This window comes from Bradyrhizobium sp. CCBAU 11430 (genome assembly GCF_028128855.1).
GTDB lineage: Bacteria > Pseudomonadota > Alphaproteobacteria > Rhizobiales > Xanthobacteraceae > Bradyrhizobium > Bradyrhizobium ottawaense.
This window is the reverse complement of the sequence record NZ_LBJV01000074.1, coordinates 344070-401740: the sequence shown is the minus strand read 5'-3', so window position 1 is coordinate 401740 and position 57671 is coordinate 344070. Positions and strand designations below refer to the sequence as shown.

The 57671-nt window shown below is 65.2% G+C and carries 48 protein-coding genes and 1 pseudogene (2 of these 49 cut by a window edge); 27 read left to right on the top strand and 22 right to left on the bottom strand.

From position 1 onward, the window contains the following. From XI04_RS38565 to XI04_RS38545, 5 genes are all read right to left on the bottom strand, one after another. Nucleotides 1–1215, bottom strand: the 5' portion of a protein-coding gene (locus tag XI04_RS38565; RefSeq protein WP_152103247.1) for a tripartite tricarboxylate transporter permease. The gene continues 285 nt to the left of window position 1, outside the view; the window shows 1215 of its 1500 coding nt (coding positions 1–1215); its start codon is at nucleotides 1213–1215; the stop codon falls past the left edge of the window. Next, nucleotides 1215–1700, bottom strand: a complete 486-nt coding sequence (locus XI04_RS38560) for a tripartite tricarboxylate transporter TctB family protein (RefSeq protein ID WP_271609411.1) — start codon at nucleotides 1698–1700, stop codon at nucleotides 1215–1217. Before XI04_RS38560 ends, XI04_RS38565 begins: the two co-directional genes overlap by 1 nt. Beyond that, nucleotides 1697–2665 carry a Bug family tripartite tricarboxylate transporter substrate binding protein gene (locus tag XI04_RS38555; protein ID WP_038947124.1) on the bottom strand — a complete coding sequence of 323 codons (969 nt, stop codon included), beginning with the start codon at nucleotides 2663–2665 and terminating at the stop codon, nucleotides 1697–1699. The genes XI04_RS38560 and XI04_RS38555 overlap by 4 nt, the downstream gene beginning before the upstream one ends. Before the next feature lie 106 nt (nucleotides 2666–2771). Further along, nucleotides 2772–3611: an IclR family transcriptional regulator gene (locus XI04_RS38550; RefSeq protein WP_152103248.1), complete on the bottom strand. Its 840-nt coding sequence runs from the start codon at nucleotides 3609–3611 to the stop codon at nucleotides 2772–2774. A gap of 56 nt (nucleotides 3612–3667) precedes the next feature. Then, a complete protein-coding gene (locus tag XI04_RS38545) occupies nucleotides 3668–5797 on the bottom strand; it encodes an acetate--CoA ligase family protein (RefSeq protein WP_095426484.1) in 2130 nt (709 codons plus the stop codon). 351 nt (nucleotides 5798–6148) lie between these two features. On the opposite strand from XI04_RS38545, the gene XI04_RS38540 reads away from it, so the two are divergent. From XI04_RS38540 to XI04_RS38525, 4 genes are all read left to right on the top strand, one after another. Beyond that, nucleotides 6149–6844: a GntR family transcriptional regulator gene (locus XI04_RS38540; RefSeq protein WP_161966556.1), complete on the top strand. Its 696-nt coding sequence runs from the start codon at nucleotides 6149–6151 to the stop codon at nucleotides 6842–6844. A 66-nt stretch (nucleotides 6845–6910) separates the two neighbouring features. Next, entirely contained in the window at nucleotides 6911–8644 is a 1734-nt protein-coding gene (gene oxc, locus XI04_RS38535; RefSeq protein ID WP_095426483.1) for an oxalyl-CoA decarboxylase, read from the top strand. Nucleotides 8645–8709: 65 nt separating this feature from the next. Beyond that, entirely contained in the window at nucleotides 8710–9987 is a 1278-nt protein-coding gene (gene frc / locus XI04_RS38530) for a formyl-CoA transferase (protein WP_018315863.1), read from the top strand. Nucleotides 9988–10276: 289 nt separating this feature from the next. Beyond that, nucleotides 10277–10489, top strand: a complete 213-nt coding sequence (locus XI04_RS38525) for a hypothetical protein (protein WP_028143041.1) — start codon at nucleotides 10277–10279, stop codon at nucleotides 10487–10489. A 72-nt stretch (nucleotides 10490–10561) separates the two neighbouring features. On the opposite strand, the gene XI04_RS38520 is transcribed toward XI04_RS38525, so the two are convergent. The 3 genes from XI04_RS38520 to XI04_RS38510 all read right to left on the bottom strand — a co-directional run bounded on the left by XI04_RS38520 (nucleotide 10562) and on the right by XI04_RS38510 (nucleotide 11395). Continuing rightward, nucleotides 10562–10786: a hypothetical protein gene (locus tag XI04_RS38520; protein WP_028143040.1), complete on the bottom strand. Its 225-nt coding sequence runs from the start codon at nucleotides 10784–10786 to the stop codon at nucleotides 10562–10564. A gap of 56 nt (nucleotides 10787–10842) precedes the next feature. Continuing rightward, entirely contained in the window at nucleotides 10843–11085 is a 243-nt protein-coding gene (locus XI04_RS38515; protein ID WP_271609410.1) for a transcriptional regulator, read from the bottom strand. 100 nt (nucleotides 11086–11185) lie between these two features. Next, on the bottom strand, nucleotides 11186–11395 hold the full coding sequence (locus XI04_RS38510) for a cold-shock protein (RefSeq protein ID WP_028143038.1): 210 nt from the start codon (nucleotides 11393–11395) through the stop codon (nucleotides 11186–11188). 344 nt (nucleotides 11396–11739) lie between these two features. Here XI04_RS38510 and XI04_RS38505 point away from each other — a divergent pair, with 344 nt between their 5' ends. Next, a complete protein-coding gene (locus tag XI04_RS38505) occupies nucleotides 11740–12429 on the top strand; it encodes a hypothetical protein (protein ID WP_271609409.1) in 690 nt (229 codons plus the stop codon). A gap of 133 nt (nucleotides 12430–12562) precedes the next feature. Then, nucleotides 12563–12999 (top strand): annotated as a pseudogene (locus XI04_RS38500) (SRPBCC family protein). A gap of 193 nt (nucleotides 13000–13192) precedes the next feature. Here the strand turns inward: XI04_RS38500 and XI04_RS38495 are convergent. Continuing rightward, a complete protein-coding gene (locus tag XI04_RS38495) occupies nucleotides 13193–14524 on the bottom strand; it encodes an Hsp70 family protein (protein ID WP_271609407.1) in 1332 nt (443 codons plus the stop codon). 419 nt (nucleotides 14525–14943) lie between these two features. Between XI04_RS38495 and XI04_RS38490 the strand changes: the two genes are divergently transcribed. From XI04_RS38490 to XI04_RS38415, 16 genes are all read left to right on the top strand, one after another. Further along, nucleotides 14944–15081, top strand: a complete 138-nt coding sequence (locus XI04_RS38490) for a hypothetical protein (protein WP_162832240.1) — start codon at nucleotides 14944–14946, stop codon at nucleotides 15079–15081. A 456-nt stretch (nucleotides 15082–15537) separates the two neighbouring features. Then, on the top strand, nucleotides 15538–16545 hold the full coding sequence (locus XI04_RS38485; RefSeq protein ID WP_028143034.1) for a Bug family tripartite tricarboxylate transporter substrate binding protein: 1008 nt from the start codon (nucleotides 15538–15540) through the stop codon (nucleotides 16543–16545). Nucleotides 16546–16637: 92 nt separating this feature from the next. Next, on the top strand, nucleotides 16638–17129 hold the full coding sequence (locus XI04_RS38480) for a tripartite tricarboxylate transporter TctB family protein (RefSeq protein WP_271609406.1): 492 nt from the start codon (nucleotides 16638–16640) through the stop codon (nucleotides 17127–17129). A gap of 43 nt (nucleotides 17130–17172) precedes the next feature. Continuing rightward, nucleotides 17173–18672 carry a tripartite tricarboxylate transporter permease gene (locus XI04_RS38475; protein WP_028143032.1) on the top strand — a complete coding sequence of 500 codons (1500 nt, stop codon included), beginning with the start codon at nucleotides 17173–17175 and terminating at the stop codon, nucleotides 18670–18672. Nucleotides 18673–19069: 397 nt separating this feature from the next. After that, nucleotides 19070–20359 (top strand): oxalate/formate MFS antiporter, encoded by a 1290-nt coding sequence (gene oxlT / locus XI04_RS38470; protein ID WP_028143031.1) that lies wholly within the window; start codon nucleotides 19070–19072, stop codon nucleotides 20357–20359. Between the two features lie 258 nt (nucleotides 20360–20617). Then, complete coding sequence (gene oxlT, locus XI04_RS38465; protein ID WP_038970588.1) at nucleotides 20618–21952, top strand: oxalate/formate MFS antiporter; 1335 nt, start codon at nucleotides 20618–20620, stop codon at nucleotides 21950–21952. A gap of 175 nt (nucleotides 21953–22127) precedes the next feature. Beyond that, nucleotides 22128–22556, top strand: a complete 429-nt coding sequence (locus tag XI04_RS38460) for a CBS domain-containing protein (protein WP_028143029.1) — start codon at nucleotides 22128–22130, stop codon at nucleotides 22554–22556. 98 nt (nucleotides 22557–22654) lie between these two features. Beyond that, nucleotides 22655–23674, top strand: a complete 1020-nt coding sequence (locus tag XI04_RS38455; protein ID WP_271609405.1) for a 2-dehydropantoate 2-reductase — start codon at nucleotides 22655–22657, stop codon at nucleotides 23672–23674. Nucleotides 23675–23685: 11 nt separating this feature from the next. Continuing rightward, nucleotides 23686–24459 carry a fumarylacetoacetate hydrolase family protein gene (locus XI04_RS38450; protein ID WP_038947112.1) on the top strand — a complete coding sequence of 258 codons (774 nt, stop codon included), beginning with the start codon at nucleotides 23686–23688 and terminating at the stop codon, nucleotides 24457–24459. A 643-nt stretch (nucleotides 24460–25102) separates the two neighbouring features. Further along, nucleotides 25103–26509 (top strand): hypothetical protein, encoded by a 1407-nt coding sequence (locus XI04_RS38445; protein ID WP_271609404.1) that lies wholly within the window; start codon nucleotides 25103–25105, stop codon nucleotides 26507–26509. 179 nt (nucleotides 26510–26688) lie between these two features. Beyond that, nucleotides 26689–26886: a hypothetical protein gene (locus XI04_RS38440; RefSeq protein ID WP_018315845.1), complete on the top strand. Its 198-nt coding sequence runs from the start codon at nucleotides 26689–26691 to the stop codon at nucleotides 26884–26886. A 57-nt stretch (nucleotides 26887–26943) separates the two neighbouring features. Then, nucleotides 26944–27594, top strand: a complete 651-nt coding sequence (locus XI04_RS38435; RefSeq protein ID WP_038947110.1) for a hypothetical protein — start codon at nucleotides 26944–26946, stop codon at nucleotides 27592–27594. 1020 nt (nucleotides 27595–28614) lie between these two features. Beyond that, complete coding sequence (locus tag XI04_RS38430; protein ID WP_028143024.1) at nucleotides 28615–29610, top strand: NAD(P)H-dependent flavin oxidoreductase; 996 nt, start codon at nucleotides 28615–28617, stop codon at nucleotides 29608–29610. Nucleotides 29611–29635: 25 nt separating this feature from the next. Beyond that, complete coding sequence (locus tag XI04_RS38425) at nucleotides 29636–30604, top strand: quinone oxidoreductase family protein (RefSeq protein ID WP_028143023.1); 969 nt, start codon at nucleotides 29636–29638, stop codon at nucleotides 30602–30604. A gap of 202 nt (nucleotides 30605–30806) precedes the next feature. Then, a complete protein-coding gene (locus XI04_RS38420; protein WP_028143022.1) occupies nucleotides 30807–32180 on the top strand; it encodes a cation-efflux pump in 1374 nt (457 codons plus the stop codon). A 226-nt stretch (nucleotides 32181–32406) separates the two neighbouring features. Beyond that, complete coding sequence (locus XI04_RS38415; RefSeq protein WP_028143021.1) at nucleotides 32407–34737, top strand: PAS domain-containing sensor histidine kinase; 2331 nt, start codon at nucleotides 32407–32409, stop codon at nucleotides 34735–34737. 172 nt (nucleotides 34738–34909) lie between these two features. Here XI04_RS38415 and XI04_RS38410 read toward each other — a convergent pair whose 3' ends face one another. Next, a complete protein-coding gene (locus XI04_RS38410; protein ID WP_028143020.1) occupies nucleotides 34910–35803 on the bottom strand; it encodes a LysR family transcriptional regulator in 894 nt (297 codons plus the stop codon). A gap of 224 nt (nucleotides 35804–36027) precedes the next feature. Here XI04_RS38410 and XI04_RS38405 point away from each other — a divergent pair, with 224 nt between their 5' ends. From XI04_RS38405 to XI04_RS38385, 5 genes are read left to right on the top strand one after another with little or no spacing between them, the layout of a single operon-like run. Then, nucleotides 36028–36504 (top strand): formate dehydrogenase subunit gamma, encoded by a 477-nt coding sequence (locus XI04_RS38405; protein WP_028143019.1) that lies wholly within the window; start codon nucleotides 36028–36030, stop codon nucleotides 36502–36504. Next, nucleotides 36501–38057, top strand: coding sequence for a formate dehydrogenase beta subunit (locus XI04_RS38400; RefSeq protein ID WP_038947109.1), 1557 nt, complete (start codon nucleotides 36501–36503; stop codon nucleotides 38055–38057). The genes XI04_RS38405 and XI04_RS38400 overlap by 4 nt, the downstream gene beginning before the upstream one ends. 10 nt (nucleotides 38058–38067) lie before the next feature. Further along, nucleotides 38068–40941 carry a formate dehydrogenase subunit alpha gene (gene fdhF / locus XI04_RS38395; protein WP_271609402.1) on the top strand — a complete coding sequence of 958 codons (2874 nt, stop codon included), beginning with the start codon at nucleotides 38068–38070 and terminating at the stop codon, nucleotides 40939–40941. Between the two features lie 4 nt (nucleotides 40942–40945). Continuing rightward, nucleotides 40946–41773 carry a formate dehydrogenase accessory sulfurtransferase FdhD gene (fdhD, locus tag XI04_RS38390; protein ID WP_271609401.1) on the top strand — a complete coding sequence of 276 codons (828 nt, stop codon included), beginning with the start codon at nucleotides 40946–40948 and terminating at the stop codon, nucleotides 41771–41773. After that, on the top strand, nucleotides 41763–41993 hold the full coding sequence (locus XI04_RS38385) for a formate dehydrogenase subunit delta (protein ID WP_028143015.1): 231 nt from the start codon (nucleotides 41763–41765) through the stop codon (nucleotides 41991–41993). Before fdhD ends, XI04_RS38385 begins: the two co-directional genes overlap by 11 nt. Here XI04_RS38385 and XI04_RS38380 read toward each other — a convergent pair. The 12 genes from XI04_RS38380 to XI04_RS38325 all read right to left on the bottom strand — a co-directional run. Beyond that, a complete protein-coding gene (locus tag XI04_RS38380) occupies nucleotides 41953–44937 on the bottom strand; it encodes a bifunctional [glutamine synthetase] adenylyltransferase/[glutamine synthetase]-adenylyl-L-tyrosine phosphorylase (protein WP_271609400.1) in 2985 nt (994 codons plus the stop codon). The genes XI04_RS38385 and XI04_RS38380 overlap by 41 nt on opposite strands. After that, the gene (locus XI04_RS38375; protein ID WP_028143013.1) at nucleotides 44934–46394 is read right to left on the bottom strand and encodes a sensor histidine kinase; all 1461 of its coding nucleotides are present in this window, start codon (nucleotides 46392–46394) and stop codon (nucleotides 44934–44936) included. The genes XI04_RS38380 and XI04_RS38375 overlap by 4 nt, the downstream gene beginning before the upstream one ends. Beyond that, the gene (locus XI04_RS38370) at nucleotides 46378–47058 is read right to left on the bottom strand and encodes a response regulator transcription factor (RefSeq protein WP_038947105.1); all 681 of its coding nucleotides are present in this window, start codon (nucleotides 47056–47058) and stop codon (nucleotides 46378–46380) included. Before XI04_RS38370 ends, XI04_RS38375 begins: the two co-directional genes overlap by 17 nt. 274 nt (nucleotides 47059–47332) lie before the next feature. Beyond that, on the bottom strand, nucleotides 47333–48910 hold the full coding sequence (locus tag XI04_RS38365; protein WP_028143012.1) for a Do family serine endopeptidase: 1578 nt from the start codon (nucleotides 48908–48910) through the stop codon (nucleotides 47333–47335). 222 nt (nucleotides 48911–49132) lie between these two features. Further along, nucleotides 49133–50476: a methyl-accepting chemotaxis protein gene (locus XI04_RS38360; RefSeq protein WP_271593885.1), complete on the bottom strand. Its 1344-nt coding sequence runs from the start codon at nucleotides 50474–50476 to the stop codon at nucleotides 49133–49135. A 105-nt stretch (nucleotides 50477–50581) separates the two neighbouring features. Further along, nucleotides 50582–51064, bottom strand: coding sequence for a cytochrome c-type biogenesis protein (locus XI04_RS38355; protein WP_038970597.1), 483 nt, complete (start codon nucleotides 51062–51064; stop codon nucleotides 50582–50584). A gap of 4 nt (nucleotides 51065–51068) precedes the next feature. Further along, nucleotides 51069–53051, bottom strand: a complete 1983-nt coding sequence (locus tag XI04_RS38350; protein ID WP_152103260.1) for a heme lyase CcmF/NrfE family subunit — start codon at nucleotides 53049–53051, stop codon at nucleotides 51069–51071. Next, the gene (ccmE, locus tag XI04_RS38345; protein WP_152103261.1) at nucleotides 53048–53575 is read right to left on the bottom strand and encodes a cytochrome c maturation protein CcmE; all 528 of its coding nucleotides are present in this window, start codon (nucleotides 53573–53575) and stop codon (nucleotides 53048–53050) included. The genes XI04_RS38350 and ccmE overlap by 4 nt, the downstream gene beginning before the upstream one ends. 37 nt (nucleotides 53576–53612) lie before the next feature. Beyond that, entirely contained in the window at nucleotides 53613–54722 is a 1110-nt protein-coding gene (ccmI, locus tag XI04_RS38340) for a c-type cytochrome biogenesis protein CcmI (RefSeq protein WP_028143007.1), read from the bottom strand. A gap of 131 nt (nucleotides 54723–54853) precedes the next feature. Next, nucleotides 54854–55123, bottom strand: a complete 270-nt coding sequence (locus tag XI04_RS38335; RefSeq protein ID WP_028143006.1) for a hypothetical protein — start codon at nucleotides 55121–55123, stop codon at nucleotides 54854–54856. A 100-nt stretch (nucleotides 55124–55223) separates the two neighbouring features. Then, the gene (locus tag XI04_RS38330; RefSeq protein ID WP_028143005.1) at nucleotides 55224–56624 is read right to left on the bottom strand and encodes a hypothetical protein; all 1401 of its coding nucleotides are present in this window, start codon (nucleotides 56622–56624) and stop codon (nucleotides 55224–55226) included. A 160-nt stretch (nucleotides 56625–56784) separates the two neighbouring features. Continuing rightward, a protein-coding gene (locus tag XI04_RS38325; RefSeq protein WP_038947098.1) for a sensor histidine kinase crosses the window boundary here: on the bottom strand, nucleotides 56785–57671 show its 3' portion. 490 nt of this gene lie beyond the right edge of the window; the window shows 887 of its 1377 coding nt (coding positions 491–1377); its start codon lies off the right edge, out of view; its stop codon occupies nucleotides 56785–56787.

Here is a 57671-nt window from a genome sequence, read left to right as displayed (position 1 = left end):
GATGGTGCCCATGGTCGCGAATACGAGGATGCCGGCATAGAGCCATGGCTGCGGGATCGCAAGCAGCCGCACCCACAGGCCGACCAGCGGCAGATTGAGCACCAATAGCATCACGTTGGCGATGAACAGGCTCGCGATCAGGCCCCACACGAGATCAGGCCGCTCGGCGAACAGCAGCGGTCCCGGGTTGAGGCCGTATTGCTGGAAGCCCGCCAGCATCATCGCGGCCGTCGCCGAGGTCGGCAGTCCCAGCGTCAAGAGCGGCACCAGCGTGCCGGCGGCGGAGGCGTTGTTGGCGGCTTCCGGCCCCGCGACGCCTTCGATCGCGCCCTTGCCGAACTCTTCGGGATGCTTTGTGAGACGCTTCTCGGTCGAATAGGACAGGAAGGTCGGGATCTCAGCGCCGCCCGCCGGCAGCGCGCCGATCGGAAAGCCGAACATGGTGCCGCGCAGCCACGGCTTCCACGAACGCTTCCAATCCTCCCTGGTCATCCACAGCGAGCCGCGCACCGGCTCGAGCTTCTCCTCGCTGTGGTGGCGGCGCGAGGCGACATAGAGCGCCTCACCCACCGCGAACAGGCCGACCGCGAGCGTCGTCACCTCGACGCCGTCGAGCAGTTCAGGAACGCCGAACGCAAGCCGCGCCTGACCAGTCAACTTGTCGATGCCGACGAGGCCAAGCGTCAGGCCAATGAACAGGCTGGTCAGGCCGCGGATCGGGGAATCGCCGAAGGTCGCCGACACCGTGACGAAGGCGACGCACATCAGCGCGAAGTAATCCTCAGGACCGAAGCGCACGGCGAAATCGACCAGCCACGGCGCGAGGAAGGCCAGGCCGATGGTGGCGATGGTTCCGGCGACAAAGGAGCCGATCGCGGATGTCGCAAGCGCCGGCCCGCCGCGGCCGGCCTTGGCCATCTTGTTGCCTTCGAGCGCGGTCGCCATCGAGGCGCTCTCGCCGGGCGTGTTGATCAGGATCGCGGTGGTGGAGCCGCCATACATGCCGCCATAATAGATGCCGGCGAACATGATCAGCGAGCCGCCGGGATCTAGCTTGTAGGTGACCGGCAACAGCAGCGCGACCGTCAGCGCCGGGCCGATGCCGGGCAGCACGCCCACGGCGGTGCCGAGGAATACACCGATCAGGGCATAGAGCAGGTTCATCGGCTGAATGGCGACGGCCATGCCGTGCGCCAGCGCCGCAAAAGTGTCCATCACAGCAGTCGCTCCAGCGGGCCGGTCGGAAGGCTCAGCGTCAACAACCGGTCGAACGCGAGATAGATCAGGATCGACATCACGAGGGCGATGATGCTGTCGACGAGGATGGCACGGCGGCCGAAGGCGGCCGATGTCGTCACGAACAGCGCCGACGTCGCCAGGATGAAGCCGCCGCCAAAGCCGATGATGGCGATCAGCAGCGCAAGACCGATGAGGATCAGAACCACGGGCACGGGATCGGCGCTCTCGCGCGCCGGCAAATTGCCGCGCAGCGCGTCGATGAAATTGCCGATCGCAAGCAGCGCAAGGCCGCTGGCGATCACGACAGGCATCGCCTCCGGCCCCATGCCGTACATCGCGGTGGATGACAGGCCGCGCGCGTCGAAGACCAGCACCGCGGCGAGGCCTCCGAGCAGTGCAGCGATGACGATACCGGCGCGATCGACGCGCCGCGGCGGCTGGGCCGGATCGCCCGAGGTCATGACTTGACCAGGCCGACCGATTTCAGCACGTCGGTGACCCGCACGGTTTCCTTCTTCAGGAAGTCGGCGAAGGCGTCACCGCCGAGATAGGCGTCTTCCCAGCCCTTCTGCTTGAGGATTTCCTTCCAGGCGTCCGACTTCACCATCTTCTCGACCGCATCGCTCAGGGTTTTGCGCTGCTCCGGCGTGATGCCGGGAGGCGCCACCACCGAGCGCCAGTTGGCGATCACGAGGTCGATGCCCTGCTCCTTGAAGGTCGGGATGTCGCTGCCCTGGATGCGCTTCTCCGAGGTCACGCCGATCGCGCGCAGCTTGCCGGACTTGATCTGCCCTTCATATTCGCTGAGGCCCGAAATGCCCGCGGTGACCTTGCCGCCGAGGATCGCCGCCAGCGACTCGCCGCCGCCGGAGAACGGGATGTAGTTGATCTTCTTGGCATCGGCACCGACCGCGCCGGCGAATAACGCCGCCATCACATGGTCGACGCCGCCGGCCGAGCCGCCGGCGAAAGTCACCTTGGCGATATCGGCCTTCACCGCGGCGGCCAGATCCTGCGCAGTCTTGATCGGCGAATTCGCGGGAACCACGATCACCTGGATTTCCTCGGTGAGGCGAGCGATCGGCGTCACCTGCTCCAGCGTCACCGGCGACTTGTTCATGGCGAGCGCGCCCACCATGACGAAGCCGTTGACCATCATCTGGTTGCCGTCGCCCTTGGCGCCGTTGACGAATTGCGCGATGCCGACGCTGCCGCCGGCGCCGGGAACGTTGGTGACCTGCACGCTGCGCGCGACGCCCGCGGCCACCAGCGCCTGCTGCATGGAGCGCGCGGTCTGGTCCCAGCCGCCGCCCGGGGCCGCCGGCGCCATCAGCTTGAGCTCGAGCTGCTGGGCAAGGGACGGCGTCGCTGCCGCAAGGGTCAGCGCGACGGCTGCGCCGGCAAGGCGCGCGGAAAATTGAAACATGAGGACGCTCTCCAGGCTCATGCGGACGTTTGCCGCATTGTGTCGTTTGGTCGCATATCAGCCAAAACGGCCGATGCTGTCCAGCGACAGTGCCCGGGTTCCCCAGTTAGCGCGGCGCCGGCATCACCCCACCGAGCGCAACCGTCAGCTCGCCGGCGACCTCGCGCACGATTTGGCCGATTTCCGGCAGCCTGTCGTCGGTCAAACGGCTGGTCATGCCTGAGACGGAAATCGCCGCGAGCGGCTCGGCACAGTCGTTGTAGACCACTGCGGCAATACAGCGCAGCCCCATGCTGGCTTCTTCATCGTCGAGGGCAAAACCCTGCTTGCGGATCTTTTCGAGCTCCTTGAACAGGTCGCTCGGCCGCACGATCGACTTCTCGGTCAGCCGGGGCATGCCGTGATGGCGGATGACGGCGCCGACGTCCTCATCGGAATAGGTTGCGAGCACGGCCTTGCCGACGCCGGACGTCACCATGGGGACGCGGCCGCCGACCAGGGTCAGCGAGCGCATGATCTCGCGGCTCTCCATGCGGGTCAGCACGATGATGAACTCGTCGTCGACCACGGCGAGATTGGCGGTCTCGCGGGTGAGATCGCGCAGCTTGCGCAAGTAAGGAATCGCCTGCGCGGAGAAATTGCGCCGTCGCGCAAAGCTGGCACCCACCGTGAAGGCGCGCGAGCCGACATGCCATTTAGATTGCGTGCGGTCGAACTGCACGAAACGGCGGCTCTCCAGCGTCGCCAGCAGGCGGTGCACCGTGGAAGCCGACAGGCCGGTGCGCACCGCGAGATCGCTGAGGCGATAGCCTTCGTCGTCCTCGGCCAGCGTTTCCAGGATCGACAGCGCGCGATCGACGGACTGCACGCCGCCGTCGCGCGTGTCGTTGTCGGCCTCCGATGATCGAGGCTCGAGCGATTTGCGCCGGATCACGTTCTTGCTCATCGCGACCTGACAGTTGTCACCTCTCCCCGCGAGCGAGGAGAGGTGAAGTCTTCGTCTCAGAGCAGCCCTGCCCCGCGCGCCCATTTGTACTTGGCGCCGAGGACCTCGACCGGAAGCTCGGTCGAGTAGGCGTAGGCCGGGATGCCGTTCTGGTAGAGATATTCGGCGGCTTCCTCGACCTCGACGTCGCCCGCGAGCGAGGCGACGATCGGCTTCACGAAGCCCTTGGCCTCCATCTCCTTCTTCACCTCGACCATGTTGCGGGCGAACACCATCGGCGGCGTGACGATGGTGTGCCAGTAGCCGAGGATCAGCGAATGGATGCGCTCGTCCGAGAGGCCGAGCTTCACCGTGTTGACGTAGGTGATCGGAGGCTCGCCGCCGGTGATATCCACAGGATTTCCGGCAGCCCCGAACGGCGGGATGAACTTGCGGAAGGCCGCATCCAGATCCGCCGGCATCGACATCAGCGACAGGCCATTGTCGACGCAGGAGTCCGACAGCAGCACGCCGGAGCCGCCCGCACCGGTGATGATCAGCACGTTCTCGCCCTTCGGCGTCGGCAGCACCGGCACGCCGCGGGCGAATTCGAGCAGTTGCCGCAGCGAACGAGCGCGGATCACGCCGGACTGCGCCAGGACGTCCTCGTAGATCTTGTCGTTACCGGCGAGCGCGCCGGTATGCGACGAGGCCGCCTTGGCGCCCGCCGAGGTGCGGCCGGCCTTGAGCACGACGACCGGCTTCTTCTTGGAGACGCGCTTGGCGGCTTCCGCGAAGGCGCGGCCGTCCTTGAGGTCCTCGCAGTGCTGCGCGATCAAATTGGTGTTCGGATCCTGCTCGAAGAAGGCGAGCAGATCGTCCTCGTCGATATCGGACTTGTTGCCGAGGCCGACGATGGCCGAGACGCCCATCTTGGCCGAGCGCGAGAAGCCGATGATGGCCATGCCGATGCCGCCCGACTGCGACGACAGCGCCGCGTGGCCCTTGACGTCGTAGGCGGTGCAGAAGGTCGCGCAGAGATTGGCGGGCGTATAATAGAAGCCGTAGATGTTCGGCCCCATCAGGCGGATGTCGTATTTCTTGCCGACCTCGACGATCTCGGCCTGCAGCTCCGGCGCACCGGCTTCGGCGAAGCCCGACGGGATCAGCACCGCGCCCGGGATTTTCTTCTCGCCGCATTCGGTGAGCGCGGCCGCCACGAACTTCGCGGGGATCGCGAACACGGCCGTGTCGATCACGCCCGGCACGTCCTTGACGCTCTTATAGGCCTTGTAGCCGAGGATCTCGGCGGCCTTGGGATGGATCGGATAGATGTCGCCCTTGTAGCCGCCGTTGATGAGGTTCTTCATCACGGAGTTGCCGATCTTGCCGTCTTCGGCGGAGGCGCCGACCACGGCGACTGCCTTCGGCTGCATGATGCGGCTCATCGCCGCGACGATCTCCTCGGTCGGGCGCGGCTTCGGCTTCGGCACATAGGCGAAGTCGACGACGATGCGCACGTCGGCGGCGGTGGCGCCCTTCGCCGTCGCGAACACCGGATTGAGGTCGAGCTCGACGATTTCAGGGAAGTCGGTCACGAGCTGCGAGACCTTGACGATGACATCGGCGAGCGCGTTGCGGTTCACCGGCTCGCCGCCGCGCACGCCCTTGAGGATCTCATGCGCCTGGATGCCGTCGAGCATCGAGAGCGCGTCTTCCTTGGTCGCGGGCGCGAGACGGAAGGTGATGTCCTTGAGCACTTCGACCAGCACGCCGCCGAGGCCGAAGGCGACCAGCTTGCCGAACGAACCATCGGTGATCGAGCCGACGATGACCTCGGTGCCGCCGGCCAGCATCTGCTGCACCTGGACGCCGTCGATCTTGGCGTCGGCCTTGTACTTCCTGGCGTTGCCCAGAATGGTCTCGTAGGCCTTTTCGGCATCTTCGGCGGTCTTGAGGCCGACGATGACGCCGCCCGCTTCGGTCTTGTGGAGAATGTCCGGCGAGACGATCTTCATCACCACCGGGAAGCCCATCGACGAGGCCATCTTGCCGGCCTCGCCCGCCGACTTCGCCACGCCCTCCTTCGGCACCGGAATGCCATAGGCGTCGCAGACCAGCTTGCCTTCCGGGGCCGTCAGGCTGGTGCGGTTGTCCGCCTTGACCTGGTCAAGCACCTTGCGGACGGCTTCTTTGGAATTGGACATGTGGCTTCTCCCTTGACCTCAGTTCGTTCTTTTCAAAGCGCGCGCGTGGTTTTGCGGCTGCCCGTGATGCTTGCCATTCGCCGCGCTCTGTTCCATTCCGCGGAACGGAGCGGCATAAGCGCCAGATTACTCCGCCGCCGTGGATCAAAAATGGCTGGCGATGGCATTTGGTATGCCAGAAGCCAACTTGTCAAGCTGCGGCATCGCTTAGAACGCCGCAAAAAATAGCCAGCTTGACATTCTGGCATGTGGTATGCCAAAAACTTTCCCGTTAATAATCCTGTAAAAGACGACTCCCACTGGAGGAGATTCGTCGTGTCACTGCGGAAACCAACCAAGGCGTTGCCGAACATGGCCGAGGCAGATATCGCAATCGTTCGTATTGCCCCGGAGAGCAGCTTCAAGAACAAGGCGTATGACGCCTTGAAGGAAGCCATCCTCAGGATGGACATCTATTCGACGCCCGAGCCGGTGATGCTCGACGAGCGCGCGCTGTCCGAACGTCTGGGTGTCAGCCGCACCCCGATCCGCGAAGCGATCGCGATGCTAGAGCAGGACGGTTTCGTGAAGACGGTGCCGCGCCGCGGCATCATGGTGGTGCGCCGGACCAAGAGCGAGATCGTCGACATGATCCGCGCCTGGGCGGCGCTGGAGAGCATGGCTGCGCGCCTCATCACCACCACTGCGCGCAAGAAGGACATCACGGCGCTGCGTGACTACTTCAAGGATTTCGGCAAGGACCGCCTGCCCGAGGATCACGTCGAGGAATATTCGCGCGCCAACATCGCCTTCCATCAGGCGCTGATCTCGCTGTCGGAATCGCCGGTGCTGGTCGATCTCACCAACGACCTGCTGCTGCACGTGCGCGGCTATCGCCAGCTGACCATCGGACGCAAGGACCGCACTGCGACCTCGCTGCCCGAGCATCTCGGCATGATCGAAGCACTGGAGGCACGCGACACCGAGCTCGCCGAAAAGCGTGCCCGCGACCACACTCTCGGCCTTGCCGCTTACGTCGAAGCGCACGGCCAGGAACTGTTTACGTAACCTAGCAACGTTCACCAGAAGGGCGAACAATTCGCCCCACTATCTGAGACCAGGGAGACAAGGCCCATGCTGAATACCGCGACCAAGTCCGAGGCACCGGGCACCGAGCAGGAGCTGACGGATGGCTTTCATCTCGTCATCGACGCGCTCAAGCTGAACGGCATCAACACCATCTATAATGTGCCGGGCATCCCGATCACGGATTTGGGCCGCATGGCGCAGGCCGAGGGCATCCGCGTGATCTCGTTCCGCCACGAGCAGAACGCCGGTTACGCCGCAGGCATCGCCGGCTACCTCACCAAGAAGCCCGGCGTCTGCCTCACGGTCTCCGCGCCCGGCTTCCTCAACGGTCTCACGGCACTCGCCCACGCCACCACCAACTGCTACCCGATGATCCTGGTCTCGGGCTCTTCGGAGCGCGAGATCGTCGACCTGCAGCAGGGCGACTACGAAGAGATGGACCAGCTCGCGATTGCCAAGCCCCTGTGCAAGGCGGCCTATCGCGTGCTGCACGCCCAGGACATCGGCATCGGCCTGGCCCGCGCCATCCGCGCCGCGGTCTCGGGCCGTCCGGGCGGCGTCTATCTCGACCTGCCGGCCAAGCTGTTCGGCCAGGTGATGAGCGCCGATGCCGGCCAGAGGTCGCTGGTCAAGGTGATTGATGCTGCGCCCGCGCAGATCCCCTCGCCCGCTTCGGTCAAGCGTGCGCTCGACGTGCTCAAGGGTGCCAAGCGTCCGCTCATCATCCTCGGCAAGGGCGCGGCCTACGCGCAGGCCGACGAAGAGATCAAATCCTTCGTCGAGAAGAGCGGCGTGCCCTTCCTGCCGATGAGCATGGCCAAGGGCCTCCTGCCCGACACCCATCCGCAGTGCGCCGGTGCGGCCCGCTCGACCGTGCTGAAGGAATCCGACGTCGTCATGCTGATCGGTGCGCGGCTGAACTGGCTGCTCTCGCACGGCAAGGGCAAGAGCTGGGGCGAAGCGCCCAAGAAGTTCATCCAGGTCGATATCGAGCCGCGCGAGATGGACTCCAACGTCGAGATCGTCGCGCCCGTCGTCGGCGACATCGGCTCGGTCGTCTCCGCCTTCAACCAGGCGATGGCTTCCGGCTGGACCGCCCCGCCCGCCGAATGGACCAAGGCGATTTCGTCCAAGCGCGAAGAGAACGTCGCCAAGATGGCGCCGAAGCTCATGAACAACAAATCGCCGATGGACTATCACGGCGCGCTCGGCGTGCTGAAGAACGTCATCAAGGAGTACCCCGAGGCGATCCTCGTCAACGAAGGCGCCAACACGCTCGACCTCGCCCGCGGCGTCATCGACATGTACCGCCCTCGCAAGCGTCTCGACGTCGGCACCTGGGGCGTGATGGGCATCGGCATGGGCCAGGCGATTGCCGCCGCGCTCGAGACCGGTCACCCCGTGCTCGCAGTGGAAGGCGACTCGGCGTTCGGCTTCTCCGGCATGGAGGTCGAGACCATCTGCCGCTACAACCTGCCGATCTGCGTCGTCATCTTCAACAATGACGGCATCTATCGCGGCACCGACGTCAACGGCGCCAACGCCGATCCGGCGACGACGGTGTTCGTCAAGGGCGCGCGCTACGACAAGATGATGGAAGCCTTCGGCGGCGTCGGCGTGAATGCGACCTCGCCGGACGAGCTCAAGCGCGCCGTCAACGAAGCCATGAAGTCCGGCAAGCCGACGCTCATCAACGCGGTGATCGATCCGGCCGCGGGCTCGGAGAGCGGCCGCATAGGCAACCTCAATCCGCAGAGCGTTCTGCAGAAGAAGAAGTAAGTCCACCCCTCAACCCTTAATTCCCTGCGGTTGGCGGGGGCAGACACAGAGTACGGAGCAACACGATGACCAAAGCGCTTACGGGCGTTCGCATTCTCGACTTCACCCACGTTCAATCAGGACCGACCTGCACGCAGCTGCTCGCCTGGTTCGGCGCTGACGTGATCAAGGTGGAACGTCCGGGCGTGGGTGACATCACCCGCGGCCAGCTGCAGGACATCCCGAATGTGGACAGCCTGTATTTCACCATGCTCAACCACAACAAGCGCTCGATCACGCTCGACACCAAGAACCCCAAGGGCAAGGAAGTCCTCACCGAGCTGATCAAGAAGTGCGACGTGCTGGTGGAAAACTTCGGCCCCGGCGTGCTCGACCGCATGGGCTTCCCCTGGGAGAAGATCCAGGCCATCAACCCGAAGATGATCGTCGCCTCGATCAAGGGCTTCGGCCCCGGACCGTACGAAGACTGCAAGGTCTATGAGAACGTCGCCCAGTGCACCGGCGGCGCCGCCTCCACCACCGGCTTCCGCGACGGTCTTCCGCTCGTCACCGGCGCGCAGATCGGCGACAGCGGCACCGGCCTCCACCTCGCGCTCGGCATCGTCACCGCGCTCTACCAGCGCACCGTCACCGGCAAGGGCCAGAAGGTTACGGCTGCGATGCAGGACGGCGTACTCAACCTCGCCCGCGTCAAGCTGCGCGACCAGCAGCGCCTCGCCCATGGCCCGCTGAAGGAATACAGCCAGTACGGCGAAGGCATTCCGTTCGGCGACGCCGTGCCGCGCGCCGGCAATGATTCCGGCGGCGGCCAGCCCGGCCGCATCGTCAAGTGCAAAGGCTGGGAGACCGATCCCAACGCCTACCTCTATTTCATCACCCAGGCGCCGGTCTGGGAGAAGATCTGCGACGTGATCGGCGAACCCGGCTGGAAGACCCATCCCGACTACGCCAAGCCGCCGGCCCGGCTGTCGCGCCTCAACGAGATTTTTGCGCGCATCGAGCAGTGGACGATGACCAAGACCAAGTTCGAGGCGATGGAAATCCTCAACAAGGACGACATCCCCTGCGGCCCGATCCTGTCGATGAAGGAGATCATCGAGGACCAGTCGCTGCGCGCCACCGGTACCTTGGTCGAAGTCGACCACCCCACCCGCGGCAAGTACATTTCGGTCGGCAACCCGATCAAGCTGTCGGATAGCCCGAGCGACGTCGAGCGCTCCCCGCTGCTCGGCGAGCACACCGACGAGATCCTGCGCTCCGTGCTCGGCTTCAGCGACCACCAGGTCGCCGACATCCACAAGTCCGGCGCGCTCGACCCGCCGCAGAAGCAGGCCGCGGAGTAAGCAAGCTCGCTGCAAGCGCGAAAGGCCGCCGGTTTCGGCGGCCTTTTTGTTCGGGCCAAAGGAACCGAACCGCATACCGGCCGTTACTTCTTCGACCGGCATGCTCTCAGAAATGCGAACGTGCCGCCTCCACGGCGAGTGACCGAACCTCGCGCCAGACCCGCCCAACACTGAAGGATGATCCACCCTCCCGTTCGGAGGGTGACCAATCAATCCATATCGGCTTGCAGGCGGGAGGCGTCGCGTCAGGCGCTCCCGGGCTACGCCCATTGATCGAAGTGAGGTCGAAATGTTGAGAGATCAATCCTCTGATCGGGCCAAGCGCGAAGCCAACAAGGCGTTCAAGCCAGTCAAGACGCAGAAGCCGATGAACGACTATGCGAAGGACCAGCACTCCCTCAACGAGAACCGCGAGCGGCTCAAAGCGGAGCGATTGGCCCGCGAGGCGAAGTCGAAAGAGCAGCTTGAAAAAGAGCTGCTTGAAAAAGGCTTGCCCGAATAGGAAGCGTCTTGTCGCTGGTTACGATCTGCATCCGGCCGGCTGAAAACCGCCGTACGTTTTCCGGATCATGCTCTAGAGCATCGAGAGAAGGACGACGCCGTCCTCGAGCTCCCCGGACGCCAGCCGGGTCCGCGCGATGCGCTCAAACTCGGTGCGGTGCTTCTGAAGATAGCTGAAGGCCTGTTTCTGCGTTTGGAACGTGGTCGCGAGCCGGCACATCTGTCGGCCAGCGCCAAGCGCCAGAAAAAAGGTGATTGTGCCACCGCCGTCCGACTTGGCTCTAGGCACGACCCGCACTCTTCGGCATGTGACCGGTCCTCTCCAGATTTCGTCGGTGGCGCTGCTGAAGTCGATTATTGCGGCGGCTTCCTCTTGCGCTTCGTCGGGGTCGATGCCGGCAACGATGCTTGAAGGGTCGCGTCGGCCGCTTCCTTGGCTTCGCGCAGTTCGCGCAGCCGCGCCATGTTCTTGCGAACGTCGACCGCCTGTTTTACGGCATCCGCCATGGCGCGCGCTCCTTCTTCAGCCGCCAATCGTTGGCGGTTGGAACGCGCGATACCTTCGGGTGACGGTTCTGCCGATTTCCTGGCGCTCATCCCTCACCCTGCTCCGAAAACAGACAAAACCCGCTCAATCCCTAGGATCGAGCGGGCAGCGTGGCCGTTTCAGTACATCCGTGAAACGGCACCAGGGAGCTCAGGCCAGCGAGAGATTCTCTGCGCTGACTTTGCCCCGCATCTTGTCGGTCTTGGCCTCGAAGTTGACCTTTTGGCCTTCAGCGAGACCCGCAAGACCAGCCCGCTCGACCGCGCTGATGTGAACGAACACATCTTGGCCGCCGTCGTCGGGCTGAATGAATCCAAAGCCTTTCTGGCCGTTGAACCACTTCACGGTACCTGTCGTCATTTTCTTCTCCAAAGCGCGCAAGCGCACATTCCGCGTGACGCTCACGCAGAACCAATTCAATTCGTCGATGTCTCTGGAAAAGGAGCCCGCGGGCGCATTCAACAAGGCACAGCGGCTGAACGAACAGCTTTTAAGGTATACCTCACCGTCTCTACTTGCAAGGCTTGTCCAAGCTTAATTGCACCAGGACCTCGGCGGAACATTCCCAGGTTTGAGACGACTACGCGGGGCCTCCCTCTGGCGAAACGCTGAGGAGTTGAACGAGGAACGCTGCGGAATTGTGGCTTCCGCTGACGAGGCGTAGACATTGGGGCTGATCTTGCTGCGCAGGATGGGAGGTCACCATGTCACTACTGGGCAAGGCCGCCGTCGCGATGTGGTGGAGCGTTCGCCCCGAACAGCGCAGCGAGTTCGGCGACTGGCATTCGCATGAGCACTTTCCGGAGCGGATGAGCATTCCCGGTTTCCGGCGCGGCTCGCGCTGGACCAGCACGACGAACGCAGAGGGCTTCTTCGTGCTCTACGAGCTCGCACAGTACGAGGTGCTCACGTCGAGCGGATATCTCGACCGGCTCAATGCGCCGACGCCGTGGTCGGCGAAGATGATGCCGCATCATCTCGGCATGGTCCGCAGCCAGTGCCGGGTGGCGTCCAGCTTCGGCGGCGGTGTGGCGACATCGCTGGCAACCATCAGGCTGTCGCCCCAGGCCGGACGGGAGACGGAGCTTCAAACGCGCCTCTCGGAAACGCTCAGCGCATTGGCGCTGCAGCCGGGGCTGACAGGCGCCCACCTCCTCTTCACCGACACGCCTCGCACGAGCGCGCCCACCACCGAGCAGCAGATCCGCGGCAGCGACGGCGCTGCCGACTGGATCGTCCTGCTGTCGGGTTACGATGCCGATGTGGTTGACGCCGGGATCGCCGGCCAATTCTCGCCGTCGTCGCTTCACGCGGCGGGTGCTCGCGAGGATATCAAGATCGGCCGCTACAGGCTGGCATTCACGATGACGCCACAGGATGTCGCAGCGATCTAGCAACCCGGCCAGAAGGACCGCCGACAAAAAAAACGAGATGCCATGTCGGATCGGCGGCTTCCCGGTCGTCCTCGTGACATGAATGGGCCATAGACGCCAATCTCGGGCCCATCAAACACTGAGGATAACAACCATGCCCAGCACGATCCGCCTGCACCGCGCACCAGCCCGCAAAAAGTCTATCGGGCTTTCCTGGAGGCCGATGCGATGGCGAAATGGCTGCCGCCGAACGGCTTTACCTGCACCGTGCATCATTTCGAGCCCAAGGTCGGGGGCACGTTCAAGATGTCATTCCGGAATTTCACGACGGGCAACAGCCATTCGTTCGGCGGCGAATATGTCGAGCTCGTGCCCGGCGAACGTCTCCGCTACACCGACAGGTTCGACGACCCCAACCTGCCCGGCGAGATCGAGGTCACCGTGATCCTGAAGAAGGTCTCGGTCGGCACCGAGATCGACATCACGCAGGCCGGCATCCCCGACGTGATCCCGCCGGAGGCCTGCTATCTCGGCTGGCAGGAATCGCTGCGCAATCTGGCGAAGCTCGTCGAGCCCGAGATCATTCAGTAGCCGTGACGAAAGTATCGTAGTTGGTGTCGTAGGGTGGGCAACGGCGCACTTGCGCCGTGCCCACGATCTTTCTCGTACGGCGACAGACGCGTGGGCACGCTTCGCTCTGCCCACCCTACGGCACTGTTCGATCAGATGCGCCGCTCTACCCACGCGGTCATTCTGAGCGCAGCGAAGCAATGACGGACAATCGTCAAGCGCCCGCCTTCGCCTCCAGCCCGCCACCTGCCGTCCAGCGGTCCGGGTCGGGACTGTGCCCGATCAGCGCGAGCCCATAGGCGATCGACTCGAACTGATCGCCCGACATCAGCCGTTCGTTGCCGAACCGCTCGGCGAACAGCTTTCGGACGGCCGGCACGAAGGACGTGCCGCCGGTCAGGAACACCTTCTCCACCTCGCGCGCGGTGATGCCGGCTTCGGCCAGCACCTTGTCGACGGTGGCCCCCAGCCGGGCGATGTCGTCTGCAATCCAGGATTCGAAATTTTTCCGCGTGATGGTCGATCCGATATCGACCCCGCCGCCCTTGAAGCGGAAATCCACCTCGTCCTGCGCCGACAGCGCAACCTTGGCATTTGACACTGCACGGTACAGCGAAAAGCCGAGGTCGAGATCGACGATGGTGATGAAATCCTCGAGCAGCTTCGGCTTCAGCGCGGTGCGTGCAAGCTCCCGCAGCTCACGCAGATCGCCGTTGCTCTTCATCATCGCGAGCTGATGCCAGCGCGCGAGGTTGGTGTAATGGCCGCTGGGGATCGGCAGCACCTTGTCGAACGAGCGGAAGCTGGAGCCCTTGCCGAGCCGCGGCGAGACGACGTGGTCGACGATGCGGTAGTCGAACGTGTCGCCGGCGATGCCGATGCCGGCGTGGCCGAGTGGCTCGGCGCGAAGGCTGCCGCCCGCGCGCGAGAAACGCATCACGGAGAAATCGCTGGTGCCGCCGCCGAAATCCGCGACCAGCACGGTGGCATCGCGCTCCAGCCTCCGGGCAAAGGAGAACGCCGCGCCCACGGGCTCGTAGACGTAGCGCGCATGGCCGGCGCCCAGGCGCTCGAACGCGGCGCGGTAGCGCTGCATCGCCAGCGCCTCGTCGGGATTGCCGCCGGCAAAGCGCACGGGACGGCCGACCGTGATGGTCGAGGTCTCGAAGCCGAACCTGTCGCCGCCATGGCGCGCCAGCGTCCGCAGGAACGCCGCCAGAATATCCTCGAACTTGAAGCGTTGCCGGAACACTTGCGTGGTGTTGAAGCTGCTGCTCGCCGCGAACGTCTTGAACGACTGCAGGAAGCGGTAGACGTGGCGTCCTTCGAGGAACGTCTCGATCGCCCAGGGGCCGCCTTCGGCCTGGGCACCGGCGCCCGGCCGATCCTCCCAGAAGCACAAAGCCGACACGTAGACGCTGTGGCGCTGTCCGCCGTGATCGAAGCGGATGGCCTCGACCCGGCGGTCGTCCGCCGCAAGGGCGACGACCGTATTGCTGGTTCCAAAATCGATGCCGATCGAGACGGCGGGCGAGGCGCTCGACATGAACCACTCTGACAGATGATTGGAAGGGGGCAGACCACTAGCGGCTTTGACTTGCCCTGCCAAGCCTTGCCTGCAAAGCCTTGCCCTGCCAAGCCTTGCCCCGCAAAGCCTTGCCCTGCAAAGCCCTCGGCCATTGCGGCTCGCTTCAGGTTCGCGCGGTGGGCCCCGGTTTCCCCTTCAAGCGTATGGATATGCCTCTGGCAGGTACGGCTTCGGCGTCCGGAGACGGCGTCTAAGCCGGAAAGCCCCGTTTGGAGGCCATTTAAGCCCGAACCGACCTCATTAACCCCGCATTATGCTGCAATGCGGGACTTTGTATGCTGCTATGCAAACAAGCGCGTAGACAGTGGCATCTGGTATACATATTTTCATCCTGAGACGAGACGCCAAGACTGATCGTCTCAAGAAAGGGAATTCCAATGTCCAAGACCGCTTCCGTCGCTTTCGCCCCCTCCTCCTCGCTGTTCAGCCGCTTCATGGCTGCGGTCGACCGTTTCCTGATGGCGAGCGCCGAGATCTCGAACCACAATGGCGACCTGCCGCGTTTCGGCCTGTAAGAAGGCCTTCCCCGCGCAGCCGAAACGGCGCGCGGCAGGCAACCGCAGACGATAGGTTTGATAAATGGCCCCCTCGTCGGGGCCATTTTCTTTTGGTCCCCGCTTCGCCCGCGAACACAACTGCGACGATTGGTCCGCCGATTTGGCCGGCCGTCCAATTGTGAGCCAGCTGGCATCTCGCATACCATTCGACAACCAAAACGATTGCACGACCAAGGTGCTAGATGGGGATGCAGAGCGCGGGACAGGAACGGCCAAGGAAATGGCACGTTTGCCAATCAGGGCGGAGCCTTAGCCCAAAGGAGCGGATGTCGCGCCTTGTCCCCGCTCATAAACTTCTGGTTGGTGAGGCTGCAATGGGAGATCGACCGCAAAGGTGACCCCAAGCGTGTGAATCCAGATGGGCTGACGCGAGCTGGCAAAGAACGGCCGCGTTTCGACAGGGAGAGAAACGAGATGAAGTCATTCGTTCTGAATGTCGCTTTGGCGGCAATGGCGATGTCGTGCGCCGGCAGCACTGCAAGTTTTGCGGCCTGGGAGCCGGTTCGTCCGGTCGAGTTCATCGTGCCCGCGGGCACCGGCGGCGGCGCTGATCAGATGGCACGAACCATCCAGGGCATCGTCACCAAGCATAATCTCATGAAGCAGCCGCTGGTCGTCATCAACAAGGCCGGCGGTGCAGGCGGTGAAGGCTTTCTCGACGTGAAGACGTCGTCGGGCAATCCGCACAAGATCATCATCACGCTCTCGAACTTGTTCACGACGCCGCTGGCAACGGGGATTCCGTTCAACTGGAAGGATTTGACTCCGGTCGCGATGCTGGCGCTGGATGAATTCGTGCTCTGGGTGAATGCCGAAAAGCCGTACACCAGCGTCAAGGATTACGTCGACGCCGCAAAGAAGGCCCCAAGCGGCTCATTCAAGATGGGCGGCACCGGCTCGAAGCAGGAAGACCAGATCATTACGGTCGGCATCGAGAAGGCGATCGACGCGAAGTTCACCTACATCCCCTACAAGGGTGGCGGCGAGGTCGCGGTTCAGCTCGTCGGCAATCACGTCGATTCCACCGTCAACAATCCGATCGAGGCGGTCGCGCAATGGCGCGGCGGCAAGCTCCGTCCGCTCTGCGTCTTCGACGCCCAGCCGATGGCCTATGACGAGCCGATCGCAGAGGGCAAGGCCTGGAAGGATATTCCGACCTGCAAGTCGCAGGGCCTCGCGATGGAATATCTCATGCTGCGCGGCATCTTCATGTCGCCCAAGGCCACCAAGGATCAGGTCGAGTATTACGTTGAGCTGTTCAAGAAGGTTCGCGCCACGCCGGAATGGCAGGACTTCATGAAGAGCGGCGCCTTCAACACGACCTTCCTGACCGGGGCCGACTACGCCAAGTGGGTCGAGGCGGAGGAGAAGCGGCACGAGGGCTTGATGAAGGAAGCCGGTTTCCTCGCGCCGGGCAATTGATCCCGGGATTGACCCGCGACACCGATGACGGATGAGGACGCCGGTCGTCCTCCCGTCTGCTGCGAAACAGTCCGATTCCGCCTGGAGCTCCCATGACTGAACAATCCGAATCCGGCCCGACCCACAAGACGCTGGAGATCGGCATGGCGCTGTTGATCGGCGCCTTTGGTCTCGTCGTGATCTTCGGCAGCATCAAGGCCGGCATCAACTGGGGCGCGGAAGGCCCGCGTGCCGGATTCTTCCCGTTCTATGTCGGCGCCGCCATCGTCGGTGCCAGCGCAATCAATCTCTGGAGCGCGCAACGCGACGACGACGGCCACCTGTTCGCGTCATGGGGACAGCTTCGCCAGGTCATGAGCGTCGTCGTGCCCACCGCGATCTATGTCGGCTCGATGCCGTTCATCGGCCTCTACATCGCCTCGATGGTCTTCATCGCCTGGTTCATGCGCTGGCTCGGCGGCTATCGCTGGCTGACGGTCATCGCGGTGGCGGTCGGCATGCCGGTGGTGACCTATCTCGTTTTCGAGCGCTGGTTCCTGGTCCCGCTTCCCAAGGGGCCGTTCGAGGAGTGGCTCGGTCTGTAAGGGCCCACGCATTCATTCAATTGCTGCTGCAGGACGTATCGATATGGAAGAGTTGGCCAATCTATTTCACGGCTTCGCGGTCGCCCTGCAGCCCTACAACATCATGCTGATGATCATCGGCATCACGCTCGGGGTCATCATCGGCGTGCTGCCGGGGCTCGGGGGCGCCAACGGCGTGGCGATCCTGCTTCCCCTGACCTTCAGCATGCCGCCGACATCGGCGATCATCATGCTGTCATGCATCTATTGGGGCGCCTTGTTCGGCGGCGCCATCACCTCGATCCTGTTCAACATCCCCGGCGAGCCCTGGTCCGTGGCGACCACCTTCGACGGCTATCCCATGGCGCAACAGGGCAAGCCCGGCGAAGCCCTGACGGCCGCCTTCACCTCCTCCTTCGTCGGCGCGCTGTTCGCCGTCATCATGATCACGCTGGTCGCGCCGCTGGTCGCGGGCTTTGCGCTGCGATTTGGTCCGGCGGAGAAGTTCGCGGTGTACTTCCTCGCCTTCTGCAGCTTCGTCGGCCTCAGCAAGGAGCCGCCGTTCAAGACCATCGCGGCGATGATGATGGGCTTCGCGCTCGCCGCGGTCGGCCTCGATTCGATCACCGGCCAGTTGCGGCTCACCTTCGGCGTCACCGAGCTGCTCAACGGATTCGACTTCCTGATCGCCGTGATCGGCCTGTTCGGGATCGGCGAGATCCTGCTGACCATGGAGGAAGGGCTCGCCTTCCGCGGCGGCAATGCCAGCATCAACCTTCGCGTCGTGCTTCAGACCTGGCGCGAGCTGCCGACCTACTGGATGACCTCGCTGCGCTCCTGCCTGATCGGCTGCTGGATGGGCGTCACGCCCGCCGGAGCGACGCCGGCATCCTTCATGAGCTACGGCATCGCCAAGCGGCTGGCGCGGCGCGGCAACAATTTCGGCAAGGGCGAGATCGAAGGGGTGATCGCGCCGGAGACGGCCGCGCATGCGGCAGGCACCTCGGCGCTGCTGCCGATGCTGTCGCTCGGCGTGCCCGGCTCGCCGACGGCTGCCGTGCTGCTCGGCGGCCTCCTGATCTGGGGCCTGCAGCCAGGTCCGATGCTGTTCGTCGAGCAGAAGGAATTCGTCTGGGGCCTGATCGCCTCGATGTATCTCGGCAATCTCGCCGGCCTCATCGTCGTGCTCACCTGCGTGCCGCTGTTCGCCGCGATCCTTCGCGTGCCGTTCGGCATCATCGCCCCGCTCATCCTGGTGCTGTGCGCGATCGGCGCCTATTCGGTGCACAACAGCACCTTCGACGTCATGCTGATGCTGGTGTTCGGCGTGCTCGGCTATCTCCTGAAGAAGTGCAACTACCCGCTCGCACCTCTCGTGCTCGCCATCGTGCTCGGCGACAAGGCCGAGGAAGCCTTCCGCCAATCGCTGCTGGGATCGCAGGGCTCGCTCGGCGTGTTCTTCTCCAACGGCCTCGTCAGCACCATCATGGCGCTCGGTCTGGTCGCCCTGTTCTGGTCCGCGATCCAGGAAGGCTACAGCCGGCTGCGCATGTCGATGGCGTGAGGCGCGCGCGCCGGCGCAATCGGCGCCAGCGGCCGCCGCCGAAACCCGCCGCGCGGCCGAACTTCTGGAATACAGAATTCCAGGACTGAGCAGCCGCGCACCGATGTGCGAGGGGGCAGCGCGCTCCACCGACGCAGAAGCTGAAAATTGCGGATGCGCAGGTTCCCGCAGCCGCTTGCGGCTTCGCCGAAACGGGGAAGACTTCTCACGAAATCAACGGGTTGATCGCAGGCCGGAAGCCGATTGAGCTTTACAATCGAGCAGCCATGGTGCATGTGAAGAATCCGCGATATTTCGCCGCACCCTCCAGTCCTTCGCTTGAATCTTGGCATAATGAATACCAGGATGCGAACCAGCGCACGCATAAAAATGATCGGCGCCTTCGGGAGGGTTTTTTATGACAGACATGGTGCAGTCAACAGCGGCCCCAAGCGTCGCGCGCGTCAGCGATGCCTATCGCTGGACGCAGTTGGCGGTTGGCGTCGCCGCGATGGTGATGATTGCCAATTATCAATACGGCTGGACGTTCTTCGTCCCTGACATCCAGAAGAAGTTCGGCTGGGATCGCGCGTCGATCCAGTGGGCCTTTACGCTCTTTGTCCTGTTCGAGACCTGGCTGGTCCCGGTCGAAGGATGGTTCGTCGACAAATACGGTCCGCGCATCGTCGTGCTGGTCGGCGGCGTGCTCTGCGCCATCGGCTGGGCGATCAACGCCCAGGCCACCACGCTCAACGGCTACTATCTCGGCATGATCATCGCCGGCATCGGCGCCGGCGGCGTCTACGGCACCTGCGTCGGCAACGCGCTGAAGTGGTTTCCGGACAAGCGCGGTCTTGCCGCGGGCATCACGGCCGCGGGCTTCGGTGCGGGCTCCGCGCTCACCGTCGCGCCGATCCAGGCCATGATCAAGGACAGTGGATTCCAGACCACCTTCCTCTATTTCGGCCTCGGACAGGGCATCATCATCTGCATCCTCGCCTTCTTCCTGCTCGCGCCGAAAGCGGGTCAGGTGCCGAACGTGGTGGCCAATGCCAATCTGCTGCAGACCCGGCGCAACTACCAGCCGACCGAGGTGCTGCGTCAGCCGATCTTCTGGCTGATGTACTTCATGTTCGTGATCGTCGGCGCCGGCGGCTTGATGGTGACGGCCAACCTGAAGCCCATCGCGGCCGACTGGAAGGTCGACAACGTGCCGGTCACGCTGATGGCGGTGACGATGACGGCGGTGACCTTCGCGGCCACGATCGACCGCGTGCTCAACGGCCTGACGCGTCCGTTCTTCGGGTGGATCTCCGACATGATCGGCCGCGAGAACACGATGTTCATCGCCTTCGGCATGGAAGGTTTCGGCATCTGGATGCTCTACCTCTGGGGCCACGATCCGATCTGGTTCGTGCTGCTCTCGGGCTTCGTGTTCTTCGCCTGGGGTGAGATCTACTCGCTATTCCCCTCGACCTGCACCGACACGTTCGGCGCCAAGTTCGCGACCACCAATGCCGGCCTGCTCTACACTGCAAAGGGCACCGCCGCACTGCTGGTGCCGATCGGCAACTACATGCAGCAGTCGTCGGGCACGTGGGACAGCGTGTTCATCATCGCGGCCGGCGCCAACATCCTGGCTTCGCTGCTGGCGATCGCGGTGCTCAAGCCCTGGCGCAAGGTCGTGGTCGCCAAATCGACCGTCTGACACGCCCATCGCAGCTCTTCATCGAGCAAACGCCCGGCCTCACGGCCGGGCGTTTTCGTTTGGCGACATCTTGCAGCGCCGGTCCCGCTCCAATGGAACCGCAGATTTGTGACAATCCGCCGCAGATAGGGCTTGCATTCTGGAATATGGTATACCAAGCTCCGCGCCGCGCTTGCGACGATAAGCCACAACATTTGCGACACTGGGTCATCTTGCAATCCAAAGTCGTGATCAATCAGGCGCGTTGGGAGGTTCTTGATGATTTCCAGCACGGACGGCGCCGTCACGGCCGCGCCTCTTCGCACCGGTTTCCGTTGGCTCCAGCTCGTCATGGGCATCGTCTGCATGGCGATGATCGCCAACCTGCAATATGGCTGGACGCTGTTCGTCGATCCGATCGATGCGGCCCATCACTGGGGACGCGCCGCGATCCAGCTCGCCTTCACCGTCTTCGTCGTCACCGAGACCTGGCTGGTGCCGATCGAGGCCTGGTTCGTCGACAAATACGGCCCGCGCATCGTCGTCATGTTCGGCGGCGTGATGATCGCGCTGTCCTGGATTCTCAACTCCTATGCCGACAGTCTCACCTTGCTCTACGCGGCCGCGATCATCGGCGGCATGGGTGCGGGCGCGGTGTACGGCACCTGCGTCGGCAACGCGCTGAAATGGTTTCCCGACCGCCGGGGCCTTGCCGCCGGCGCGACCGCCGCGGGCTTCGGCGCGGGCGCCGCGCTCACCATCGTACCGATCGCGACCATGATCGCATCGAGCGGCTATCAGCACGCCTTCTTCACCTTCGGCATCGGCCAGGGCGTGATCGTGTTCGTGCTCGCCTTCTTCATCCAGCCGCCGCGGCTCTCGATCCCGCCGAAGAAGAAGCAGCTCAACCTGCCGCAGACCAAGATCGACTTCACCCCGCCGCAGGTGCTGCGCAGCCCTATTTTCTGGGTGATGTATCTCGTTTTCGTCATGGTCGCATCCGGCGGCCTGATGACCGCGGCGCAGATCGGCCCGATCGCGCACGACTTCAAGATCGCCGATACCCCGGTCACGCTGGCCGGCTTCCAGATGGCGGCACTGACCTTCGCGATCTCGCTCGACCGCATCCTCGACGGTTTCGGACGCCCCTTCTTCGGCTGGGTCTCCGACACGATCGGCCGCGAGCACACCATGTTCATCGCCTTCGGCACCGCGGCGCTGATGCTGCTGACGCTGTCGGCTTACGGTCATGTCCCGGTCGTGTTCGTGCTCGCGACCGCCGTGTATTTCGGCGTGTTCGGCGAGATCTACTCGCTGTTCCCGGCGACCTGCGGCGACACCTTCGGCTCGAAATTCGCGACCACCAACAACGGCATGCTCTACACCGCGAAGGGCACCGCCTCCCTGCTCGTCCCGCTCGCCAGCGTGATCTCGGCGACCTACGGCTGGAAGTCCGTGTTCGTGGTCGCGGTCGCCCTTAACGCGACGGCGGCGCTGACGGCGTTGTTCGTGATCAAGCCTATGCGTCGCGCCTTCATCCTCGGCAAGGAAGCCGAGAGCGCGAGCACAGCAACCGGCAGGGCCGAGACCACTGCAAAGACCGAGACGGCGTAGCCGCCACTGACATTGCAGGGATCAACAAGGGGCGCAGGGATGCGCCCCTTTCTTTTTCGCACCAAGCAAACGTCAGTATTGCTGTCGCAAGATTTTTCGGATCGCCCAAACCAGCGCTTGACGATTGGCATTATGTATACCACACTTCCTGCAACATTCACCCAGGGAGGTTGCAATGCTGGTCGGAGACATTCTGCGCAAGAAGACGCCGCGCGTTGTCACGGTGCGAATGAACGAGACGGTGGGTATCGCCGCCAAGCTGATGCGCGCCAACAACATCAGCGCTCTCGTGGTCAAGGACGTGGTCCGCTCCGAGGGCAATACCGCCGTCGGCATGTTCACCGAGCGTGACGTGGTGCGCGCCGTCGCCGAGCACGGCGCGAATGCCGTCAACGTCAAGGTCTCGCAGCTCGTCTCGGTGCAGCAGCTGGTGTCCTGCACCTCCAGCGATACGATCGAGCAGGTCCGGCATCTGATGAACCGGCATCACATCCGCCATTTGCCCGTCATCGACGATTACAGCCTCGTCTCCGTCATCAGCATGCGCGACATCGCAGCTGCCATGGACGAGGCCATCAACGGCACGCCGCAAGCGGCCGCCTAAAGCGACGCACACTTCCCCTGTGACTACCGGCCGGCTCGGACACGTTCGAGCCGGACCGGATCTTTCGTCCCAAAATTCCGGTCTCCCGCGAGGATTTCATGAAGATCTGCATCTACGGCGCCGGCGCAATCGGCGGATATCTCGGGGTTCAGCTTGCACGCGCAGGCGCCGATGTCAGCCTCATCGCGCGCGGCGCGCACCTTGCCGCAATGCGCGAGCGCGGCCTGACGCTGCTCGCGGGCGAGGAGAGGCACACCGTGCATCCGCGCTGCACCGACGATCCCGCCGAGCTCGGCGTGCAGGACTACATCATCATCACGCTGAAGGCGCATTCCATCACCGGCGTGATCGAGAAGATGCAGCCGCTGCTCGGGCCGCACACCCGCATCGTCACCGCCGTCAACGGCATCCCCTATTGGTACTTCTACAAGCATGGCGGTCAGTACGAGAATTCGACGCTGGAGAGCATCGACCCCGGCGGGCGGCAGTGGCGCGAGATCGGCGCCGAGCGCGCCATCGGCTGCATCGTCTATCCCGCCACCGAGATCGAGGCGCCAGGCGTGATCCGCCACGTCTACGGCAACAACTTCCCGCTCGGTGAGCCCTCCGGCGAGATCACGAGCGACGTGCAGCGCCTTGCCGATCTGTTCGTCGCGGCCGGGCTGAAGGCGCCGGTGCTCGACCGCATCCGCGACGAGATCTGGCTCAAGCTGTGGGGCAATGTCTGCTTCAACCCGATCAGCGCGCTGACCCATGCAACGCTCGACGTGATCTGCACCGATCCGTCCACGCGTGCGCTGTCACGCGCGATCATGGTGGAGACGCAAGCGATCGCCGAGACGTTTGGGGTCAAATTCCGCGTCGACGTCGAGCGCCGCATCGAGGGCGCCCGCAAGGTCGGCGCGCACAAGACCTCGATGCTGCAGGATCTCGAGCGCGGCCGCCCGATGGAGATCGACCCGCTCGTCACCGTGGTGCAGGAGATGGGCCGCATCACCGGCATCGCGACGCCCGCGCTCGATTCGGTGCTGGCGATGGTGACCCAGCGCGCCCGCATCGCCGGGCTCTATGACGGCGTCTCGACACCTTCAGATCCCCGCGCACTGGCGGTGGCGTGATGGCGGGCGAGATGAAGCAGTGGCTGCGCTTCCGGAATAATGGCGCGACCGGTTTCGGCACGCTGACGCCATCGGGCATCAGCGTGCACGAGGGCGAGATGTTCGGCCGCAACGCCGCGACCGGCAAGATTCTGGCGCTGTCGGAGGTCGAGCTGCTGGCGCCTTGCGCGCCCAGCAAGATCGTCGCGCTCTGGAATAATTTCCACGCGCTCGCCGCCAAGCTCAACCAGCCCGAGCCGCCGGAGCCGCTGTATCTGCTCAAGGCCACCACCACCATCACGACGCCCGGCGCCGTGATCCGCCGTCCCTCCTATTACGACGGCAAGACCACCTATGAAGGCGAGCTCGGCATCGTCATCGGCAAGACCTGCGCGCGTGTCTCCCCCAGCGAAGCCAACAGCTGCATCTTCGGCTATACCTGCGTCAACGACATCACCGCCAACGACATCCTGACCAGCGACCCCACCTTCCCGCAATGGGCCCGCGCCAAGGGCATCGACGATTACGGCCCGTTCGGCCCGGTCATCGCAACCGGCCTCGATCCGGCCAAGCTGATCGTCCGCACCATCCTCAACGGCGCGGAGCGGCAGAACTACCCGATCTCCGACATGATCTTCTCGGCGCAGGAGCTGGTCAGCAGGATCTCCCACGACATGACCCTGCTCCCCGGCGACCTCATCGCCGTCGGCACCTCGGTCGGCGTCGGCGTGATGAAGGAGCCGGTGAACACGGTCACCGTCGCGATCGACGGCATCGGCGAGCTCACCAACGAGTTTCGGCTGTAGCTGCAAACACCGGCCCGAAGCCCGGATGAGCGAAGCGATATCCGGGACGGCTCTTCGCTGTGGTCCCGCAAGTCGCTGCGCTCATGCGGGCTACTCACTTATTCTCGCTGCAGCGCGGCAAAATTGATCCGGCGCAAATCGCGCCGGCACGGCCGCCTTATCCTTCCCGGCAATCAGTTTCTGACGCCAGGGAGGACGCCATGACGAATGCAAGTAATGCACTTTTGTGGACGGCTCTGTACTTTGCTCTCGCGTTCGGTGCGATCTTCGCGGTCTGGTTCGCCGACAAGATGCGCTCGAACTTCCTCGAGAAATGATAGCGCGCACGGCGCAGCAGCCCGGATAAGCCAAGCGACATCGGGGACGACTCTTCGCATGGTCCCGCATGTCGCTCCGCTCGCGCGGGCTTCTAACGCTGCTCGATCCGCCATGGCCGGCCTTGTCCCGGCAAGCCGGGCATGACGCGTGTGCGGAACGTCTGTCCGGGAAAACCCGGCACCTTCCGCGCCGCCCCACCCATCGGCCAATGCAACCAGCCGTGGATCACGGCGCCCGAAACAGCCCACAAGCCTGCCCGCCCCTTGCGCTCGGTTCCGCTCTTGGCAATCATGGCGAAAATGTGCGCCGGCGTGTGGAATTCACGATGTGGCTGTTTTTCCTGATTGCCTGGTTCGGCCTGTTGGCCATCGTCGCGGTCGTCGCCCAGCAGGCGTTCGGTCACGACATCAGCCACCTGCCCGCCTGGTTCGCGGGCCTGCCGGTGCCGCAGCGCATCGCGACCGGAATATTCCCCGCCCTCGCGCTGACCCTGATCGGCGCTTCAGCCTGGCGGCTGTCGCGCCAGGACCGCAGCCTGAAGACGCTGCGTGACCGGCTGAAGAAAACCCGCGAGGACGTCGTCGTTGCCCACGCTCTGCAAAACCACTTGGATGCCACTGTCCAGCATTTGATCGAGAGCGACCCGAGGGAGGCGGTCTCTGCGCTGCACGACAAGCTGGGCGAGACCGAGCAGCGCGCTCTGCTCCAGCAGGGCCGCAACCAAGCCACCGACATGCACGACCAGCTCGCCGAAATCCGCAGTCGCCAGCAGCACCTGCGCGACATGGTCGGCAAGGTCGCCGAGCAGCGCCGCGCGGTCGAGCCGGTCTTCACCGAGATCCGCGACCGCCAGAACCAGCTCGAACGCTCCCTGCACGATCTCGAGACCGACGACCGCAAGAACAACCTCGCCGATCGGCAGAGGGACATCGCGCGCGACGTGGCAGCGCTTCTGGGACGGGTGAACAGCGTCCAGGAGACATTTGCGACACTCAACCAGTACAAGGAGGATCTGGCGAAATCCCACGCCGAGCTGGTGCCGCTGCGTGCCTCGGACGCCGGCATCAACGCCCTGATCGGCGAGCTCAGCCTCGGCCACGAGCGCCTTGCCAAGACCATCGACGAGCTCGAGACCGGCGGCGAGACGCCGCTTGCCACGCGCGTCGAGACGTTGTCGAAGAACAAGATCGAGATCGAGCAGCGCCTCGCCCGCATCGACGACAGCTTCAACATTCTCAAAAGCATCCGGCTCGACTTCGAGGAGCTCGGCCAGCGCCAGGCGCAGCTCGAACGCTCGCTCGCCGATGTCGAAACGGACGCCGACGGCAAGACCCTTGCCGACCGCCAGAACGCGCTGAACGATTTCGTCCTGCAGTCACGCCAGCGCCTCGGCGCCCTGCAGGAGACGCTGGCGACGCTGAACGCCTTCAAGACGGAGCTGTCGAAGTCGCAGACCGACCTCGTCCCGTTGAAGGCCCCAGTGTTCGGCATCGAGGCCTTGATCGCGGAGGTCGGTGCCACCCGCGATCTCCTCGCCAGGACCGTCGGCGAGATCGAGACGAATGGCGACGTCACCCTCGCCTCGCGTGTCGATGCGCTGACCCAAAGCAAGCGCGAGGTCGAAGACCGCCTCGCCCGCATCTTCGACAATTTCAACGCGCTCGATGCCTTGCGCAAGGACATCGGCGGCATCTTCTCGACGATCAGGAACAGTTTGAACCGGATCGGGTGAGAAGCCTGATAGCAGCACTCCGAAACATCCAGACACATCACATCTGCGCGCGTCAGAGATATGCCGCCAACATGTCGCGGGGGTGCCGCAACTTGGTCGCATTCGGACGTCCATCTCTGAGGCGTGTCTGGGGGCACGGCACTGCCGTGTTTGGACCAAACCTTCTAGGGGTATCAGCTGTGAAGAAGATTGTAATTGCTCTGGGTGCCACGCTTGCTCTGGTGACGGCTGCGAACGCTGCGGATCTGCCGCGCCGCCAGCCGGTACCTGTCTATCCGGCGGAGCAGGCGCCGATCGGCAAGATGCCGATTGGCAAGAGCCCGGTTGGAAAGGCCCCTATCGGCAAGGCGCCCGGCCCGGTCGCTGCGCGCTACTGACGCGCAACAGACCAAGCGCAAAACTGGCGTAAGCGGCCGACAGTCGAGGGGCACAGCGTGACGAACAAACCTGATCGATCGGGACCCTGCATCCTTGCGGGGTTCGCCCTCGCGGCCATGATCGCGTGTACGACGCCCTCGGCCTCCGCCCACGAAGCGAACAAGCGCGTTGCCGACGCCAACGCGCTTGCCACGAGCGACTCCACATCGCGGCCTCAGCCGCAGTCGACGCGGCGCTCCGTCGCGCGCGCGGAGAAAGGTCCCTACTACGTCGACTTCCGTGCGCGAACCGCCGCGAGCTGGGGCCACGCCTTCGTCTGGTACGGCAAGACCAGCGAGAAGGCGGTCGAGGTCGCCGGGCTCACGCCGGCCGGCGACACGCTCGCCTACGTGCTCGGCCACGTCACCTTCGTGCCGTCGGAAACCGGTGCGAGCTACGGCGATCTCGATCCGGAATATCTGACCGCGAGCTATCGCGTCTACCTGAACGAAGCCGACGCCAAGCGCGTGTTCGCCTACATCAAGAAGAAGCAGGCGAACTCGCCGGTCTGGAACGCCGAGACCATGAACTGCACCGGCTTCATCGGCGACATCGCCGAGTACATGGGCCTGGAAGTTCCCAATCGCTGGCAACGCCCGGAAAACTTCGTCAACCGCCTCAAGGAAATAAACGGCGGCCGCCAGATGGTGCGGCTGTCGGCAGAGTAGCCCGGCAGCCTGCACCACACGACGCCGTCATTGCGAGCGCAGCCCCTGCCCGTCGGGCAAAACACCCCGCCAAATCCTCCCTCTCGCCTGTCAAGCCCAGCCGCGTCAAATATTCCACTTTACCGAAATTCTGATTTGCCGTACAAGCAAGTCACCCTGGCCCGAGACAAGGGGCGGATCGCGATCGTCACGAACCGCGGACCGGGGTGCGATGGACGCGACGGCGTCGGGCGCGAGCAGCATTGCAGGGCGGGAAACCGTGAGCAAAGCGCTTTCCGCGCATACGACCCGGCGCCGACAGCGTCTTCGCATGGCTTCGGGCGTGAGCACACGCCAGCACTCGAAGTCCCAGCGAAGACGTGCGCGGACGGTCAAGTCGTGTGGTCCTGACGCCCGGGGTCTGTGCGTCAAGTCCTGCGGTGATGTGGCGGCCAACCGGCGCGCGCATCAATCACCCGCAAGGCGACGGGGGCAATAGTGCATCGCTCCCCGAGGAGAGCACGAAGTACGCCGTAAGCCATCGCGCAGGGAAGGCCGGGCGTTCGGCTCACCTGTGGTCCACCCCGTGTGCATCTTCGTAGCGCACGGACTTACGGGTGCCAGCCGGCGCCCGGCCTTCCCTGCGCCCTTGTCTTTCATGAGGGCAACGCGACGACGCAAAACTCGGGCGGAGATGCCGCGAGAGGGCGAAGGTGTGTCTAGTGTTTGAAGAACCGGATCGAGGTTATCCGTGCCCCGGACGCAGCGCAGCGTCCCTTCGACGGTGCGCTGCAGAGCCGGGGCCCATCTTTCAGAGCCCTCGCTGAGCATGGGTCCCGCTCTGCGCCGCAACGTGAAGGACGTTGCAGCACATCCGGGACACGAGCCCCAGGATTATCCGCGCCACGGAATCCTCCCTCTCCCTGCATGCTCGCCCCGCCCCCACCGCACGCCCCGCTGATAGACTTTTACCACCCCCGGCGGCATCCTTCCGCCATCACCGACAACAGAGCCTGCGGGCCATCCAGGGGGAAACACAGCATGTTGCAGACACGGTTCACGAAACTCGTCGGCGTCGAGCACCCGATCGTCCAGGGCGGCATGCAATGGGTCGGCCGCGCCGAGCTGGTCGCCGCCGTTGCCAATGCCGGCGCGCTCGGCTTCATCACGGCGCTGACCCAGCCGACGCCGGAGGACCTGACCAAGGAGATCGCGCGCTGCCGCGACCTCACCGACAAGCCGTTCGGCGTCAACCTCACCATCCTGCCCGCGATCAAGCCGCCGCCTTATGCCGAATACCGCGCGGCCATCATCGAGAGCGGCATCAAGGTGGTCGAGACCGCCGGCAACAAGCCCCAGGAGCATGTCGATGAGTTCAGGAAGCACGGCGTCAAGGTCGTGCACAAATGCACCAGCGTCCGCCACGCGCTCTCGGCCGAACGCATGGGCGTCGACGCCATCTCGATCGACGGCTTCGAATGCGCCGGCCATCCCGGCGAGGACGACACGCCCGGCCTGATCCTGATCCCCGCCGCCGCCAACAAGATCAAGATCCCGATGATCGCCTCGGGCGGCTTTGCCGATGCCCGGGGCCTCGTCGCAGCGCTGGCGCTGGGCGCCGACGGCATCAACATGGGCACGCGCTTCATGGCGACCAGGGAGAGCCCGATCCACCAGCTCATCAAGGAGAAGATCGTCGCCAATGACGAGCGCGAGACCGAGCTGATCTTCCGCACCATGCGCAACACCTCGCGCGTCGCCAGGAACGAGATCTCGACCAAGGTCGTCGCGATGGAAAAGGAAGGCGCCAAGTTCGAGGACATCCGCGAGCTGGTCGCGGGTGCCCGCGGCAAGATGGTCTATGCGACCGGGAACTCCGACGAAGGCATCTGGTCGGCCGGCCAGGTGCAGGGCCTGATCCAGGACATCCCGACCTGCGCCGAACTCATCTCCCGCATCGTGCGCGAAGCGGAAGCGATCATCCGCAGCCGGCTCGAAGGCATGATCGTTCAGCCGCAACGCGAAGCCGCCGAATAATCACCGCAAGAAGCGAGAGCAATCCATGAAGGCTTACGTCTACGGCCCTGAGGGCGCTAGGATTTCCGACGTCGCTCAACCAAAACCGAAGGGCACGCAGGTGCTGGTGCGCGTCCGCGCCTGCGGGCTCAACCGCGCCGACACCGGCATGCGCAAGGGGCACGCCCACGGCGCGGCCGGCGGCGCCGGCACCGTGCTCGGCATGGAATGGGCCGGCGAGGTCGCCGAGCTCGGACCGGATGCCCAGGGCGTGAAGATCGGCGACCGCATCATGGGCTCGGGCGGCGCTGCGTTTGCCGAGTACACCCTCGCCGATCACGGCCGGCTGTTCCGCGCGCCCTCGAACATGAACTTCGAGGAAGCCGCCACCCTCCCCGTCGCGCTCGCGACCATGCACAACGCCGTCGTCACCGTCGGCGGCGTGCAGGCGGGCCAGAGCGTGCTGATCCAGGGCGCCAGCTCTGGTGTCGGCCTGATGGCGATGCAGATTGCAAAACTCAAGGGCGCAAAGCTCGTGATCGGCTCCTCGACCGATGCCACGCGCCGCGGCCGGCTGAAGGAGTACGGCGCCGACCTCGCCGTCGACAGCTCCGATCCGAAATGGGTCGAGGAGGTCCTGAAGGCGACGAACGGTGAAGGCGTCGACCTGATCGTCGACCAGGTCTCGGGCAAGGTGGCGAGCCAGAACCTCGCCGCGACCAAGGTGAAGGGCCGCATCGTCAATGTCGGCCGGCTCGGCGGCACCCATGCCGATTTCAACTTCGACCTGCATGCCGCGCGCCGCATCGACTATGTCGGCGTCACCTTCCGCACCCGCACCATCGAAGAGGTCCGCGAGATCTTCGAGGAGGTCAGGAAGGACATCTGGGGCGCGGTGGAATCGCGAAAACTGCAGCTGCCGATCGACAAGGTGTTCGCGTTCGACGACATCGACAAGGCGTTCGACCACATGGAGGCGAACAAGCACCTGGGGAAGATCGTGGTGACGGTGTGAGGGATACCGCGGTCCCGTAGGGTGGGCAAAGCGAAGCGTGCCCACGATCTGTATCCATCACTGACGAATGGTGGGCACGGCGCTTTGCGCCTTTGCCCACCTACGAGACTAGGCACGACGCGGATTGCTCCTGCAAATCACTAGCGACTACTCCTGTGGATCATCACTTGATGTCCCGCGCTAGGCTGCTAAATCCCCCGCCATGACCTCCCAGCACAGCAAAACCTCGGTCGCCGCGATCTCCATCTTCGCCAGCGGCGGCATGGCGGCGGCCAAGTTCGCGGTCGGCATCGCGATCGGCTCGCTCGCGCTGATCTCCGAGGCCCTGCACTCCTCGATCGACCTGGTCGCGACCATCATCACCTGGGCTGTGGTGCGGGTGTCCGACAAGCCGGCCGACGAGGAGCACCATTACGGCCACGGCAAGCTGGAGAGCGTCTCGGCGCTCGGTGTGACCGCCCTGCTCTACGTGCTTGCCGGCGGCATCCTGGTCGAGGCCTACAGCCGGCTGCGCGAGGGAACCCCGCCGCCGACCATTTCGGCCGTGCCGTTCGTCGTGCTGGTGATCGACATCGTCGTCAATCTCTGGCGCGCCCGCGCCCTGCACCGCGCCGCGCGCGAGACCAGGAGCCAGGCGCTCGCCGCCGACGCGCTGCATTTCGCCTCCGACGTGATGGGCTCGTTCGCCGTGATCATCGGCCTGATCCTCGCCGCCCTCGGCTTCTGGTGGGGCGACGCGGCCGCTGCCGCCGCGGTTGCCGTGATGATCGCCCTGCTCGGCCTGCGCATGGCCGGCTCGACCGTGCAGACGCTGGTCGACCGCGCCCCGCAGGGTGCGCAGGAGAAGGCCACGGCCGCGATCCGCAGCGTCCCGGGCGTGATCGACGTCGAGCGGCTGCGCGTGCGCATGGTCGGCGCGACCACGTTCATCGACACCATCGCCAAGGTGCCGCGGACCTATCCGATCGACCGCGTCGAGGAGATCAAGCGCAGCGCGCAGGCCGCCGTGGACAAGGCATTCGGCGATGCCGACCTCACCTTCACCGCCGTCCCCGTCGCCCGCGACAACGAGACCGTGCGCGACCGCATCATGGTGATCGCGCACAATTCGGGCCTCGCCGTCCACCACGTCACGGTGCACGATCTCGGCGGCAAGCTGATCGTCAGCATCGACCTCGAGGTCGACGCCGCCATGCAGTTAGAGGCAGCCCATGACGTCGCCAACACGCTGGAGCGCAACATCCAGGAGGAGTTCGGCGCCGACGTCGAGGTCGACGTCCATATCGAGCCGCTGGAGCCGGAACTGCCGTTCGGGGTCGATGCCGCGCCGGAACGCGTCCAGGCCATCGCCGCCGCGCTGACTGAATACGCCGCCGGCAGCGAGATCCATGACATCCATAATGTGCGCGTCCGCAACACCGACGCCGGCGAGATCGTCAATTTCCACTGCCGCGCCGCGCCGTCGATGAGCGTGATCAAGGTGCACGAGCACGTCGACGCCATCGAGCGCGCGCTGCGGCGCGCGTTCCCGAGCGTGAAGCGCGTGATCAGCCACGCCGAACCGCCGCGTGCGTGACTGGGAGCGCGCGAGGAGTCGCACGTTCTCGTTTCGGACTCCTCGCGCCCGTGCGTTTGCGGACGCGCGCTACGCAAACTGCGCATTGGATAAGAATAATTACGCGTTAACGATTCATTGACTCTCGACACCCCGCGAAAACTGGATTCAAATCGCTGTGATTCGGAAGCGATGTGGGGCTGCCTCCGAACTTCAGTTGCAAGCAGGTTTTTAGGGGGCCAAAGGCATGTCGCGTGCAGACGCCGCGAACGCGTGCGTCCAATCCGATTCGATCAAGGGATTGGCGCAATCGATCGCGAAACCTGCCTATCATCGGCTCTTGATTGCAGAGCCGGCGCTTCGTCGCGCCGTGCCGACGCTCATCATCGCGTTCCTGATCACGATCTGCCTCGGCGCGTTCGTGCAGGTCGTCGATCAGACGCGTCAGAAGCGGCTGGTGATCCGGCACGACATCTCGGCGCTGGCCGACCTGCTCGCCGAACGCATCGACCGCCTCACCTCGGCGCGACAGGAGCGGCTCAAGAACATCGAGAGCCTGCCGGCGCTGTTGCCGGATATGATCCCGTCCTGGGGCACGGCCTCGGGCCGCCACGTCATCGTCACCTCGGCCGGCGTCGATCGCCGTCTCCTCGCCCGCGTCCCGGTCGACAGTGACCCTTCCGGCAACGACCGCCTGCTCGATGCCATCACGACCGCACAATTGCTCGCGGCGCCGACGCGCGACGGCAACGTCTCCGACATGACGCTGCCGAGCGGCAACGCCGCGATGGCGACCTCGCGGCAGATCAAGTCGCTGCCCGGCTTCATCACCGTGATCCAGGAGCGCAACGAGCCGATCTGGGGCTCGGACGCCGCGCTCTCGGTGACGCTGTCGGCGACGACCGGATTCGTCGTCCTGATCCTGGGCTTCGCCTTCCACTGGCAGTCCACCCGCGCCCGCGAAGGCGACCTCATCAACGACGCCGTGCGCGGCCGGATCGACACCGCCCTCAACCGCGGCCGTTGCGGGCTGTGGGACTGGGACCTGTCGCGCGGCCGGATATTCTGGTCGCAATCGATGTTCTCGATGCTGGGCCTCGACGGCCGCAACGAGCTCCTCACCTTCGGCGAGGTCAACGCGCTGGTGAAATCCGACGACATCGACCTGTTCGCGATCGCCGACCAGCTCATCTCCGAGAAGATCGACCACATCGACCAGACCTTCCGCATGCAGCATGTCGACGGCCACTGGATCTGGCTCCGCGTCCGCTGCGAGAAGACGCGCGGGGCGACCGATTCCAGCGTGCACCTGATCGGGATCGCCGTCGACATCACCGAGCAGAAGAGCCTCGCCGAGAGGACGGTGGAAGCCGACCTCCGCCTGCGCGACGCGATCGAGACAATTCCGGAGGCCTTCGTGCTGTGGGACGCGAGCGACCGCCTCGTGCTCTGCAACTCGCACTTCCAGCGCCTGCACAAGCTGCCCGACACCGCCGTGATCCCCGGCACCTCCTACGAGACCGTGCTCGAAGTCGGCCGCATGCCGGAGGTGCGCACCCGCCACAACGAGACCGCCGCCCAAGGCCCCGGCGCGCGCACCTTCGAGGCGCAGCTCGACGACGGCAGCTGGCTGCACATCAGCGAGCGCCGCACCAAGGACGGCGGCTACGTCTCGGTCGGCACCGACATCACCCGCATCAAGGAGCACGAGCAGAAGCTGGTCGACAACGATCTGCGCCTGCGCGCCACCGTCATCGACCTGAAGCGCTCCCAGGCGGCGCTGGAGCGCCAGGCGGTCGAGCTTGCCGACCTCGCCGAGAAGTACCAGCGCGAGAAGACCCGCGCCGAGGAAGCCAACCAGACCAAGTCGAAATTCCTCGCCAATATGAGCCATGAGCTGCGCACGCCGCTGAATGCCATCATCGGCTTCTCCGAGATCATGGGCTCCGGCATGTTCGGCGAGCTCGGCAGCGAAAAGTACCAGGAATATTGCCAGGACATCCTGACCAGCGGCCACTATCTGCTCGAGGTCATCAACGACATCCTCGACATGTCCAAGATCGAGGCAGGCCGCATGAAGCTCGACATGGAGGAGCTCGACCTGGCGCAGACGCTGGCGGAATCCTTGCGGGTCGTCACCGGCCGGGCCCAGGACAAGCACCTGACGCTCGACGCCGACATCGCAAAATCCATCTCCGTCGTCGCCGACCGCCGCGCCACCAAGCAGATCATCGTCAACCTGCTGTCCAACGCGGTGAAGTTCACGCCGGACGGCGGACGCATCGTGGTGCGCAGCCGGCAGCTCGACGACCGGATCGTGCTGATGATCGCCGACACCGGCATCGGTATCGCGCCGCATTCGCTGGCGCGGCTCGGCCGCCCGTTCGAGCAGGTGGAGAGCCAGCTCACCAAGACCTATCACGGCTCGGGCCTCGGCCTCGCGATCGCCCGCTCGCTGGCGCAGCTCCATGGCGGCTCGATGCGGCTGCGCTCCAAGCTCGAGGTCGGCACCGTCGTGCGCGTGACCTTGCCACGCGACGCGATCAAGGCGGCGTCCGGGATATCGGCCGCGGCTTAGCGCGCGGCGGGAACGCGCCTGCGGCCATCCTTCGAGACGCCCGCCTGCGGCGGGCCCTCAGGATGAGGGCGGAGTACGCGGCAGCAGTTCCAAGGGAGCGCGACGGGGGTAGAGCCTCATCCTGAGGAGACCGCGAAGCGGTCGTCTCGAAGGACGAGGCGCTTGCTCGAATCTACAATTGCAGCGACGGCGCGACTTCCCTCGCGACATTGACCAGCGCTGCGATCAGCGGCGTCATCGGATCGCGCTGCGGGATCACCATGCCGATGCTGTAATTGACGTCGGGATCGGTGATCGGGATCGAGCGCACCGTGTCGGACAGGCCGAGCGTCTCGGCAAGCTTGGCCGGCATCACGCTCGCCCAGCGTCCCGTCTTCACATGCGTGAACAGCACCAGCAGCGAATTCGAGGTCAGCGTCGGCGTCGCCTCCGCGCCGACGGAGCGTAAGGCGCGATCGATGATGCGGCGGTTCTGCATGTCCGGCGTCAGCAGGCACAGCGGAACCTGCCCGACCTCGGTCCATGTCACCGTCTCGCGGTCACCGAACATGCCGTCCGGCGCAGTCAGAAGACGGTAGCTCTCATTGTAGAGCGGAATGGTGCGCACCTTGCCGATTGGCTCGTTCTCGATATAGGTCAGCCCCGCATCGACCTCGAGATTTTCGAGCAGCCCCAGCACCTCGGACGAGGTGGTGGACTGGATACGGAAGCGCACCTCGGGATGCCGGGCGCGAAACGGCGTCGTCAGCGCTGCGACCATGCCGAGCACGGTCGGGATCGCGGCGATGCGGATCTCGCCGGAGAGCTGATGCTTCAGCCCGTTGATCTCGTCGCGCATCGCGCGGGCATCGCCGACGATCCGCCGCGCCCAGTCCAGCGCCCGCTCACCTTCGGGAGTGAACCCCTGGAAACGGGACCCGCGCTGCACCAGCATCACGCCGAGGATCTCCTCGAGCTGCTTGAGCCCGGTCGACATCGTCGGTTGCGTCACGCCGCAGACCTCCGCCGCGCGGCCGAAATGCCGCTCCTTCGCCAGCGCCAGCAATAGTTCAAGCTTGTCGATCAACCGGTCGTCCCCTCGGATTCCATCGTGGCATGCAAGCTAGCACGCCGGGCCTGCAGCAACACGCAAAAACCGGCAGCCGATACAACTTTCATTACCAATTCGCATCGGTCGATTGCGGTTGCAAATCGATCCGAATTCGCAATCGCAGCACGGGACAGCTTTATTGATCTGCGAATGATTCCAACTAGTTTGCACCGAGGAAACGCTCAGGTTGAGAACGAAGAATGACAGCGGTTTTTGAGCCTTGGAACGAGACGCGCGGCGCCGAGATCATCGCCGAACACGCCAACCGGGAGGGCGCGACGCTGGTCATCCTGCACGCGCTGCAAGAGGCGTTCGGCTACGTGCCGGAGGCGGCCATTCCCATGGTGGCGCAAGCGCTCAACCTGTCGCGCGCCGAGGTCCACGGCGTATTCACGTTCTATCATGATTTCCGCCACAAGCCGGCCGGCCGCCACGTGCTGAAGCTCTGCCGCGCGGAAGCCTGCCAGGCCGCGGGCGGCGATGCATTGGCGGCGCGCGCAGAAGCAAAGCTCGGCGTGTCACTCGGCAATACCACGGCCGACGATCGCGTCACGCTGGAGCCGATCTACTGCCTCGGCCTGTGTGCGACCGCACCGTCCGCCATGCTCGACGGCCGCCTCATCGGCAGGCTCGATCAGAAGCGCCTCGATGCGTTGATTGTGGAGGCACAGCGATGAGCTTGCGTCTGTTCGTCTCACGCGACGCCGGCGCGATTGCCGTCGGTGCCGACGAAGTTGCTCTGGCGCTGGAGCAGGCTGCAGCCAGGCGCGGCGTGGCGATCGAGATCGTCAGGACCGGCTCGCGCGGTATGTACTGGCTGGAGCCGCTGGTCGAGGTAGCGACGCCGCAAGGCCGCATCGCGTTCGGCCCGGTCACTGAAGCCGATGTGCCGTCCCTGCTCGACGCGCTCGCGAGCAACACGCCGCATCTGTTGCGGCTGGGTGCGACCGAAGAGCTCCCCTGGCTGAAGCGTCAGACCCGCCTCACCTTCGCCCGCTGCGGCGTGATCGATCCGCGCTCGCTCGACGACTACCGCGCCCATGGTGGCTACAAGGGGCTGGAGCGAGCACTGTCGCTCGGCACGGATGCGATCCTCAACGAAGTCACGGCGTCGGGCTTGCGCGGCCGCGGCGGGGCCGGCTTTCCGACCGGCATCAAATGGAAGACGGTCACGCAGGCCAAGGCCGACCGCAAGTTCATCGTCTGCAACGCCGACGAGGGCGACAGCGGCACCTTCGCCGACCGCATGATCATGGAAGGTGATCCCTTCCTGGTGATCGAGGGCATGACCATCGCCGGCATCACCGTCGGCGCGACAAAGGGCTACATCTACATCCGCAGCGAATATCCGCATGCGGTGGAAGCGATGAACGCTGCGATCCGGACTGCCAAGCGAGGCGGTTATCTCGGCGACAAGATCGGCGGATCCATCCACAGCTTCGACCTCGAAGTGCGGGTCGGCGCTGGCGCCTATGTCTGCGGCGAGGAAACTTCGCTGCTGGAGAGCCTCGAAGGCCGCCGCGGCATCGTGCGTGCAAAACCTCCGCTGCCGGCGCATCACGGCCTGTTCGGCAAGCCGACCGTCATCAACAACGTGTTGTCGTTCGCGGCCGTCCCCTTCATCCTCGCCGAAGGCGCCAAGGCCTACGCGGATTACGGCATGGGCCGTTCGCGCGGCACGATGCCGATCCAGCTTGCCGGCAACATCCGCCAGGGCGGGCTGTTCGAGACCGCCTTCGGCGTGACGCTCGGCGAGCTCGTCGACGACATCGGCGGCGGCACGTTCACGGGCCGGCCGGTCCGCGCCGTGCAGGTCGGCGGTCCGCTCGGCGCCTATTTCCCTCGTGCCCTGTTCGACACGCCATTCGACTACGAGGCCTTCGCCGCGCGCGATGGCCTGATCGGCCATGGCGGTATCGTCGTGTTCGACGACAGCGTCGACATGCGCAAGCAAGCGCGCTTCGCGATGGAGTTCTGCGCCGTCGAATCCTGCGGCAAGTGCACGCCGTGCCGGATCGGCTCGACCCGCGGCGTCGAGACCATCGAGAAGATCATCAACGGCGAGCGCGTCAACGAAAACCTCGCGCTGGTCGAAGACCTCTGCAACACCATGAAATTCGGCTCGCTCTGCGCGCTCGGCGGCTTCACGCCCTACCCCGTGCTCAGCGCATTGAAGCACTTCCGGGAAGATTTCGCACCCGCACCGACCACGCTCCAAGCCGCGGAATAGGAGAACGACAATGTCTCTGATCGAAGAAATCGACTTCGGCACGCCGGCTTCCAAATCGGAAACGATGGTGACGCTGACCATCGACGGCAATGAGGTCACGGTGCCCGAGGGCACCTCGATCATGCGGGCCGCGATGGACGCGGGTCACCAGATCCCAAAACTCTGCGCGACCGACATGGTTGACGCCTACGGCTCCTGCCGTCTCTGTCTCGTCGAGATCGAGGGCCGCGCCGGAACGCCTGCCTCCTGCACCACGCCGGTGATGCCCGGCCTCGTCGTGCACACCCAGAGCGAGCGGCTGAAGAAGCTGCGCAAGGGTGTGATGGAGCTCTACATCTCCGACCATCCGCTCGACTGCCTCACCTGCGGCGCCAACGGCGATTGCGAGTTGCAGGACATGGCGGGCGCGGTCGGCCTGCGCGACGTGCGCTACGGCTATGACGGCGAGAACCACGTCTTCGCCAAATCGCGCGGCTGCTCCAACGACAATTGGATGCCCAAGGACGAGTCCAACCCCTATTTCACCTACGATCCCTCCAAGTGCATCGTCTGCTCGCGCTGCGTCCGCGCCTGCGAGGAGGTGCAAGGCACCTTCGCGCTGACTATCTCCGGCCGCGGCTTCGACAGCCGCGTCTCGCCGGGCATGAGCGAGAGCTTCCTCGGCTCCGAATGCGTCTCCTGCGGCGCCTGCGTGCAGGCCTGCCCGACTGCAACGCTGACCGAAAAGTCGGTGATCGAGATCGGCCAGCCCGAGCACTCCGTCGTCACCACCTGCGCCTATTGCGGCGTCGGCTGCACCTTCAAGGCCGAGATGCGCGGCGAGGAAGTCGTGCGCATGGTGCCCTACAAGGACGGCAAGGCCAATCGCGGCCATTCCTGCGTCAAGGGCCGCTTCGCCTGGGGCTACACCAACCACGGCGAACGCATCCTCAATCCGATGATCCGCGAACGGATCGAGGATCCCTGGCGCGAAGTGTCCTGGGACGAGGCGTTCTCGTTCGCGGCCGCCAAGATGCGCAGCATCCAGAAGACATACGGCCGCGATGCCATCGGCGGCATCACCTCGTCCCGCTGCACCAACGAAGAGACCTATCTGGTGCAGAAGCTGATCCGCGCCGGCTTCGGCAACAACAATGTCGACACCTGCGCCCGCGTCTGCCACTCGCCGACCGGCTACGGCCTCGCCACCACCTTCGGCACCTCCGCCGGCACGCAGGATTTCGACTCGGTCGAGGACACCGACGTCGTCCTCGTGATCGGTGCCAATCCGGCCTCCGCTCATCCCGTGTTCGCGTCCCGCCTGAAGAAGCGGTTGCGCCAGGGTGCCAAGCTGATCGTGATCGATCCGCGCCGCACCGAGATGGTGGAATCGCCGCATGTGAAGGCGCTGCACCTGCCCCTGATGCCGGGCACCAACGTCGCGGTCATGACCGCGCTGGCGCATGTCATCGTCACCGAAGGCCTCGTCAACGAAGCCTTCGTGCGCGAACGTTGCGACTGGAGCGAGTTCGAGGAGTGGGCGGCGTTCGTCGCGCAGCCCAAGAACAGCCCGGAAGCCACCGCGATCCTTACCGGCGTCAACCCGAAGGATCTGCGCGAAGCCGCGCGCACCTACGCCACCGGCGGCAACGGAGCGATCTATTACGGCCTCGGCGTCACCGAGCACAGCCAGGGCTCGACCACCGTGATCGCGATCGCGAATCTTGCGATGGTCACTGGCAATATCGGCCGTCCCGGCGTCGGCGTGAACCCGCTGCGCGGCCAGAACAACGTGCAGGGCTCCTGCGACATGGGCTCGTTCCCGCACGAGCTGCCCGGCTACCGCCACATCTCCGGTGACGCGGTGCGCGACCAGTTCGAGGCGCTGTGGAACGTCAAGCTCAACCCCGAGCCGGGCCTGCGCATTCCCAACATGTTCGATGCCGCGGTCGAAGGCACGTTCATGGGGATCTACGTGCAGGGCGAGGACATCCTCCAGTCCGATCCCAACACCAAGCACGTTGTGGCTGCACTGTCCGCGATGGAATGCGTCATCGTCCACGACCTCTTCCTCAACGAGACCGCGAACTACGCCCACGTCTTCCTGCCCGGCTCGAGCTTCCTCGAGAAGGACGGCACCTTCACCAACGCCGAGCGCCGCATCCAGCGCGTGCGCAAGGTGATGACGCCGAAGAACGGCATGGCCGACTGGGAGGTCACCATCGGCCTTGCCAGGGCGATGGGCTTCGAGATGAACTACAGCCACCCATCCGAGATCATGGACGAGATCGCGGCGCTGACGCCGACCTTCGCTGGCGTCTCCTACGCCAAGCTCGACGAGCTTGGTTCGGTGCAGTGGCCTTGCAACGAGAAGGCGCCGGAGGGTACGCCGGTGATGCATATCGACGGCTTCGTACGCGGCAAGGGCAAGTTCGTCGTCACCGAATATGTGGCGACCGACGAGCGTACCGGCCCACGCTATCCGCTGCTGCTCACCACGGGCCGCATCCTCAGCCAGTACAATGTCGGCGCGCAGACGCGGCGCACCGAGAACGTGGTCTGGCACGCCGAGGATCGTCTCGAGATCCATCCGCACGATGCCGAACAGCGCGGCGTGCGCGACGGCGACTGGGTGCGGCTGAAGAGCCGTGCCGGCGAGACCACGCTGCGTGCGGAGATCACCGATCGCGTGGCGCCCGGCGTCGTCTACACCACCTTCCATCACCCGGACACCCAGGCCAACGTCATCACGACCGACTATTCGGACTGGGCGACCAACTGCCCCGAATACAAGGTCACGGCGGTCGAGGTCTCGCCCTCGAACGGCCCGTCCGACTGGCAGAAGGCCTATGACGCGCAGGCGCGGCAGTCCCGCCGCATTGCGCCAGCCGAGGCAGCGGAGTAACCGCATGCATGTAGCTGTCCAGGCGATTGATCGCGGAATCTGGCGCAACGGCGTCGCGTCCGAAGGAACGCGGTTCATTCCGGAGGAGACGCCGCTGGCGCTGACCTATAATGGCGGCACCTATGCCGTCATGATGGGGACGCCGCAGAACCTGGAAGATTTTGCCGTCGGCTTCAGCCTGAGCGAAGGCATCATCAAGTCGGTCGATGACATCAAATCGCTCGACGTCGTTCGCCTCGACGACGGCATCGAGCTCAGGATGTGGCTAACGTCTGAAGATGCGGCACTCATCAGCGAGCGCCGTCGCCACGTCGCGGGGCCCACCGGCTGCGGCATCTGCGGTATCGAGTCCATCGCGGAAGCCGTGCGCCCGGCGGCGGTCGTGCCGCAGGGGCAGAGCTTCACGCCCGAGCAGATCGTGGCGGCGATGCAGGCGATCGCGCCGCTGCAATCGATCAATCTGCAGACCCGCGCGGTTCACGCCGCCGCGTTCTGGTCTACTACCGGCCACATCGTCGCGCTGCGCGAGGATGTCGGCCGCCACAATGCGCTGGACAAGCTCGCGGGCGCGCTGGCGCGCAGCCGCACGGATACGCGTAGCGGCATGGTGCTCCTGACGAGCCGCGTCTCGGTCGAGATGGTGCAGAAGGCCGCCGCGATCGGCGCGCCGGTGATGGTCGCGGTGTCCGCGCCCACCGCACTTGCAGTACGCACTGCGCAGGCCGCCGGCATCACGCTGATCGCCATTGCCCGCCAGGACGGGTTCGAAGTGTTTTCGCATGGTGACCGGGTCGCCGCTCGCCATGCCACGGAGGTTGCCGATGTCGCCTGACCGCCTGATCTACATGGCCAACCAGATCGGCAAGTTCTTCGAGAGCCAGGGCCACGGCAAGGCCGTGCCGGGGATTGCCGAGCACATCAAGAAGTTCTGGGATCCTCGGATGAAGCGCGCGATCTTCGCCCATCTCGACGCCGGCGGCGCGGGCCTGGAGCCTGACGTCCGCCAGGCGCTCAGCTCGTTGAAGGCGACGTCCCTTCCAGCAGCGCCCTGAACACGCGCCGCACCTCGCTCTGGGTCTCCTTCACACGCGCCTCCAGCGACGAGAAATCCGGCGCGTCGCCGGCGCGCGCCATCACACGCTGCAGATCGGTGCCGGCGGTTTCGGGCTTGAAGCGGTCGCTGACGCAAAGCCGCAGGATCTGCGTCAGGTCGTGATAGAGCCGCGCCGCGGCGCGCAAGATCTCGGTCTCCGATTGCGGAAGGACGCCGAGCCTGCATGCATTGTCCAGCACCTGCATCGTGCTGACGTCGAGGATCTCCGGCTTGTCGTGAGCGTGCACGAGCTGCAGATATTGCGCGATGAAGTCGATGTCGACCATGCCGCCGGCGGCATGTTTGAGGTCCCAGCAATCGGCCTCGCCCTTCTCCTGGGCGATGGCGCGCCGCATGTCGGCGACGTCGTTGGCGGTGATGGCGGAATCGCGGCGACGGGTCAGGACGTCGCGAATGACGTGTTCGATCCGTTCCCGGAATTCGGGCGAAGCCGACACCACGCGCGCCCGCGTCAGCGCCATATGCTCCCAGGTCCAGGCCTCGTTGGCCTGGTAATCCGCGAATGAGACGAGGCTCGAGGCGACGGGACCGGCGCGGCCTGAAGGGCGCAGCCGCATGTCGATCTCGTAGAGCACGCCGTAATTGGTGCGCGTCGTGAACGCGCTGATCAGCCGCTGCGTGAAGCGCGCGAAGTAGTGCGCGCCCTGCAGCGATTTCGGTCCGTCCGAGTCCGGATTGTCGCTGTCGAAATCGTAGAGCAGGATCAGGTCGAGATCGGACGAGGCCGTCATCTCGCGGCTGCCGAGCCGGCCCATCGCGATGATCGCGGTCTCCTGTCCCTTGATTCGGCCATGCTGGGCCGCGAAGCGGTCGGCAACGAGGCCGTGCACGGTGTGGACGATGCCTTCGGCGACATCGGCAAAGGCCGTGCTGGCCTGCTGCGCCGAGACGGTGCCGGAGAGGATGCGCGTGCCGATCAGGAACAGGCTCTCCTGCCCGAACAGGCGCAGGCGATCGAGGAACTCTTCGTATGAGCCAGCATCCTGCACGGTCGCAGCTAACCGTCCCGACAATTCCTGCCTGTCCGGCATGGCGCCGAAGAAGCGCGGATCGATCAGGCCATCCATGAGCTGCGGCTGCCGCGCCAGCATCTCGCCGAGCCGCGGCGCAGCGCCGAGCACCAGCGCCACCAGCGCGACGAGCTCGCGGTTCTGGCCGAGCAGCGTGATCAGCCGGCCACCGCGCTGGAGCGCCCCAAGGAATTGATCGAACGCCACGACGGCGCGATCCGGCTCCTCGGCATGGGCGAGGCCGTCGATCAGGGCCGGCACGAACTCGACGAAGGCGCTGCGCGTCGCCTCATTGCGGAACACGCGGTAGTCGCCGGTGATCCAGTCGCGCACCGTCTGCGCGACGGCGGCCGGCTTCTTGAACCCGAGCGTCGCCAGATGATGGAGCAGGCGCGGATCGTCGGGGCCTGCGCTGTAGTCGAGCGCGGGCAGCCTGGCCGTGCCGGTCGGATCGTCGCCTTCGAACAGCTTTTCGTAGTGCCCCTGCACGATCTTGAGCTGCCGCAGCAGCTCGCCCGCGAAGGCCTCGCGATCCGTATAGCCGAAGAAGCGCGCAAAACGCTCGACCGCGTCCTTGTCTTCGGGCAGCGCGTGGGTCTGCTCGTCGGCGATCATCTGGAGGCGATGCTCGACCCGGCGCAGGAATTCATACGCAATGGTCAACTCGTCGCGCGCAGCAGGGGTGATCCAGTTCCTGGACGCGAGAATGTCGAGCGCCCTGAGCGTCGGCCGCACCCGCAATTCCGGATGGCGGCCGCCGGCGATCAATTGCTGGGTCTGCGCGAAGAACTCGATCTCGCGGATGCCGCCGCGACCGACCTTGACATTGTGCCCTTCCACCGCGACCTCGCTCTGGCCGCGATAGGTCTGCATCTGCCGCTTCATGTCGTGGACGTCGGCGAGCGCGGCGAAGTCGAGATGCTTGCGCCAGACGAAAGGCGCGATCTCGGCCAGCAAGGCTTCACCCGCTTTGGCATCGCCGGCGCAGGCGCGCGCCTTGATCATCGCGGCGCGCTCCCAGGTGCGCCCTTCCCGCTCATAATAGTCCAGCGCGGCGTCCCTGGAGATCGCGACCTGCGTCGAGGATGGATCGGGACGCAGGCGCAGATCGACGCGGAACACATAGCCGTCATAGGTGCGCTGCTGCAGGATGCGCGCCATCCCCTGCGTGACCCGAACGAAGAACGGCTGCGGCTCGATATCGGCTGCCAGCGTTGTCGCGTCGGGATCGAAGAACACGATGAGATCGATGTCGCTGGAATAGTTCAGCTCGCCCGCGCCCATCTTGCCCATGGCGAGCACGATCAGCCCGCAGCCTTCCTCGGGCGCCTCGGGATTGGGCGGCGTGAGCTTGCCACGTGCGGCTTCCTGCCGCAGCAGGTACTGGAGCGCCGCCTGCACCGAGGACACCGCGACATCGGTCAGCGCCGCCGTCACCCGCATCACCGGCCAGACCCCGCCAATGTCGCACAAGGCGGTCAGGAGCGCGGCCTCGGCCTTCATGCGGCGAAGCAGCCGCATCACCTCGGCCTCGTCAGGGGCCGCGAGCACCGCGCCCCTCGCCTCCGCGATCAGGGCCGTCAAATGCGCATCCGGATTGCACTCCAGCAGCCGGATCAGGCGCAAGGCATCGGCGCGCACCAGATCGAACAGATAGGGCGAGAATTCCGCGATACCTGCCAGGATATCCTGCGCAAAGGGATGCGCCAACAGCGTTTCGAGACGCGCCGATTGGGCCGGCTCGAGCTCGGACAGCCAGCTTTCAAGACGTCGTTCGTCGGTTGTGGAAGCGGCAATATGGGGAGCCTCCGCGAAGCGCGCGGCCAGCCTCTCACCATGCTTGTCCGCGTTTCCCGGCGCGGAATGGTTCATGCCACCTTCTGTGGCACATCCGGTATTGGCGGAGCAACCCTGTCGCCGGCCCCGGCGCGCGCGGGCAGCACCAGCGTGGCGACGAGACCGGGCTGGGCATCGCCCAATTTCAACTCACCGCCGTGCAATGTCGCAACAGCAGAGGCGAGGCTGAGACCAAGGCCCGAGCCCGGCAGCGTGCGGCTCGCTTCTAGGCGAACGAATCGTTCGACAGCATGCGCGCGGTCGGCTTCGGGGATGCCGGGACCGCGATCGGTGACGCTGAGCAGCACCTTGTCGCCGTCGCGTTTGGCCTCGATCGTGATCGGCCTCGCATCCATGCTGACCACGGTTCCACCGGTCTGTGCGACCGGCTTGCCGTATTTGATCGCATTCTCGACAAGATTGGCGAGCGCCTGGCTGATCAACTCGCGATTGGCGTGAACCGGTGTCGGCTCGCACCTGACCTTCAAGGTCATGCCGTCGTCCTCGGCCAGTGGCTCGTAGAGCTCGTGGATGCCGTTTGCGACATCGGCCGCATCGAAATCATCCATGTTGCCGCGCGCCTGCCCGGACTCCGCGCGCGCGATCATCAGCAGCGCGTTGAAGGTGCGGATCAGACCGTCTGATTCCTCGATGGTCCGCTCCAGCGCCGCGCGGTAATCGGCTTCGCAGCCCGATTTCGCCAGCGCCTCCTCGGCGCGGTTGCGCAAGCGCGTCAGCGGCGTCTTGAGGTCGTGGGCGATGTTGTCGGAGACCTCCTTCAAGCCAGCCATCAGCGCCTCGATCCGCTCCAGCATGGCATTGAGGTTTTCCGCGAGGCGGTCGAGCTCGTCGCCGCTACGCCCCACGGGAAGACGCCCGCTGAGGTCCCCGGTCATGATGCGCTGCGCGGTCCCGGTCATCGCGTCGATGCGCCGGAGCACGCGGCGCGCGACGAAGATGCCGCCGCCGAGACCGAGCACGACGACGATCAGGATCGACCATTGCGCCGCCTTGGCGACGATGCCGAACAGGCGACGCCGCTCGGCGAGGTCGCGGCCGATCAGAAGCCGGAAGCCGTTCTCGAGTTCGGTGACGCGCACGAGCGCACGATGGTCGCGATCATCGGCGTCCTCGATGCGCCGGTAGGCCGTCTCCGACCAGCCGCGGGTCGCCATCACACCGGGTGCCAGCGAGCCGACATTGCCGGCGATCGCCTGCCCGGTCGGCGTGGTCACGAGATAGAGGTTGGCGCCCGGGCGCAGCGCCCGATACTCGATCGCGAGCACGAGGCCGCGCAGCCCCCGGCGGCCGTAGATCTCGGAGATCTCCGAGGTCTCGGCATTGACCGTCTGCGTGATCTCCTCGGTGATCAACCGCCGCGTATTCCAGGCGAAATAGGCCAGCAGCGAGGCCGCGAACATCGCGAACAGCAGCAGATAGACCAGCGTCAGCCGGAACGCCGTGGTGCGGACGAGTTTACCGAATGCCGTCACGGATCATGTACCCGGCGCCGCGGATCGTGTGCAGCAGCGGCCGCTCGAAGCCCTTGTCGATCTTGGAGCGCAGCCGCGAAATGTGCACGTCGATCACGTTGGTCTGCGGATCGAAATGATAGTCCCAGACGTTCTCGAGCAGCATGGTGCGCGTCACCACCTGGCCGGCATGCTTCATCAGATATTCGAGCAGGCGGAATTCGCGCGGCTGCAGCGTCAGCTCGTCCTTGCCGCGGGCGACGCGGTGGGAGAGCCGGTCGAGCTCGAGATCGCCGACGCGGTAGAGCGTGTCCTCGGCAGGTCCCCCGCGGCGGCGCGACAGCACCTCGACCCGGGCCAGCAGCTCGGCGAAGGAATAGGGCTTTGGCAGATAGTCGTCGCCGCCGGCGCGCAGGCCCTTGATGCGGTCGTCGACCTGTCCGAGCGCGGACAAAATCAGCACCGGCGTGGTGTTGTCCTGGTCGCGCAGCGCACCGATCAGCGACAGGCCGTCGCGCTTGGGCAGCATGCGGTCGACCACCAGCACGTCGTAATCGCCGTTCTCGGCCATGGCGAGGCCTTCCTCGCCGTCGGCGGCGTGGTCGGCAATGTGTCCGACCTCGCGAAACGCCTTCACGAGGTAGTCGGCGGATTCGCGGTCGTCTTCAATGATGAGGAGGCGCATCGTGCGTTCGGCGGCGGTCAAGGAGGTCAACCTTCTCTAAACATGGCGCGAGCGGCAATCGCATGCAAGCCGAGTGGGAGACTCTGGCATCGAGAAAAAGGCGGGCGGTGAAGCTGGGGGGACCTCACCGCCCTAGGCCTTCCGACGGAGGGGGGCGTAATTCCACCGGAAGGTAGAGAGGGGAAGCGAACGTTGCGCTGCTTCCCCGAAGGGCGCCGTCGGCGGGGGCGACTGATGCCGGCGACACCCTTCATCTCGTAGGCCTCCTGAAGCCTCAGCCCTTGGCGAGGGGCACCGCGACGAAGCGCGACTGGCCGCCGCTCTTCACGCGCATCAGGACGCTGTTCTTGTTGTCGGTCCGCGCCATGTTGATGGCGTCGCGGACTTCGCCGGCGGTGGCCACGCTCTTGCCGCCGACTTCGAGAATCACGTCGCCTTCCTTGAAACCGCGCTCGGCCGCGGCGCTCTTCGGATCGACCTCGGTGACCACGACGCCTTCCTTGCCGGCGCCGGCCACCGAATTGGCGGGGGCAACGGTCATGCCGAGCTTGGGCACGTCGGTGCCCTTGCTCGCACCCTTGCCGCTATCATTGTCGTTGTCGGCCTTGGCCTCGACCGTATTCGGCAGCTGGCCGAGCGTCATGTTCACGACCTTGTCCTGGCCCTTGTGCAGCACGTTGAGCTTCACGGTCGCGCCGGGCGCCATGCCACCGATGGTCCGGGCAAGCTCGCGGGCGTCCTTGACGGACTCGCCGTTGACCGCGGTGATCACGTCACCGGACTCGATGCCGGCCTTCGCGGCCGGACCGTTGGCCTGAGGCTCCGCCACCAGCGCGCCTTCGGCCTTCTTCATGCCGAGGCTGTCGGCGATGTCGGAGGTGACAGGCTGAATCTGCACACCGATCCAGCCGCGGCTGACCGAGCCCTTGTCCTTGAGCTGGGCGACCACGCTCTTGACGGTGCTCGCCGGAATCGAGAACGCGATGCCGACGCTGCCGCCGGAGGGCGAGTAGATCGCGGTGTTGACGCCCATCACCTCGCCGTTGGTGTCGAAAGCGGGACCGCCGGAATTGCCCTTGTTCACGGGCGCGTCGATCTGGATGAAATCGTCATACGGACCGTTGCCGATGTCGCGGCCGCTGGCCGAGACGATGCCGGCGGTCACGGTGCCGCCGAGACCGAAGGGATTGCCGACCGCGAGCACCCAGTCGCCGATGCGCGGCTTGGCGTCGGCGAGCTTGGCGAACGGGAAGTTCGAGCTGCCCTCGACCTTGATCAAAGCGAGGTCGGTGCGCTGGTCGGTGCCGATCACCTTGGCGGTGTAGGTCTTGCCGTCATCGGTGGTGACCTCGACCTTGTCGGCGCCGTCGACCACGTGGTTGTTGGTCACGGCAAAGCCGTCGGCCGAAATGAAGAAGCCGGAGCCCTGGCCCTGCACGACGCGGCCACGGCCGCCCTTCAGGCCCGGGAAACCGTCCGGACCGCCGAAGCGGCGGAAGAAGCGCTCCATCGGCGAGCCCGGCTGGAACGGCGCGGAGGAATCATCGCCATCGTCGTTGCTCGCGGTCTTCTCCTTGATGTTGACCTTCACCGAGATCACCGACGGCTTCACACGCTCGACGATGTCGGCGAAACCGACCGGGCGTTCGACCTTGCGGACCTCGTTGTTGACCTGCGCATGCGCCGGGCTCGAGAACAGGTCGGCCGGCGAGGTCGAGGGGCTGAAGCCATAGACGGCCGCGCCGAGACCGGCGACGACCGAGGCCATCAGCGCGAACTTGCGCGCGGAAAACACCGACCGGCGCGGCTGCCGGTAGGACGGAAGGTTCGAGAGGTCGGGACGGTCGGTCATGCGGAGATCTCCAAGGCCTTGAAATCCATTTGGTGCCCGATGGCGGCACCTTACGGTCCTGAAGATGGGGGCTCCCGCCTTACCGTGCGCTGGCGGCGGGGTTAAACTTTTGTAATGAAGGGCTAGCTGCGATGCGGCAGTTCAGCGCACACCGAAAATTGTGGCCTCACAGGAACTTAACCGAGTTCCCGTGATGGCGTCGCAAGCGCGTTTTTGGCGCGCTCAGCTTGCCCTGACGCTGACGATGAACTCGTCGACTTCGCGCTTCAGGGTCGCGGCCTGCTGCGACAGGTCGACCGCGGAATCCCGCGCCTCGGCGGCCATGCGGCCGGTCTGCGCGGAGGTCGAGGTGATCTGGACGATATGGTTGGAGACGTCGAGGGTTCCGTGCGCGGCGCTCTGGGCGCTGCGCGTGATCTCCTGCGTCGCGTTGCGCTGCTGGGCAGTGTCGACCTCGATGCCGGACATGATGGACGAGATCTCCGACAGCGTCTTGGAAATGCCGTCGATCGCGCCGCGCGTCTCCGCGGTGATGCCCTGAATGCTGGCGACATGAGAGGTGATCTCCTCCGTCGCCTTGCTGGTCTGATGCGCCAGATTCTTCACCTCGGAGGCGACCACCGCAAACCCCTTGCCGGCCTCCCCTGCCCGCGCCGCCTCGATGGTGGCGTTCAGCGCCAGCAGATTGGTCTGCGATGCGATCGCCTGCACGAGTTGCACGACCTCGCCGATCTTGTCGGCGGCATCGGACAGCGTGTGGATGGTGTCGCGGCTCTTCTCCGCCTGGGACGCCGCGCCCTCGGCGCGCTGCGTCGCGTCGGTGACGCGGCGGCTGATCGTGCCGATCGAGTTCGTCATCTCCTCGGCAGAACCGGCGACCGTCTGCACGCTGGCGCTGGCCTGGCTCGCCGCGCTCGCAACCGCATTGGCCTTGGTGCTGGTGTCGTTGGCGGTCCGCGACAGCGTCTCGGCGTTGCTCTTCAGATGCACCGCCGATGAGGCCACGCTGTCGACGACGCTGGCGACGAGGTCGTTGAAGCGCTTGATCCGGTCGTCCAGGAAATTCGATCGCTCGGCCTGGTGCTGGGCTTCGCGCAGCTGCTGCTCGGTGAGGTGGCGTCGCTCGAGCCCGTTGGTCTTGAAGACCTCCAGCGCACCGGCGAGCAGGCCGATCTCATTGGTGCGGCCGAGCCCCGGAACCGATGTCTGGAACTTCTGGTCCGCGACCTCGCGCATGGCATGCACGATCGCGGCCAGCGGACTGAGGATGCCATTGCGCACGGCGAACCAGGTGGTGAGGCAGATCGCGACGGCGACGACGGCGATCACGCCGCAGGCCATCAGGAAATAGGAGAACGCGGTCTGCGCCTGCTGGTAGATCTGCATGGCATGGTCGCGCGCGGGGCCGCTCAGTGCTGCGAAGTCCGCCGACAGGCTGGTGATCTCGTTGTTGAGATAGAGCACCGCGATGAAGCCGGTGCCGCCGCCGATGCCCAGCAGAAACAATAATGCAGCGACGACGGCGCCGACCAGGAAGCGGATCGTCAGATTGCTGTTCGCGAACATCGGGGGACTCAAAGGCTGGAATCGAATCTTGCGACAAGCTTCCAGACAAAGGTCAACAGAGCATGAAACAAGCTGCGCCCAGCGGCGTAAGTATCACTACGTAGGCTAGGACGACTTCGCATCATCGGACATCAACGCGGCGAGCCGCGCCTGTTCGTCCGCAGTGAGCGGCGGAGCAGGTATGTCTGCACCACTCCGCGAGCGACGGCGGATTTGCAGCCACAGCGCCAGGCCACCGCCGATCAGAAGCAGCGGCCCGAGCAGCCACAGCAGCAGGGTCTGACGTTCGAAGCGTGGCTTCAGCAGCACGAACTCGCCGTAGCGCGCGACCAGGAAGTCGAGCACCTGCGAGTTGCTGTCGCCGGCGCCGATGCGCTCGCGCACCAGGAGCCGCAGGTCGCGCGCCAGCGGCGCATCGGAATCGTCGATCGACTGGTTCTGGCAGACCATGCAGCGCAGCTCGCGCGACAGCTCCCGCGCGCGGGCTTCCTTGGCGGGATCCGGCATGATCTCATCGGGCTGCACGGCGTGGGCCGCAGGCAAGGCCAGCAGCATCAGCAGGACGAACGCGGCCATCATCCGGCGCATCGGATCACTCCGCCGGCTGGAGGCGCTGCTTGGCCCGCGCCGGCTTCGGCGCGCCGACCCGCAGCCGCCGGTCAGACAGCGACAGCACGCCGCCGAATGCCATCAGCACCGGCCCCCACCAGATCAGGAGCACCAGCGGCTTGTGATAGATGCGCACGGCGATGGCGCCCTCGGCATTGGCCTCGCCGAGCGAAATGTAGAGCTGGCTCGCGCCGCGCGTCAGCAGTGCGGCCTCGGTGGTCGAGGAGCCGCGGGTGGTGAAGCTGCGCTTGGAGGGCGTCATGACGCTGAGTGGCTTGCCATCGAGGCTGACGTTGAACTCGGCGATCATCTCGCGGTAGTTCGGGCCCTGACGCTGCAGCACCCCGTCGAGCTTCACGTCGAAGCCGGCGATGTGGGCGACGTCGTTCTGCTTCATGGTCGCGATATATTCGCTGTTCCAGGTGGTCTCGCAGACGATCCCGATCAGCGCGACGCCGAGGCCGGCATGCGCGAACGTCGTGCCCCAGGCCGAGCGCGGCAGGCCGCGCGCCCGGTGCAGCACCGTTGCAAACGGCAGCCGGACGAGCCCGGTCCGCTCGACGATGTCGGTGACGGCACCGCCGATGACGAAGATGCCGAGCCCGATCGCGAGCGGCGCCAACGTGCTGCCGCCGCTGGCCCAGCCCCAGGCGATGGCGACGGCGACGAGCCCGGCGACGCCCGCCGCGAGCAGGCGCTGCGTGACGCCGAGCAGATCGCCGCGCTTCCACGCCAGCATCGGCCCGAACGGCACGGCAAGCAGCAACAGCGTAAACAGCGGCGCGAAGGTGAGGTTGTAGAAGGGCGCGCCGACCGACATCTTGAAGTCGGCGAGCATTTCCATCGCGAGCGGATAGAGCGTGCCGAACAGCACGACCGCGCAGGCCACGGTGAGCAGCAGATTGTTCAGCACCAGCGCGCCCTCGCGCGAGATCGGCGCGAACAGGCCGCCCTGCTTCAACGACGTGGCGCGGCCCGCGAACAGGGACAGGCTGCCGCCGATGAACAGGCAGAGGATCAGCAGAATGAACACGCCGCGGGTGGGATCGGTGGCGAAGGCGTGCACGGAGGTGATGACGCCCGAGCGCACCAGGAAGGTGCCGAGCAGCGACAGCGAGAAGGTCAGGATCGAGAGCAGGATGGTCCAGACCTTCAGCGCGTTGCGCTTCTCCATCACCAGGGCGGAATGGAGCAGCGCGGTGCCGGAGAGCCACGGCATCAGCGAGGCGTTCTCGACCGGATCCCAGAACCACCAGCCGCCCCAGCCGAGCTCGTAATAGGCCCAGTACGAACCCATGGCGATGCCGAGCGTCAGGAAGATCCAGGCGACCAGCGTCCACGGCCGCACCCAGCGCGCCCAGGCCGCGTCGATCCGGCCCTCCATCAGCGCCGCGATCGCGAAGGAGAACGAGATCGAAAAGCCGACATAGCCGAGATAGAGCATCGGCGGATGCACGGCGAGGCCGATGTCCTGGAGCACCGGATTGAGATCGCGCCCCTCGATCGGCGGGGTGGCGATACGCAGGAACGGGTTCGACGTCACGAGGATGAACAGGTAAAAGGCGCTGGCGACCCATGCCTGCACGGCAAGCACGTGCGCGCGCAGCGACAGCGGCAGATTATTGCCGAACGCCGCAACGAGCCCGCCGAACAACGCGAGGATCGACACCCACAACAGCATCGAGCCTTCATGGTTTCCCCACACGCCGGTGATCTTGTAGAGCAGCGGCTTCATCGAGTGGGAGTTCTCGTAGACGTTGGCGACGGAAAAGTCCGAGTTCACGTGCAGCATCACGAGAGCTACGAACGAGGCACCGACGAACAGGAGCTGCGCCAGCGCCGTGGATCGCGCCACATTCATGAGCGCGACATCGTAGAGGCGCGCGCCAATCAGGGGCACGATTGACTGGATCAGTGCGAGCCCAAGCGCCAGCACCAACGCGTAATGTCCGGATTCTGCGATCACCGCATTGCTCCCCGCGGATTGCCCTGTGCGGTCGTCGCCGCGGGCTTGCCCGCATCGGACGTCTTGCCGCTATCAGAGGGCTTGCCGCCGTAATCGTCCTTCCAGTGCCCCTGCTTCTTCAGGGCATCGGCAACGTCCTTGGGCATGTAGGTCTCGTCGTGCTTGGCCAGCACGGTATCAGCCTTGAACACGCCATGGGCGTCAAGCGCGCCCTCGGCGACGACGCCCTGCCCTTCGCGGAACAGGTCGGGCAGGATGCCCTTGTAGGCCACCGGCAGCTTGGCGTTGCCATCGGCAACCTCAAAGGTCACCGCGAGATTGTCGCCGCGCTGGAGCGAACCGGGCTGTACCAGCCCGCCGAGGCGAAACCGCTTGCCGGGCTCGACGTGCTTCTCGGCGACCATGGTCGGCGTCGAGAAGAACACGATGGAGTCGCGAAGTGCGTTGAGCACCAGCGCGGCCGCGAGCGCGAGCACGGCGAGCGAGCCGCCGATGATGGTCATACGTCGCTGCTTGCGCGTCATGGCGTATCCGTTCTCCGCGTCTCTTGTCCCGACATCGTCATCCGCCGAGCCCGAGAGTCCTGAGGCCTTCATCGAGTTGGCGCAGCCGCTCGGCGTCGCTGGCAACCGCCTGCCGGGCATCGGCCGATGCCCCCATGGCCTTGTCCCGCTCGCCCATCACGAGATAGGCGCGCACCAGCCGCAGCCATCCATCGACGTCGTCGCCGTTCTGCTTCAACCGGGTGGCCAGACGATCGACCATGCCGCGCACCATCGCGTTGCGATCGCCTTCGGCCATATCCTTGGACGCAGCAATCGTCTCGTCGGACAGCGCCGGCATCGTCCCGCCACCGACCCGCACCAGCGAGGACTGCACCAGGGCACGCCACGGCGCATCCGCGGGCGCTTTCGCAAGCAACGCGCGCCAGATCGTGGCTGCATCGTCCTTGCGGCCGTCCTGCTCGGCGGCAAGGCCGAGGAAGTAGTTCGCCTTGGGATCGTCCGCGTTCAGGGCGTGCGCACGCTCAAATTCCGCCTTGGCCTCGACGGTCACCACACCCCCGGCGGCAGCCGAGATCGCTTCGCCGAGATCGGACCGGCGTTCCGCGCTCTCGCCATTGTAGGTGAGCGAGTTGCGATAGGCGCGCACGGCATCGTCGAAACGGCCGAGCCGCTCCAACACCGGCGCAAGCACATTCCAGCCGCGCCCGTCGGTCGGATTCTTCTCCAGATGTTGCTGGACCTGCACGACGAGATTCTCGAGCGACTGCGCCACGCCGGACCCGGATCCACGCTCGCGCTGCGCCAGGGGAAAGTCCTGAAGCCGGGGCGAGCCGAGTGGCATGTAGACGCCGATCGCAACGAGCGGCAGGCCAGCGAGCGCCAGCACGGCCGCCGCGCGGCGCCATTTGAGATTCGATTTCGGCGCCACGACGGGCTCGCTGGCGGCCGCGGCGAGCAGCCTGCGGCTGATCTCGACGCGCGCAGCCTCGGCGTCCGGCGCAGGAATCAAGCCTGCGGCGAGATCACGCTCGATCTCGGCCAGCTGGTCCTTGTAAACCGCGACCTCGCTGCCCTGGTCTTGCGCGCGTCCATTGCGGCCAAGCGGCCAGAGCACGGCGAAAATCGCCGCGACCGTCATCAGCGCGAACACGAACCATAGCGTCATCTGGCAAGCTTCCGGCAGCGCACGAACCGCGCCCATAGGTGGCTTTACACCACGGCCGGATGATGCGGCAATTGACAATTGTCAATTTGGCGCGACCGCGCACGGTCTCGAAACGGTGAAAATCCAACGGCTTAGCCGATCTCGAAGTCCGTACTTTGCGCGGCGTCCTCACCGTGGCCGTTGAAGGCCCTCAGGAAGTATGTTCCCGGCTTGACTGCGTCCGGCAATCTGATGCGCAGCGCTCCGACGGGAACCGGGGATGCAACCCTCGTGATTGTCTCGGAGAGTTGCCGACCGCTTGCCTTCTCGACCAGCACCACTTTGGCGCCGACCATCAGTCTTTGATACTTGGCAACAATGATGCGGTTCTCAATTTCGATGGAGCTGATTACGGGTTTCATGCGCCCACAAATAGAAGTTCCCCGGACTTGCACGGGGACCGTACGGCGCACCACCGGCACCGTCAACCACAAATTGTGATCACGAAAATATGCGCTTAGGCTAGCTTGCGCGCGACGATTTACGCTCGCCGGTCGCTGCGTTCTCCGCGGCCCGGCTCATCAACGAGGCGTAATCATCGCCAAACAGCACCTGGCAGAAGCGAATCGCGGCCTGCACCTGCTGCTGCCGATAGGTGCGCACCTTGTGATCGGCGGCGCGCAGCGACTGCACCAATTGCTCGGTCGAGCGTTCGACATACTGCTGAAGGTCGGAATAGGTGCGCAGCGTCACCTCGTTGATCGCAAGCTCGCTCGCATAATTGCGGCAGGTCGCGACGAAATCGATCAGCGCCGCCGTTTCCTCCACCTCGGTGCTGTCGATCCGTGCGCCCGGCGGAATGTCTTTCTCGGGGCGCTGGCGCAGGATGCGGCGAACGCGGCCGGGAACGCTGTCGATCTCGGATTGCAGCGCATTGGAGATGTCGGCCCGGATCGAGGTCAATTGCTTGCCCCAGGCGGAATCGTTGCGCAGGTCGAGCTCGGTGCGCAGGCCGCGCACGCCGTCGTGCAGCGCCTTGAGGTTGCCGGCAACGTTGTCGAAATGGCCGCGCTTGATGTCCATGCGCAGGGTAGCGGCAACACAGGACAGGTCGTGCAGCGCGATCGTGACGGCAACGCCGTAAGGCGTCGCCGCGACGCGGATCTCGTCGTCGGACGCGGCAATCTTGATGGCGAGGCGGATGATCTGCCACGGGGCAGTCATCCGCTGCACCACGATCGACAGCGCGAAGGGCAGCATTTGCGGCGTCTGCAGGACCGGAATGTTGAGCGCCGACGTCACCGAGGCGATCTGCGGATCGCCGAAAGCGCGCAGAGTGCGCGGCAGCTTCTCGTTCAAGCCGGCGATGGCCTCCCGGACCTGAAGCACCGCTCCGATCGAATAGAGGTCCTCGATCACGTTGGGCGGGCCGACCCGGGCGAGCGCGCGCGACTTGTCGCCGCCGCCGGGACCGGTCAGCTCGAAAATGGCATCCGCAGCCACCCCCTGGAGCTTCTGCGCGAGGGCCTCGACCTGCCCCGCACTATCGGGGGGCATCCGCGCCAGCGCGGCCTCGAACTCGTTCACCTTGTCCGGTGCGCCGTCGCGGCCGAGCCATTGCCAGATCGGCTGCAGCGAAGTGCGGCGGATCTGGCCGACCCGCAGCGGGACGCCGGCCTCGATCAGGAACGGTTCCAGCGCCTGGAACAACAGCCGCGACAGATCGTCCGTGCGCGGCGGCGGGGCTTCATCGGCTTCCGACTTGCGGACGATCTTGCGCAACTGCTCGAGCACGAGGGTCGCGACAGCCGTATCCTGGCCGCGCTCGAGCGCGCGCTCGAACTCCCGCATCAGCAGCGCCTGCGCCTGCGGCGGGAGCTGCGCGAGATATTCCCTCAGCCGCTCGATCGATGTCTGGCTCATGCGCCCGGGTAATGCACGGTAAAATGGCGGACATGGGATGGGTCCGGCGCGATCATAGGAGGCCCCCACTTAAGAAGCCGTTTAGGACGTCGGAGCGAATCCCACAGGTTTGCTGCGGCCGGGCGTCGGTGAGGACGAATATCCCTGTCGGAACAACGGATTATACGCCCGGAAGGACCAGCTCGGCACGCAGGCCGCCGGTCGGCGCACCACCGAGCGAGAGGCTGCCGCCATAAAGCGCGGCGAGATCGACCACGATGGACAGGCCCAGCCCCGAGCCGGGCTTGGACTCGTCGAGCCGCTGGCCGCGCCGCGAGACCTGCGCCCGCTCGGCTTCCGACAAGCCGCGGCCGTCGTCATCGACGATGATCCGCAGCCGCGGGCCCACCCCGGCCTGGTGCGGCGCTTCCACGAGGACCTCGATGAAGACGCGCGAGGCCGCCCATTTGCAGGCATTGTCGACGAGATTGCCGACCATCTCCTCCAGATCCTGCCGCTCGCCGCGAAATTTTGCCGACGGATCGGCCTTGGCGTCGACCATGATGCCACGGTCGCGATGGATCTTCTCCATGGTCCGCCGCAGCGCCTCGATGGCAGGCGCCACCTCCGTCACCGTCCCAACGACCGAGACCCGCGCCGCGATGCGCGCACGCTCCAGATGATGGGCGACCTGGTCGCGCATCACATCCGCCTGCTCCATCACCTTGGCCGCGAAGGGATCGGCGATGTGGGCGCCGGCCTCGTTGACGATGACAGAGAGCGGCGTCTTGATCGCATGGGCGAGATTGCCGACATGGGTGCGTGCGCGCTCGACGATTTCGCGATTGGCATCGATCAGCGCGTTGGTCTCGCGCGCCAGTGGCGCGATCTCGACCGGGAATTCGCCCTCGAGCCGCTCAGCCCGCCCGGAGCGGATATCGGCGATCGATTCCGAGATGCGCTTGAGCGGTGCGAGGCCGAAGCGGACCTGGAACACGGTCGTCAGCAGCAGCACGATGCCGAGCGCGGTGAAGGTGCCGCCGAGATAGTAGTCGAAACTGCGCGTCT

Excerpts from the sequence above, each read along its gene's own strand:
- XI04_RS38405 (WP_028143019.1), top strand. The coding sequence starts at position 36,028 with ATGACAGCGGTTTTTGAGCCTTGGAACGAGACGCGCGGCGCCGAGATC.
- XI04_RS38515 (WP_271609410.1), bottom strand. The coding sequence starts at position 11,085 with ATGAGCGCCAGGAAATCGGCAGAACCGTCACCCGAAGGTATCGCGCGT.
- XI04_RS38430 (WP_028143024.1), top strand. The coding sequence starts at position 28,615 with ATGTTGCAGACACGGTTCACGAAACTCGTCGGCGTCGAGCACCCGATC.
- XI04_RS38490 (WP_162832240.1), top strand. The coding sequence starts at position 14,944 with ATGTCCAAGACCGCTTCCGTCGCTTTCGCCCCCTCCTCCTCGCTGTTC.
- XI04_RS38475 (WP_028143032.1), top strand. The coding sequence starts at position 17,173 with ATGGAAGAGTTGGCCAATCTATTTCACGGCTTCGCGGTCGCCCTGCAG.
- fdhF (WP_271609402.1), top strand. The coding sequence starts at position 38,068 with ATGTCTCTGATCGAAGAAATCGACTTCGGCACGCCGGCTTCCAAATCG.
- XI04_RS38525 (WP_028143041.1), top strand. The coding sequence starts at position 10,277 with ATGTTGAGAGATCAATCCTCTGATCGGGCCAAGCGCGAAGCCAACAAG.
- XI04_RS38540 (WP_161966556.1), top strand. The coding sequence starts at position 6,149 with ATGGCCGAGGCAGATATCGCAATCGTTCGTATTGCCCCGGAGAGCAGC.
- XI04_RS38385 (WP_028143015.1), top strand. The coding sequence starts at position 41,763 with ATGTCGCCTGACCGCCTGATCTACATGGCCAACCAGATCGGCAAGTTC.
- XI04_RS38460 (WP_028143029.1), top strand. The coding sequence starts at position 22,128 with ATGCTGGTCGGAGACATTCTGCGCAAGAAGACGCCGCGCGTTGTCACG.
- XI04_RS38545 (WP_095426484.1), bottom strand. The coding sequence starts at position 5,797 with ATGTCCAATTCCAAAGAAGCCGTCCGCAAGGTGCTTGACCAGGTCAAG.
- XI04_RS38420 (WP_028143022.1), top strand. The coding sequence starts at position 30,807 with ATGACCTCCCAGCACAGCAAAACCTCGGTCGCCGCGATCTCCATCTTC.
- fdhD (WP_271609401.1), top strand. The coding sequence starts at position 40,946 with ATGCATGTAGCTGTCCAGGCGATTGATCGCGGAATCTGGCGCAACGGC.
- XI04_RS38555 (WP_038947124.1), bottom strand. The coding sequence starts at position 2,665 with ATGTTTCAATTTTCCGCGCGCCTTGCCGGCGCAGCCGTCGCGCTGACC.
- XI04_RS38455 (WP_271609405.1), top strand. The coding sequence starts at position 22,655 with ATGAAGATCTGCATCTACGGCGCCGGCGCAATCGGCGGATATCTCGGG.
- XI04_RS38450 (WP_038947112.1), top strand. The coding sequence starts at position 23,686 with ATGAAGCAGTGGCTGCGCTTCCGGAATAATGGCGCGACCGGTTTCGGC.
- XI04_RS38495 (WP_271609407.1), bottom strand. The coding sequence starts at position 14,524 with ATGTCGAGCGCCTCGCCCGCCGTCTCGATCGGCATCGATTTTGGAACC.
- XI04_RS38335 (WP_028143006.1), bottom strand. The coding sequence starts at position 55,123 with ATGAAACCCGTAATCAGCTCCATCGAAATTGAGAACCGCATCATTGTT.
- XI04_RS38485 (WP_028143034.1), top strand. The coding sequence starts at position 15,538 with ATGAAGTCATTCGTTCTGAATGTCGCTTTGGCGGCAATGGCGATGTCG.
- XI04_RS38365 (WP_028143012.1), bottom strand. The coding sequence starts at position 48,910 with ATGACCGACCGTCCCGACCTCTCGAACCTTCCGTCCTACCGGCAGCCG.
- XI04_RS38355 (WP_038970597.1), bottom strand. The coding sequence starts at position 51,064 with ATGCGCCGGATGATGGCCGCGTTCGTCCTGCTGATGCTGCTGGCCTTG.
- frc (WP_018315863.1), top strand. The coding sequence starts at position 8,710 with ATGACCAAAGCGCTTACGGGCGTTCGCATTCTCGACTTCACCCACGTT.
- oxc (WP_095426483.1), top strand. The coding sequence starts at position 6,911 with ATGCTGAATACCGCGACCAAGTCCGAGGCACCGGGCACCGAGCAGGAG.
- XI04_RS38510 (WP_028143038.1), bottom strand. The coding sequence starts at position 11,395 with ATGACGACAGGTACCGTGAAGTGGTTCAACGGCCAGAAAGGCTTTGGA.
- ccmE (WP_152103261.1), bottom strand. The coding sequence starts at position 53,575 with ATGACGCGCAAGCAGCGACGTATGACCATCATCGGCGGCTCGCTCGCC.
- XI04_RS38505 (WP_271609409.1), top strand. The coding sequence starts at position 11,740 with ATGTCACTACTGGGCAAGGCCGCCGTCGCGATGTGGTGGAGCGTTCGC.
- XI04_RS38415 (WP_028143021.1), top strand. The coding sequence starts at position 32,407 with ATGTCGCGTGCAGACGCCGCGAACGCGTGCGTCCAATCCGATTCGATC.
- XI04_RS38380 (WP_271609400.1), bottom strand. The coding sequence starts at position 44,937 with ATGAACCATTCCGCGCCGGGAAACGCGGACAAGCATGGTGAGAGGCTG.
- oxlT (WP_028143031.1), top strand. The coding sequence starts at position 19,070 with ATGACAGACATGGTGCAGTCAACAGCGGCCCCAAGCGTCGCGCGCGTC.
- XI04_RS38550 (WP_152103248.1), bottom strand. The coding sequence starts at position 3,611 with ATGAGCAAGAACGTGATCCGGCGCAAATCGCTCGAGCCTCGATCATCG.
- oxlT (WP_038970588.1), top strand. The coding sequence starts at position 20,618 with ATGATTTCCAGCACGGACGGCGCCGTCACGGCCGCGCCTCTTCGCACC.
- XI04_RS38560 (WP_271609411.1), bottom strand. The coding sequence starts at position 1,700 with ATGACCTCGGGCGATCCGGCCCAGCCGCCGCGGCGCGTCGATCGCGCC.
- XI04_RS38370 (WP_038947105.1), bottom strand. The coding sequence starts at position 47,058 with ATGCGCCTCCTCATCATTGAAGACGACCGCGAATCCGCCGACTACCTC.
- XI04_RS38400 (WP_038947109.1), top strand. The coding sequence starts at position 36,501 with ATGAGCTTGCGTCTGTTCGTCTCACGCGACGCCGGCGCGATTGCCGTC.
- XI04_RS38425 (WP_028143023.1), top strand. The coding sequence starts at position 29,636 with ATGAAGGCTTACGTCTACGGCCCTGAGGGCGCTAGGATTTCCGACGTC.
- XI04_RS38330 (WP_028143005.1), bottom strand. The coding sequence starts at position 56,624 with ATGAGCCAGACATCGATCGAGCGGCTGAGGGAATATCTCGCGCAGCTC.
- XI04_RS38360 (WP_271593885.1), bottom strand. The coding sequence starts at position 50,476 with ATGTTCGCGAACAGCAATCTGACGATCCGCTTCCTGGTCGGCGCCGTC.
- XI04_RS38445 (WP_271609404.1), top strand. The coding sequence starts at position 25,103 with ATGTGGCTGTTTTTCCTGATTGCCTGGTTCGGCCTGTTGGCCATCGTC.
- XI04_RS38480 (WP_271609406.1), top strand. The coding sequence starts at position 16,638 with ATGACTGAACAATCCGAATCCGGCCCGACCCACAAGACGCTGGAGATC.
- ccmI (WP_028143007.1), bottom strand. The coding sequence starts at position 54,722 with ATGACGCTATGGTTCGTGTTCGCGCTGATGACGGTCGCGGCGATTTTC.